This is a genomic window from Frigoribacterium sp. Leaf263, from assembly GCF_001422285.1.
In the GTDB taxonomy this organism is placed as follows: Bacteria; Actinomycetota; Actinomycetes; order Actinomycetales; family Microbacteriaceae; genus Frigoribacterium.
The window spans coordinates 400,361-456,849 of the sequence record NZ_LMMO01000003.1; the positions used below are offsets into that span (position 1 = coordinate 400,361).

General features: G+C 71.8%; 52 protein-coding genes and 1 other RNA gene (2 of these 53 running past the window's edge). 31 read left to right on the plus strand and 22 right to left on the minus strand.

Going from position 1 to position 56,489, the window contains the following annotated elements:
• Window positions 1–591: the 3' portion of a signal peptidase I gene (locus ASF17_RS05895; RefSeq protein WP_055796501.1), read on the plus strand. The gene continues 12 nt to the left of window position 1, outside the view; only the last 591 of its 603 coding nucleotides appear in the window; its start codon lies off the left edge, out of view; its stop codon occupies window positions 589–591.
• A 316-nt stretch (window positions 592–907) separates the two neighbouring features.
• Here the strand turns inward: ASF17_RS05895 and ASF17_RS05900 are convergent, their stop codons facing one another.
• The 3 genes from ASF17_RS05900 to glgX are packed head-to-tail and all read right to left on the minus strand — an operon-like array spanning window position 908 to window position 4,103.
• Window positions 908–1,564 carry a DUF1294 domain-containing protein gene (locus tag ASF17_RS05900; protein ID WP_055796505.1) on the minus strand — a complete coding sequence of 219 codons (657 nt, stop codon included), beginning with the start codon at window positions 1,562–1,564 and terminating at the stop codon, window positions 908–910.
• Window positions 1,565–1,567: 3 nt separating this feature from the next.
• A complete protein-coding gene (gene ybaK, locus ASF17_RS05905) occupies window positions 1,568–2,068 on the minus strand; it encodes a Cys-tRNA(Pro) deacylase (protein ID WP_055796507.1) in 501 nt (166 codons plus the stop codon).
• Between the two features lie 7 nt (window positions 2,069–2,075).
• Window positions 2,076–4,103, minus strand: a complete 2,028-nt coding sequence (gene glgX, locus ASF17_RS05910) for a glycogen debranching protein GlgX (RefSeq protein WP_055796511.1) — start codon at window positions 4,101–4,103, stop codon at window positions 2,076–2,078.
• Between the two features lie 121 nt (window positions 4,104–4,224).
• On the opposite strand from glgX, the gene ASF17_RS05915 reads away from it, so the two are divergent.
• The 7 genes from ASF17_RS05915 (at window position 4,225) to ssrA (ending at window position 10,050) form a co-directional block, all read left to right on the plus strand.
• The gene (locus ASF17_RS05915) at window positions 4,225–5,391 is read left to right on the plus strand and encodes a cysteine desulfurase family protein (protein WP_055796515.1); all 1,167 of its coding nucleotides are present in this window, start codon (window positions 4,225–4,227) and stop codon (window positions 5,389–5,391) included.
• Window positions 5,392–5,466: 75 nt separating this feature from the next.
• Window positions 5,467–6,072, plus strand: coding sequence for a hypothetical protein (locus ASF17_RS05920; protein ID WP_055796518.1), 606 nt, complete (start codon window positions 5,467–5,469; stop codon window positions 6,070–6,072).
• A gap of 11 nt (window positions 6,073–6,083) precedes the next feature.
• Window positions 6,084–7,190: a peptide chain release factor 2 gene (gene prfB / locus ASF17_RS05925; RefSeq protein WP_055796520.1), complete on the plus strand. Its 1,107-nt coding sequence runs from the start codon at window positions 6,084–6,086 to the stop codon at window positions 7,188–7,190.
• 118 nt (window positions 7,191–7,308) lie between these two features.
• Window positions 7,309–8,052, plus strand: a complete 744-nt coding sequence (gene ftsE, locus ASF17_RS05930) for a cell division ATP-binding protein FtsE (RefSeq protein WP_055798319.1) — start codon at window positions 7,309–7,311, stop codon at window positions 8,050–8,052.
• Window positions 8,049–8,963 carry a permease-like cell division protein FtsX gene (gene ftsX, locus ASF17_RS05935; protein ID WP_055796523.1) on the plus strand — a complete coding sequence of 305 codons (915 nt, stop codon included), beginning with the start codon at window positions 8,049–8,051 and terminating at the stop codon, window positions 8,961–8,963. The genes ftsE and ftsX overlap by 4 nt, the downstream gene beginning before the upstream one ends.
• 86 nt (window positions 8,964–9,049) lie before the next feature.
• A complete protein-coding gene (gene smpB, locus ASF17_RS05940) occupies window positions 9,050–9,526 on the plus strand; it encodes an SsrA-binding protein SmpB (RefSeq protein WP_055796527.1) in 477 nt (158 codons plus the stop codon).
• A 146-nt stretch (window positions 9,527–9,672) separates the two neighbouring features.
• Window positions 9,673–10,050: a transfer-messenger RNA gene (gene ssrA, locus ASF17_RS15245) on the plus strand.
• An 80-nt stretch (window positions 10,051–10,130) separates the two neighbouring features.
• Here the strand turns inward: ssrA and ASF17_RS05945 are convergent.
• On the minus strand, window positions 10,131–11,921 hold the full coding sequence (locus ASF17_RS05945) for a polysaccharide biosynthesis protein (RefSeq protein WP_055796530.1): 1,791 nt from the start codon (window positions 11,919–11,921) through the stop codon (window positions 10,131–10,133).
• A gap of 345 nt (window positions 11,922–12,266) precedes the next feature.
• Here ASF17_RS05945 and fdhA point away from each other — a divergent pair, with 345 nt between their 5' ends.
• Window positions 12,267–13,484, plus strand: coding sequence for a formaldehyde dehydrogenase, glutathione-independent (gene fdhA, locus ASF17_RS05950; protein ID WP_055796534.1), 1,218 nt, complete (start codon window positions 12,267–12,269; stop codon window positions 13,482–13,484).
• A 70-nt stretch (window positions 13,485–13,554) separates the two neighbouring features.
• A complete protein-coding gene (locus ASF17_RS05955) occupies window positions 13,555–15,027 on the plus strand; it encodes an MFS transporter (RefSeq protein ID WP_055796537.1) in 1,473 nt (490 codons plus the stop codon).
• Here ASF17_RS05955 and ASF17_RS15505 read toward each other — a convergent pair.
• From ASF17_RS15505 to aroA, 4 genes are all read right to left on the minus strand, one after another.
• Window positions 15,012–15,149 (minus strand): hypothetical protein, encoded by a 138-nt coding sequence (locus tag ASF17_RS15505; protein WP_156357319.1) that lies wholly within the window; start codon window positions 15,147–15,149, stop codon window positions 15,012–15,014. The genes ASF17_RS05955 and ASF17_RS15505 overlap by 16 nt on opposite strands.
• Window positions 15,150–15,281: 132 nt before the next feature.
• Entirely contained in the window at window positions 15,282–16,097 is an 816-nt protein-coding gene (locus ASF17_RS05960; protein WP_055796541.1) for an inositol monophosphatase family protein, read from the minus strand.
• A 63-nt stretch (window positions 16,098–16,160) separates the two neighbouring features.
• Complete coding sequence (gene rsgA / locus ASF17_RS05965; RefSeq protein ID WP_055796545.1) at window positions 16,161–17,285, minus strand: ribosome small subunit-dependent GTPase A; 1,125 nt, start codon at window positions 17,283–17,285, stop codon at window positions 16,161–16,163.
• Between the two features lie 8 nt (window positions 17,286–17,293).
• A complete protein-coding gene (gene aroA, locus ASF17_RS05970) occupies window positions 17,294–18,709 on the minus strand; it encodes a 3-phosphoshikimate 1-carboxyvinyltransferase (protein WP_055796549.1) in 1,416 nt (471 codons plus the stop codon).
• Between the two features lie 96 nt (window positions 18,710–18,805).
• On the opposite strand from aroA, the gene ASF17_RS05975 reads away from it, so the two are divergent.
• From ASF17_RS05975 to ASF17_RS05985, 3 genes are all read left to right on the plus strand, one after another.
• Window positions 18,806–19,504 (plus strand): sigma-70 family RNA polymerase sigma factor, encoded by a 699-nt coding sequence (locus ASF17_RS05975; protein WP_055796553.1) that lies wholly within the window; start codon window positions 18,806–18,808, stop codon window positions 19,502–19,504.
• The gene (locus ASF17_RS05980; RefSeq protein ID WP_055796555.1) at window positions 19,501–19,746 is read left to right on the plus strand and encodes a zf-HC2 domain-containing protein; all 246 of its coding nucleotides are present in this window, start codon (window positions 19,501–19,503) and stop codon (window positions 19,744–19,746) included. Before ASF17_RS05975 ends, ASF17_RS05980 begins: the two co-directional genes overlap by 4 nt.
• 89 nt (window positions 19,747–19,835) lie before the next feature.
• The gene (locus ASF17_RS05985; RefSeq protein WP_055796558.1) at window positions 19,836–20,276 is read left to right on the plus strand and encodes a GNAT family N-acetyltransferase; all 441 of its coding nucleotides are present in this window, start codon (window positions 19,836–19,838) and stop codon (window positions 20,274–20,276) included.
• A gap of 96 nt (window positions 20,277–20,372) precedes the next feature.
• Here the strand turns inward: ASF17_RS05985 and ASF17_RS05990 are convergent, their stop codons facing one another.
• Window positions 20,373–24,134, minus strand: a complete 3,762-nt coding sequence (locus ASF17_RS05990; protein WP_082475104.1) for a multifunctional oxoglutarate decarboxylase/oxoglutarate dehydrogenase thiamine pyrophosphate-binding subunit/dihydrolipoyllysine-residue succinyltransferase subunit — start codon at window positions 24,132–24,134, stop codon at window positions 20,373–20,375.
• A 123-nt stretch (window positions 24,135–24,257) separates the two neighbouring features.
• On the opposite strand from ASF17_RS05990, the gene ASF17_RS05995 reads away from it, so the two are divergent.
• From ASF17_RS05995 to ASF17_RS06005, 3 genes are all read left to right on the plus strand, one after another.
• Window positions 24,258–25,694 carry a GuaB1 family IMP dehydrogenase-related protein gene (locus ASF17_RS05995; protein ID WP_055796567.1) on the plus strand — a complete coding sequence of 479 codons (1,437 nt, stop codon included), beginning with the start codon at window positions 24,258–24,260 and terminating at the stop codon, window positions 25,692–25,694.
• 124 nt (window positions 25,695–25,818) lie between these two features.
• Window positions 25,819–27,210 carry a hemolysin family protein gene (locus ASF17_RS06000; RefSeq protein WP_082475105.1) on the plus strand — a complete coding sequence of 464 codons (1,392 nt, stop codon included), beginning with the start codon at window positions 25,819–25,821 and terminating at the stop codon, window positions 27,208–27,210.
• On the plus strand, window positions 27,207–28,250 hold the full coding sequence (locus ASF17_RS06005; RefSeq protein WP_055796569.1) for a hemolysin family protein: 1,044 nt from the start codon (window positions 27,207–27,209) through the stop codon (window positions 28,248–28,250). Before ASF17_RS06000 ends, ASF17_RS06005 begins: the two co-directional genes overlap by 4 nt.
• Window positions 28,251–28,280: 30 nt before the next feature.
• On the opposite strand, the gene ASF17_RS06010 is transcribed toward ASF17_RS06005, so the two are convergent.
• The gene (locus ASF17_RS06010) at window positions 28,281–29,414 is read right to left on the minus strand and encodes an NADH:flavin oxidoreductase/NADH oxidase (RefSeq protein ID WP_055796571.1); all 1,134 of its coding nucleotides are present in this window, start codon (window positions 29,412–29,414) and stop codon (window positions 28,281–28,283) included.
• A gap of 107 nt (window positions 29,415–29,521) precedes the next feature.
• Here ASF17_RS06010 and ASF17_RS06015 point away from each other — a divergent pair, with 107 nt between their 5' ends.
• Window positions 29,522–30,358 carry an ADP-dependent NAD(P)H-hydrate dehydratase gene (locus ASF17_RS06015; protein WP_055798322.1) on the plus strand — a complete coding sequence of 279 codons (837 nt, stop codon included), beginning with the start codon at window positions 29,522–29,524 and terminating at the stop codon, window positions 30,356–30,358.
• Here ASF17_RS06015 and ASF17_RS06020 read toward each other — a convergent pair.
• The 4 genes from ASF17_RS06020 to ASF17_RS06035 form a co-directional block, all read right to left on the minus strand.
• Window positions 30,355–31,047, minus strand: a complete 693-nt coding sequence (locus tag ASF17_RS06020; protein WP_055796575.1) for a YceI family protein — start codon at window positions 31,045–31,047, stop codon at window positions 30,355–30,357. The two genes, ASF17_RS06015 and ASF17_RS06020, sit on opposite strands and share 4 nt — an antisense overlap.
• A gap of 139 nt (window positions 31,048–31,186) precedes the next feature.
• A complete protein-coding gene (locus ASF17_RS06025; protein ID WP_055796578.1) occupies window positions 31,187–31,960 on the minus strand; it encodes an amino acid ABC transporter ATP-binding protein in 774 nt (257 codons plus the stop codon).
• Window positions 31,957–32,736, minus strand: coding sequence for an amino acid ABC transporter permease (locus ASF17_RS06030; protein ID WP_200913441.1), 780 nt, complete (start codon window positions 32,734–32,736; stop codon window positions 31,957–31,959). The genes ASF17_RS06025 and ASF17_RS06030 overlap by 4 nt, the downstream gene beginning before the upstream one ends.
• 89 nt (window positions 32,737–32,825) lie before the next feature.
• Window positions 32,826–33,656: an ABC transporter substrate-binding protein gene (locus ASF17_RS06035; RefSeq protein WP_055798332.1), complete on the minus strand. Its 831-nt coding sequence runs from the start codon at window positions 33,654–33,656 to the stop codon at window positions 32,826–32,828.
• 78 nt (window positions 33,657–33,734) lie between these two features.
• Between ASF17_RS06035 and ASF17_RS06040 the strand changes: the two genes are divergently transcribed.
• Together ASF17_RS06040 and ASF17_RS06045 are read left to right on the plus strand one after the other, a co-directional pair.
• A complete protein-coding gene (locus tag ASF17_RS06040; protein WP_082475107.1) occupies window positions 33,735–35,024 on the plus strand; it encodes a glycosyltransferase 87 family protein in 1,290 nt (429 codons plus the stop codon).
• The gene (locus tag ASF17_RS06045) at window positions 35,021–35,347 is read left to right on the plus strand and encodes a thiamine-binding protein (protein ID WP_055796581.1); all 327 of its coding nucleotides are present in this window, start codon (window positions 35,021–35,023) and stop codon (window positions 35,345–35,347) included. Before ASF17_RS06040 ends, ASF17_RS06045 begins: the two co-directional genes overlap by 4 nt.
• A gap of 20 nt (window positions 35,348–35,367) precedes the next feature.
• Here the strand turns inward: ASF17_RS06045 and ASF17_RS06050 are convergent, their stop codons facing one another.
• On the minus strand, window positions 35,368–36,642 hold the full coding sequence (locus tag ASF17_RS06050; RefSeq protein ID WP_055796584.1) for a hypothetical protein: 1,275 nt from the start codon (window positions 36,640–36,642) through the stop codon (window positions 35,368–35,370).
• A gap of 372 nt (window positions 36,643–37,014) precedes the next feature.
• Here ASF17_RS06050 and ASF17_RS06055 point away from each other — a divergent pair, with 372 nt between their 5' ends.
• A complete protein-coding gene (locus ASF17_RS06055) occupies window positions 37,015–38,301 on the plus strand; it encodes an MFS transporter (RefSeq protein ID WP_055796588.1) in 1,287 nt (428 codons plus the stop codon).
• Window positions 38,302–38,392: 91 nt separating this feature from the next.
• Here ASF17_RS06055 and ASF17_RS06060 read toward each other — a convergent pair whose 3' ends face one another.
• The 5 genes from ASF17_RS06060 to ASF17_RS06080 form a co-directional block, all read right to left on the minus strand.
• Entirely contained in the window at window positions 38,393–39,070 is a 678-nt protein-coding gene (locus tag ASF17_RS06060) for a response regulator transcription factor (protein ID WP_156357320.1), read from the minus strand.
• Between the two features lie 82 nt (window positions 39,071–39,152).
• Entirely contained in the window at window positions 39,153–40,403 is a 1,251-nt protein-coding gene (locus tag ASF17_RS06065) for a hypothetical protein (RefSeq protein WP_055796593.1), read from the minus strand.
• Entirely contained in the window at window positions 40,400–41,557 is a 1,158-nt protein-coding gene (locus tag ASF17_RS06070) for a sensor histidine kinase (RefSeq protein ID WP_055796595.1), read from the minus strand. Before ASF17_RS06070 ends, ASF17_RS06065 begins: the two co-directional genes overlap by 4 nt.
• 99 nt (window positions 41,558–41,656) lie before the next feature.
• Window positions 41,657–42,865, minus strand: a complete 1,209-nt coding sequence (metX, locus tag ASF17_RS06075) for a homoserine O-acetyltransferase MetX (protein WP_055796598.1) — start codon at window positions 42,863–42,865, stop codon at window positions 41,657–41,659.
• Window positions 42,866–42,943: 78 nt separating this feature from the next.
• Entirely contained in the window at window positions 42,944–44,275 is a 1,332-nt protein-coding gene (locus ASF17_RS06080; RefSeq protein ID WP_055796601.1) for a bifunctional o-acetylhomoserine/o-acetylserine sulfhydrylase, read from the minus strand.
• 188 nt (window positions 44,276–44,463) lie between these two features.
• Here ASF17_RS06080 and ASF17_RS06085 point away from each other — a divergent pair, with 188 nt between their 5' ends.
• The 5 genes from ASF17_RS06085 to ASF17_RS06105 all read left to right on the plus strand — a co-directional run bounded on the left by ASF17_RS06085 (window position 44,464) and on the right by ASF17_RS06105 (window position 50,597).
• Window positions 44,464–45,252, plus strand: coding sequence for an SDR family oxidoreductase (locus ASF17_RS06085; RefSeq protein ID WP_055796602.1), 789 nt, complete (start codon window positions 44,464–44,466; stop codon window positions 45,250–45,252).
• An 806-nt stretch (window positions 45,253–46,058) separates the two neighbouring features.
• On the plus strand, window positions 46,059–46,946 hold the full coding sequence (locus tag ASF17_RS06090) for a glycosyltransferase family 2 protein (RefSeq protein WP_082475108.1): 888 nt from the start codon (window positions 46,059–46,061) through the stop codon (window positions 46,944–46,946).
• A complete protein-coding gene (locus ASF17_RS06095; protein ID WP_055796605.1) occupies window positions 46,943–47,953 on the plus strand; it encodes a glycosyltransferase in 1,011 nt (336 codons plus the stop codon). Before ASF17_RS06090 ends, ASF17_RS06095 begins: the two co-directional genes overlap by 4 nt.
• The gene (locus ASF17_RS06100; RefSeq protein WP_082475109.1) at window positions 47,950–49,314 is read left to right on the plus strand and encodes a glycosyltransferase family 2 protein; all 1,365 of its coding nucleotides are present in this window, start codon (window positions 47,950–47,952) and stop codon (window positions 49,312–49,314) included. The genes ASF17_RS06095 and ASF17_RS06100 overlap by 4 nt, the downstream gene beginning before the upstream one ends.
• A complete protein-coding gene (locus tag ASF17_RS06105) occupies window positions 49,311–50,597 on the plus strand; it encodes a hypothetical protein (protein ID WP_055796608.1) in 1,287 nt (428 codons plus the stop codon). The genes ASF17_RS06100 and ASF17_RS06105 overlap by 4 nt, the downstream gene beginning before the upstream one ends.
• Here ASF17_RS06105 and ASF17_RS06110 read toward each other — a convergent pair.
• On the minus strand, window positions 50,578–51,153 hold the full coding sequence (locus ASF17_RS06110) for a hypothetical protein (protein ID WP_055796610.1): 576 nt from the start codon (window positions 51,151–51,153) through the stop codon (window positions 50,578–50,580). The genes ASF17_RS06105 and ASF17_RS06110 overlap by 20 nt on opposite strands.
• Window positions 51,154–51,220: 67 nt before the next feature.
• On the opposite strand from ASF17_RS06110, the gene ASF17_RS06115 reads away from it, so the two are divergent.
• Genes ASF17_RS06115 through ASF17_RS06140 form a run of 6 tightly spaced genes read left to right on the plus strand, consistent with a single transcriptional unit; the run spans window position 51,221 to window position 56,164 of the window.
• The gene (locus ASF17_RS06115) at window positions 51,221–51,970 is read left to right on the plus strand and encodes a YqjF family protein (RefSeq protein ID WP_055796614.1); all 750 of its coding nucleotides are present in this window, start codon (window positions 51,221–51,223) and stop codon (window positions 51,968–51,970) included.
• A gap of 48 nt (window positions 51,971–52,018) precedes the next feature.
• Window positions 52,019–52,603, plus strand: coding sequence for a phosphoribosyltransferase (locus ASF17_RS06120; protein WP_082475110.1), 585 nt, complete (start codon window positions 52,019–52,021; stop codon window positions 52,601–52,603).
• Window positions 52,600–53,343, plus strand: coding sequence for a Type 1 glutamine amidotransferase-like domain-containing protein (locus ASF17_RS06125; RefSeq protein ID WP_156357321.1), 744 nt, complete (start codon window positions 52,600–52,602; stop codon window positions 53,341–53,343). The genes ASF17_RS06120 and ASF17_RS06125 overlap by 4 nt, the downstream gene beginning before the upstream one ends.
• Complete coding sequence (locus tag ASF17_RS06130) at window positions 53,340–54,056, plus strand: uracil-DNA glycosylase (RefSeq protein ID WP_055796617.1); 717 nt, start codon at window positions 53,340–53,342, stop codon at window positions 54,054–54,056. Before ASF17_RS06125 ends, ASF17_RS06130 begins: the two co-directional genes overlap by 4 nt.
• Before the next feature lie 58 nt (window positions 54,057–54,114).
• Entirely contained in the window at window positions 54,115–54,717 is a 603-nt protein-coding gene (locus tag ASF17_RS06135; RefSeq protein ID WP_055796621.1) for a GNAT family N-acetyltransferase, read from the plus strand.
• Window positions 54,718–54,739: 22 nt separating this feature from the next.
• Window positions 54,740–56,164, plus strand: a complete 1,425-nt coding sequence (locus ASF17_RS06140) for an amidase (protein ID WP_055796624.1) — start codon at window positions 54,740–54,742, stop codon at window positions 56,162–56,164.
• Window positions 56,165–56,215: 51 nt separating this feature from the next.
• Here the strand turns inward: ASF17_RS06140 and ASF17_RS06145 are convergent, their stop codons facing one another.
• Window positions 56,216–56,489, minus strand: the 3' end of a protein-coding gene (locus ASF17_RS06145; RefSeq protein WP_055796629.1) for an ABC transporter ATP-binding protein. 539 nt of this gene lie beyond the right edge of the window; 274 of the gene's 813 nt are visible here — the last part of the coding sequence; its start codon lies beyond the right edge, outside the window; it ends in the stop codon at window positions 56,216–56,218.

The window sequence follows — 56,489 nt, forward strand, 5'->3', positions numbered from 1 at the left end:
CGCGCCTCCTCGGCGGGGACGGGTGCGCTCCACAGCATCGGCGTCGGCCTGAGCGCCGGGCTCCTCCTGATCGTGGTCGCGCTCGCCGTGGTGCTCGTCGTCGTGCCGAAGGCGACCGGGTCGACCCCGCTGACGGTCCTCACCAGCTCGATGGAGCCGAGTCTGCCGCCCGGCACGCTCCTCGTCGTCCGGCCGACGCCCGTCGACGAGATCCGCGTGGGCGACGTGCTGACCTACCAGATCGAGTCGGGACGACCGGAGGTCATCAGTCACCGGGTCATCGAGATCGCGTCGTCGTCGGACGGCACCACGTCGTTCGTCACGAAGGGCGACAACAACGACGAGGCCGACGACGAGGCCGTGCTGCCGGTCCAGGTCAGGGGGACCCTCTGGTACAGCGTCCCCTGGCTCGGTTTCGTCAATCAGGCGGTGAACGGGTCGGCGCGCGCCTGGATCGTCCCGCTGCTGGCCGTGGCCCTGTTCGGCTACGCCGGCTACATGATCGTCTCCGGCCTCGTCGCGCACCGCGCGGAGCGCATCAGGCGGCGGGGGCGCGGCCGTCGTTCGGCGGGGCGCTCGGCGCACGACTGACCCCCCTTCTGGGGTGGGCGACGGGTCCGAGCATCCTTGTCCGTCGTTTGGGGGACCAGTACAGTCGAGACGACGACGCGGCCTGCCCGCCCGGAGCGACAACCGCCCCGAGAGCCCGGCGCCCGTCGATCGGCGACGTCCCGACTGCGGACGCCCCGTCGGGTGCATGGACCGCTCAGACCCGAGGCTGTCCCGTGCGATCGACGAACACGGCGAGCGACGGTGAGCGCCCGGACCCGGCCCGAACCGGTCCGGTCGCCACCCGAACCGCGTCGACGCGGTCTTCCTCCGCCCCGGAGCCCGCCCGCACGGCCCGTCAGCCGACGAGTGCGGCGACGACGACCCCGCTCAGGGCGACGATCGCGAGGTGCGCCGCCACGGTGAGCGCGAACGCCCGACGGAACGCCGGCTTGCCGGTCTTGTGCCGGAGCAGCTGCTGCGCCAGGACCGCGCCCGGCCACCCGCCGGCGAGCCCGCAGACGAGGAGGGTCCGCTCCGGCACGCGTCGCGTGCCCCGCCGGGCGGCCCGCTTGTCGACCGCGTAGGCGATGGCCGTCCCGATGTTGAGCGCGACCAGCAGGCCGACCGCCCACCACCTCGCCCACAGCGCGTCCGGCGATCCCGCGCCCGGCCAGTGCCCGCCGGTCGTCAGCGCGACGGCGACGAGCGCCCCGCTCGCCACGACCGCCGCGGCCACAGCGGCCCGGCCCCGACGCGACGGTCGCGGAGACCTCGCTCTCGGGGGCGACCAGGCAGCCCCCGCTCGGGCCACGCGGACCGCCTGCGGTCGGCGATCCCCGTGGCCGTCGACGACGTACGAGTAGGCCTCCCCGGTGCGGGGGCGGGGCGTTCCGCGGCCGAAGGCGGTGATGTGCACGAAGACCCGGCCGCGACCGGACGCCGGACTCAGGAACCCGAAGCCCCGGGCGTCGTCCCAGCTCGTGAGCGTCCCCTCGACGCGCTGCTCCGCCACGGTTCAGTCCCGTGCCACGGCGGCGTACCGGCCGTTCACGGCCCGCACGAGGTCGTCCGGCGCGATCTCGACGTCGAACCCGCGCCTCCCGCCGCTGACGAACACGGTCGTGAAGGAGGCGCAGCTCGCGTCGATCACGGTCGTCGCCGCCGTCCGCTGCCCCAGGGGGCTGATGCCGCCCACGACGTAGCCCGTGCGACGTTCGGCGAGGGCCGGGGCGGCCAGCACCGCCTTCTCGGCCCCGACCTCCGTCGCGAGCGCCTTGAGGTCGAGACGCCGCGAGACGGGCACCACGGCCACGACGAGGGCTCCGTCGGCCTCGACCATGAGCGTCTTGAGCACCCGATCGTCGGAGACCCCGAGGGCGGCGGCCGCCTCGGCGCCGTAGTCGGTCGCCGTGTCGCGGTGCTCGTAGGGATGCGCGACGAAGGCGATGCCGAGCGCGGTCAGGGCCGAGGTCGCCGGCGTCGACGGACCGGACGAGGAGGCGCGGCTCGTCGACACGGGACGCTCAGACGATCCGGTAGACGACGACGGTCGGACCCGAGACGACGATGTCGTCTCCGGGTGCCGAACCGGCCGGCAGCCCCCGGTCGTCGCTCGACCACAGGGCCTCGTAGCCGGCGACCCCGTCGGGGGACGGCAGGGTCGCCGTGATCGTCGTCTCCGCGCCGTGCACGACGACGAGCACGCTGTTCGGCTCCTCGTGCTCGGGGGTCGAGGTGACGAGGTGCTGGACCGTCCGGACCGCGACGTCGTTCCACTCGTCGGGGTGCATCTCGACGCCCGAGGCCGAGTACCAGGCCATCTCGTTGGCGCTGAGGGTGCAGGCCCCGTCGACGCCGAACCGGATCGGACGGAGAGCGGGGTTCTCGGCCCGCAGCCGGGTCAGCGCTGCGACGTCGTCGCGGAGGGCCACGTGCCACGGCTCGTCGGACCAGTCGACCCAGGTGAGCTCGCTGTCGGTGCAGTACGCGTTGTTGTTCCCGTGCTGGGTGCGGCCCCGCTCGTCTCCGGCGGTGAGCATCGGCACGCCCGCCGAGACGAACAGGGTCGCCAGGAGGTTCCGCATCGAGCGCCGACGGGCGTCGGAGATCCACGGGTTGACGCTCTCGCCCTCGATGCCGTGGTTGAACGACCGGTTGTCGTCGGTGCCGTCGCGGTTGCCCTCGCCGTTGCTCAGGTTGTGCTTGGCGTCATACGAGACGAGGTCGAGCAGGGTGAAGCCGTCGTGCGCCGTGATGAAGTTCAGACCCGCGACGGGGCCGCGCTCCCGAGCGAAGATGTTGCTCGACCCGCTCAGCTTCGAGGCGAAGCTGCCCAGCCCCGACGGCGGCAGGCCGTCTGCCCGGGCTGCGGCGACGTCGGTCAGCCAGAACTCGCGCGAGCGGTTGCGGAACCGGTCGTTCCACTCGATCCAGCCGGGAGGGAAGGCTCCCGTCTGCCATCCGCCCAGGCCGACGTCCCAGGGCTCGGCGATCATCTTGACCCCCTCGAGAGCCGGGTCGGTCACGATCGCGGTCAGGAGGGGGTGCTCGGGATCGAACACGTGGTCGGCGCCGCGGCCGAGCGTCGCCGCGAGGTCGAAGCGGAAGCCGTCGATCTGCACCTCGTCCGCCCAGTAGCGAAGCGAGTCGAGGACGAGACGCGCCGCGGCCGGCGTGCTCGTGTCGATCGAGTTGCCGCAGCCGGTGACGTCGACGGGATCGCCGGCCGCGTCGTGACGGTAGTAGCGCGAACCGTCGAGACCGCGGAGGCTCGTGACCGGACCGCCGGCCTCGCCCTCCTCGGCCGTGTGGTTGTAGACCACGTCGAGGTACACCTCGATGCCGGCCTCGTGCAGCAGCCGGACCATCCCCTTGAACTCCCTCAGGACCGCGGAGGCGCCGGCCAGCTGGGCGTCGCGGCTCGCGTAGGCCGTATGGGGCGCGAAGTACGACAGGGTGTTGTAGCCCCAGTAGTTCTCGATGCCCTGAGCGACGAGCCGCTCCTCGTCGACGTGCTGGTGGATGGGCAGCAGCTGGACGGCGGTCACTCCGAGACCCTTGAGGTAGGCGATGGTCGACTCCGCCGCGAGACCGGCGTAGCTTCCGCGCAGCTCTTCCGGGACGAACGGCGCGAGGCGCGTGAGACCCCGCACGTGGGCCTCGTAGACGACCACCCGGTCGAGCGGCGTGCGGGGCTTGGCGACGCCGCCCCAGTCGAAGGACTCGTCGACGACGGCCGACTGCCAGGTGCCCCGGCCCGTGCGGCCGAGTCCCCGCGCGTAGGGGTCGAGGAGCTCGCGGGACGGGTCGAAGGCGTTCCCGCGTCCCGGGGGGCCGTCCGCACGGAGCCAGTAGCGCCGACCAGGGGTCAGCGCACCGTCCGTGGCGCTCCAGACGTCGCCGTCGCCGCGGGTCAGGGGCACGACGCGGTCGTGGGGGGCGTCGTCGACGACCAGATCGATGCTCGTGGCCGAGCTGGACCACACCCGCAGGGTCGGCCCGTCCGGTCCGCGGGTCAGACCCAGGTCGCGCAGGGAGTCGATGTCGGACACGGCACTTACAGTAGATGAGCGCGAGGCCTCGCTCGAACCGGCCGCGGGGCCCACCTCGGCCCCTCCGTGCTCGGGCCCGCCTCCGTCCCGCCCTCTCTCTCCTCGGATCCGGAGAACCGCCATGACCGTCTACCTCGACCACGCCGCCACGACGCCGATGCATCCGGCGGCCCTCTCGGCGTACACGGAGGCCCTCGGCGCGGTCGGCAACCCCTCGTCGATCCACAGCGCGGGGCAGAGCGCCAGACGGGTCCTCGAGGAGGCGCGGGAGCGCGTCGCCGCCACCCTGGGCTGCGAGCCCATCGAGGTCGTCTTCACCTCGGGCGGCACCGAGTCCGTCAACCTCGCCCTCAAGGGCCTGTGGTGGGCGCGCCAGTCCGACCGGCCCCGCCCGCGCCTCCTCGTGGCCGCCGGCGAGCACCACGCGACCGTCGACACCGTCGAGTGGCTCGAGCGGTACGAGGGCGCCCTCGTCACCTGGATCCCCCTCGACGGACTCGGTCGCCTCCGCCTCGACGCCCTCGCCGAGGCGCTCGAGGCCCACGACGACGTCGCCCTGGTGAGCCTGCTCTGGGCGAACAACGAGGTGGGAACCCTGCAGCCGGTGGCGGAGGTCGCCGCGCTCGCCGAGGCGCACGGCGTGCCGGTTCATTCGGACGCGGTCGCGGCCTACGGGCAGGTGCCGGTCGACTTCGCCGGATCCGGGCTCGCGGCGCTCAGCGTCAGCGCGCACAAGATCGGCGGACCGATCGGGATCGGAGCGCTCGTCCTGTCTCGCACGGCGACGGTGGTCCCGCTCATCCACGGCGGGGGGCAGCAGCGGCAGGTCCGATCGGGCACCCAGGACGCCCCGGCGGCCGTCGCCTTCGCCGTCGCCGCCGAGCAGCCCCACACCGACTACGAGCCGCTGCGCGACCGCCTCATCGCGGGCGTCCGTGCCGCGGTCTCCGGGGCCGTGCTGCGCGGCGACCCCGTCGACCGGCTGCCCGGCAACGCGCATTTCACCTTCGAGGGGTGCGAGGGCGACTCGCTGCTGTTCCTGCTCGACGCCGCCGGGGTGAGCGTCTCGACCGGCTCCGCCTGCCAGGCGGGCATCCCCGAGCCGTCGCACGTGCTGCTGGCGATGGGGCTGACCGACGACGAGGCCCGCGGGGCGCTCCGGATGACCGTCGGGCACACCTCGACCGAAGCCGACGTCGACGCGCTGCTGGCGGCGCTGCCCGACGCGGTCGCCCGCGCGGGCCGGGCCGGCTACGCCGACCGCACGCCCCTCCTCGGCCACCGCTGAACCGACCGCGGCGCCGACTCGCTCGGACGGGCGGCCCCGGAACTCGACGAGCGTCTCGCGGGGCAGACTGGGGCGATGCAGCTCTACTCGTCGTCGGCCCCGGTCCGTGCTCGGCAGATCACGGCCGACGTCGTCGCCCTCGCTCTCGTCGTCGCAGCGGTCGTCGCCGGGTCCGCCGCCGCGGCGTTCATCCGGACGTTCGCGGATCTGGGCCGCCGGGTCGAGGACGCGGGCCTGGGCTTCCAGCGCTCGATGAGCGACGCGGCCGAGACGATCGCCGGGCTGCCGCTCGTCGGCGAGGCCGCCGGGCGTCCGTTCGTCGGAGCCGGCGACGCGGCGTCTCAGGTGGTGGCCGCGGGTCGGGACCAGCAGGAGGCGGTGGGCACCGCCTCCCTCGTGGTCGGCCTGCTCGTCGCGGGCATCCCCATCGTGGTCGTGCTGCTGACGTGGCTGCGGCGGCGGATCGCCTTCGTGCGACGCGCGGCGGCGGTGAGCGCCCTGCACCGCAGCGAGGGCGGTGACGACCTGCTGGCCCTCCGCGCGTTGTCGACGCTCGAACCGGCGGTGTTGCGGTCGGTGGCCCCGAACCCCGTCGCCGCCTGGCGGACCGGCGACGCCGACGTGGTCGGGCGGCTGGCCGACCTGGCCCTCCGCGACGCGGGCGTCGGTCGCGCCCGGTAAGCTCGGGGACCATGATCGCACTGGATTTCTCTGAGCAGATTGCCGCCCTCCGGGCCACGTTCGAAGACATCCGCGCGGTGATCGGCCAAGACCGTCTCGTGGCCGAGATCGCCGATCTCAGCGAGCAGGCGTCCGCCCCCGACCTGTGGGACGACACGGAGAACGCGCAGAAGGTCACCAGCGCTCTCAGCCACCGTCAGGCCGAGCTCGAGAAGCTGGAGACGACCGAGCAGCGGCTCGACGACCTCGGGGTCCTGGTCGAGATGGCCAACGACGGAGACGACCAGGAGAGCGCGGACGAGGCGCAGGCCGAGCTCAAGGCCCTCCAGAAGATGATGGACACGCTCGAGGTCCAGACCCTGCTCGACGGCGAGTACGACCCCCGCCCCGCGGTCATCACCATCCGCGCCGGCGCCGGCGGCGTCGACGCCGCCGACTTCGCGGAGATGCTGCTGCGCATGTACCTGCGCTACGCCGAGAAGCACGGCATGTCGGCCACCGTCATGGACACCAGCTACGCGGAGGAGGCCGGCATCAAGAGCGCCACGTTCGAGATCGACGCCCCCTACGCCTTCGGCACCCTGAGCGTCGAGGCCGGCACCCACCGGCTCGTCCGGATGAGCCCGTTCGGCGCGGCCGGCAAGCGGCAGACGAGCTTCGCCGCGGTCGAGGTCATCCCGCTGATGGAGGAGACCGAGTCGATCGAGATCCCCGAGAACGACATCCGGGTCGACGTGTTCCGGTCCTCCGGTCCCGGCGGGCAGTCCGTCAACACGACCGACTCGGCCGTGCGCCTGACGCACATCCCGACGGGCACGGTCGTGTCGATGCAGAACGAGAAGAGCCAGATCCAGAACCGCGCTGCGGCGATGCGCGTGCTCCAGTCGCGCCTCCTCCTCCTCCAGAAGGAGGCCGAGAACGCGAAGAAGAAGGAGCTGGCCGGCAACATCACGGCCAGCTGGGGCGATCAGATCCGCAGCTACGTGCTCGCGCCCTACCAGATGGTGAAAGACCTCCGCAGCGAGCACGAGGTGAACAACCCGTCGAACGTGTTCGACGGCGACCTCGACGGCTTCATCTCGGCCGGCATCCGCTGGCGCAAGCGCGACGAGTCCTGATCCCGGCCGTCGGGTCGGTCCTCGTCTCCTCCCCAGCGTCCCCAGGGGATTCATAGGGCACGGGGGAGGCGCGTCGCTGCGGTGTTCGCAGGCGGTGGCGCTTAGGGTGATCCCCGTCATGATTCGGTTTGATGAAGTCACCAAGGTCTACGTCGGCAATCCCCGCCCGGCACTCAACGCGGTCACCCTCGAGATCCTCAAGGGCGAGTTCGTGTTCCTCGTCGGCGCGAGCGGCTCCGGCAAGTCGAGCTTCCTGCGCCTCGTACTCAAAGAGGAGAAGCCCTCGGCCGGCCAGATCCACGTGCTCGGTCAGCGCCTCGCGACGCTGTCGAGCCGCAAGGTCCCCTACTTCCGCCGCAACATCGGCGTGGTCTTCCAGGACTTCCGTCTCCTCCCGCAGAAGAACGTCTTCGACAACGTCGCCTTCAGCCTCCAGGTGATCGGCAAGAGCAAGGGATTCATCCAGGAGGCCGTGCCCGACGTGCTCAAGATGGTCGGTCTCGTGGGCAAGCAGCAGCGTCTGCCGCACGAGCTCTCGGGCGGTGAGCAGCAGCGCGTCGCGATCGCGCGGGCCATCGTGAACAAGCCGGCCGTGCTGCTGGCCGACGAGCCGACCGGAAACCTCGACCCCTCGACGAGCGCCGGCATCATGACCCTGCTCGAGCGGATCAACTCGGGCGGCACCACCGTCATCATGGCCACCCACGACGCCGGCATCGTCGATCAGATGCAGCGCCGGGTCATCGAGCTCAGCGCGGGCAACATCCTCCGCGACGAACGCAGCGGCGGCTACCAGACCCAGGCGGTGCCCATCCAGGCCATCGGGGTCGAGGACCTCAGCCTGAGAGGGGCGGACGAATGAGACTCGGACTCGTCCTCAGCGAGGTCGGCAGCGGCCTCCGGCGCAACGCCTCGATGGTCGTCTCGGTCATCCTGGTCACGTTCATCTCGCTGACCTTCGTCGGCACCGCCGCTCTGCTCCAGATGCAGATCAACCAGATGAAGGGCTACTGGTACGACAAGGCCCAGGTGGCCGTCTATCTCTGCACCGACACCGACACCACCGGCAACTGCACGGGTGCCAAGGCCACACAGGACCAGATCGACGCCGTGCAGGCGCAGCTCGACTCCGAGGTGCTCGCGCCGTTCGTCGACCGCTCGTACTTCGAGACGCAGCAGCAGGCGTACGACCGCTTCACGACGCAGTTCGCGGACAGCGCGGCCACCGAGTTCGTGCAGCCCTCGTACCTGAACGAGACCTTCTGGGTCAACCTGAAGGACCCGACGCAGGCCGACGTGCTCGCCGAGAGCCTGTCGAGCCTGGCCGGCGTCCAGGAGGTCGTCGACCAACGGGCCTACCTCGACCCGATCTTCTCGGTGCTGAACGCCGCCAGCTACACGGCCATCGGCATCGCCTCGCTCATGCTCATCGCCGCCGTGCTCCTGATCGCGACGACCATCCGGCTGAGCGCGTTCAGTCGACGACGCGAGCTCGGCATCATGCGGCTGGTCGGGGCCTCGAACACGTTCATCCAGACGCCGTTCATCCTCGAGGGCGTGATCGCCGCGCTCATCGGGTCGCTGCTGGCGGGCGGTGCGATCGTCGCGATCGTCAACTTCTTCGTCAAGGGGTACCTGGTGGTCACCTTCGAGGGAACCCCCTTCGTCGGGCTCCGAGACGCCGCCCTGGTGGTGCCCTTCGTCATCCTGGTGGGCATCGTGCTCGCGGCTCTGTCGGCGAACATCGCGATCCGCCGCTACCTCAAGGTCTGACGACCGAACCGCACGACCGCCCGGCTGTATACTGACAGGCTGCCTATCGCGGCAGACCCATCACTCGAACGACCAGGAGGCACCCCGTGGCGAAAGAACGCGGCGAGAAGGTCGTGGCCACCAATCGTCGGGCGCGCCACGACTACACGATCGAGAGCACGTACGAGGCCGGCATGGTGCTGAGCGGGACCGAGGTCAAGGCCCTGCGTCAGGGCCGGGCGTCGCTCGTCGACGGGTACGCCTTCGTCGAGAACGGCGAGGCCTGGCTCGACGCCGTGCACATCCCCGAGTACACGGAGGGCACGTGGAACAACCATGCGCCGCGTCGCAAGCGGAAGCTGCTCCTGCACAAGCAGGAGATCGTCAAGATCGGCCAGAAGACGAAAGAGGGCGGCTTCACGATCGTGCCGCTCAAGATGTACTTCAGCGACGGCCGTGCCAAGGTCGAGATCGCGGTGGCCAAGGGCAAGCGCGAGTACGACAAGCGTCAGACGCTCCGCGAGCGGACGGCGACCCGCGAGGCGCAGTCCGCGATGTCGGCGCGCAAGCACCTCGGCGAGTAGCGGCGGTCTCCGTCTCCTGTCGCCGCGCCTCCCGGGCCTGCGGTCGCTGGACGAGGAGGCGCGGAGGGCTTACACTGGAGGGCCGCGGTACACCGCGGTCGGCACCACCGGCGACAACTCCACAGAGTGTGACAGCGGCCCCTCAGGGGGATGATCGGTTTCGACATCGCCTGCGTGCGAACGAGAAGCGGGCCGAGGATCCAGGGTTATCTCGTAAACGATCTCTGGAAAACAATAAGTGCCAATAACAAGCGCACTGACTTCGCTCTCGCTGCGTAAGCAGTAGAGCCACATGAAGTCCGTCAGTCTGGTGACCGCCTTCTAACCAGAGCCTGACGTCATCTAGAGGGCTCGCTGCGTGACTACGCCTGAGGGTCACGCGGGACTCGAACTCGGGCTGGGCCCGTCGACCGAGAAGCCAGTAGCGAAGGTCGGGGCCGAGCAGAACGTCTCATCTGGCTACGCCCGTAGAATGCGTGCAATCTCAGCGATGGACGGGGGTTCAATTCCCCCCATCTCCACCATCGGTCGCTGTCACACTCCGTCTCATGATGAACGCCTTCGCCGAACTCGGCGGGGGCGTTCGTCGTGTGCGGCGACGCCGTCAGGATCGACGAGCTCCCGCGGGGGCCTCGAACGCGAGGTCGAAGAGCGACCCCGCACCTCCCGGGTGCTCCGCGGGGAGCAGCGACGGGTGGAGGGGCGGCACCGAGGCGTGCGAGATCTTGGGGTGCACCGGACGATCGTCGGTCTCGCCGTCGCCGACCAGCTCCTCGTGCAGCTTCTCGCCGTCGCGGAGACCCGTGAACACGATGTCGACGTCCCGACCGGACATGGCGATCATCCGTTCGGCGATGTCGAGGATCCGGACGGGCTCGCCCATGTCGAGGATGAGGACCTCGGCGGGCGACCCGATGCCGCCGGCCTGGACGACCAGGTTGCACGCCTCGGGGATCGTCATGAAGAAACGCGTCACGTCGGGGTGGGTGATGGTGAGCGGACCGCCGGCCTCGATGAGGGACGAGAACACCGGGAGCATCGAACCGCGGCTGCCGAGGACGTTCCCGAACCGGACCGACAGGTACCTCGCCCCCGTCTCGTCGGCCGCTGAGGCGGTCAGTCGCTCGGCCAGCCGCTTCGAGTGGCCGAGCACGCTCGTGGGGTTGGCCGCCTTTTCCGTGGAGATGTTCACGAATGTCGTCACTCCGACGGCCCGGCTGGCGTCGAGCACGTTCCGAGTGCCGAGCACGTTGGTCTTCCAGGCCTCGTCGGGGTACTGCTCGAGCATCGGGAGGTGCTTGAGCGCCGCGGCGTGGAAGACGACGTCGGGACGTCGTTCGGCGAAGATGCGGTGCAGGGCCGCCGCATCGCGGATGTCGGCGAGGACGACCTCGCGCGAGTCGAGCAGCCCGTTGCCGGAGACCGTCAGCTGGGCCTGCTGGAGGCCGGTCTCGTCGCGGTCGAGCATGATGAGGTCGGCCGGACCGTACTTGGCGATCTGTCGGCAGAGCTCGCTGCCGATCGAGCCGCCGGCACCGGTCACGAGCACCCGTGAGCCCGCGAGGTAGCCGGCGATGGACTCGACGTCGGTGTCGACCGGGTGACGGCCGATGATGTCCTCGATCGCGATGTCGCGGACGTCTCGGAGTCGGGACCGGCCGTCGAGGACCTCGTCGAGGAGGGGGAGCACCATGACCCGCAGGCCGGCGGTGGCGGCGAGGTCCGTGATCTCCTGCAGGAGGGCGGCGTCGGCTCGGCCGACCCCGATGACCAGCACCTCGGCTCCCGAGGCGGTCGCGGCCCCGACGAGGTCGTCGCGGCTCCCGAGCACACGCACCCCTTCGATGCGGAGGCCTCCGCGGGTCGGGTCGTCGTCGAGGAGCCCGACCGGCAGGTACGGCGAGTCGGGATCGGTCAGCATGCGCCGGACGAGGTGGTTGGCCAGACGACCGGCACCGAAGATCAGGGTGCGCTGGGCGTCGTCGCGAGGCCGGTTCCGGTGTTCGACGATGATCCGGGCGATGTAGCGCAGCGTGCCCATCGCGACGAATGCGACGGGCGTGGCGATGAACGTGGTGCTGCGCGCCAGACTCACCTCGGTGCCGACGAGCAGCACGGGCAGCCCCAGGACGAGTCCGCTGAGGGCCGCCGACGCGGCGACCGCGCGGACCTCGAGGAGGCTCCCCGGCACGAATCGGCGACGGTAGACGCCGGTGGCGAAGCCCACGGCGCAGTGGATCACGATCACGACGGCGGCCGTCGCCGCGACGGACCTCCAGGCGATCTCGTGGATGGCGAAGTCGTGTCGCACCACGACGGCGAACACGAGCGCGACCACCCACGCGCCGGCGTCGGCGCCGACCTGGAGCAGGGTCCGACGAGCCGGCGATCTCATGAACCACGCGGCAGGCGACAGCGGTGAAGCGGGTTCGCACGGGACGTCGACACGTGATCGCACGGCGGGGTTCCTGTCTCTATCGGGGTCGGGCGCCGTGTGCGACGCCTGAGCGCCGATCGGCGACCGTGCTCCGAGGCACCCTGGTCGATCGTCCGTTCAGCGCTGTCGATCATTGTCTCACATATCGTATATCGCATGGAAGATCATTCAGGGGATGATCGCGACCGGGTGGGGGGTGATCTTGCTGATGGCCGGCTGCGAAACCCGGCCCGCGCCACCCGCGGGTCCTAGCGTGTGAGCACGGGCACGATTCCGTGCCCCGAGTGGTCAAGGAGGATCACCATGGCAACGAACCACGCCGTCGCGTACAAGGGCCCCGGAGTCGTCGAGGTCATCGACGTCGACTATCCGACGTTCGAGCTGAAGGACGGGCCGGGCGTCAACCCGGCGAACATCGGGCGGAAGGTCAACCACGGGGCGATCCTCCGCACGGTGGCCACCAACATCTGCGGCTCGGACCAGCACATGGTCCGCGGTCGCACGACCGCCCCGACCGACCTCGTGCTCGGGCACGAGATCACCGGCGAGGTCGTCGAGGTCGGCCCCGACGTCGAGTTCATCAAGGTCGGCGACATCGTCTCGGTGCCGTTCAACATCGCCTGCGGCCGCTGTCGCAACTGCAAGGAGCGCAAGACCGGCATCTGCCTCAACGTGAACCCCGACCGTCCCGGCAGCGCCTACGGCTACGTCGACATGGGCGGCTGGGTCGGCGGTCAGGCCGAGTACGTCCTCGTCCCCTACGCCGACTGGAACCTGCTGAAGTTCCCCGACCGCGACCAGGCCCTCGAGAAGGTCCTGGACCTCGCGATGCTGTCCGACATCTTCCCGACCGGGTTCCACGGGGCCGTCACCGCCGGGGTCGAGGTCGGCTCGACCGTCTACGTGGCCGGGGCCGGGCCCGTGGGCCTCGCCGCGGCGACCAGCGCACTGCTGCTCGGCGCCAGCGTCGTCATCGTCGGCGACATGAACGCGGATCGTCTGGCGCAGGCCCGCAGCTTCGGCTGCGAGACGGTGGACCTCACCAAGGGGGACCCGGGCGAGCAGATCGACCAGATCCTCGGCGAGCCCCTCGTCGACTGCGCCGTCGACGCGGTCGGCTTCGAGGCGAAGGGCCACGGCGGCGGATCGGGGGAGGAGGCTCCCGCCACGGTGCTGAACTCCCTGATGGACATCACGGCGGCCGGCGGGGCCATGGGCATCCCCGGGCTCTACGTCACCGGTGACCCGGGAGGGGTCGACGCGGCCGCGCAGAAGGGCTCGCTGTCGCTCAGCCTCGGCACCGGATGGGCGAAGTCGCTGTCGTTCACCACGGGGCAGTGCCCCGTCATGAAGTACAACCGCGGTCTGATGATGGCGATCCTCCACGACCGCGTGCACATCGCGAAGAACGTGCACGCCGAGGCGATCGGCCTCGCCGACGCGCCGAAGGGCTACGAGCTGTTCGACAAGGGAGCGGCCACGAAGTACGTGCTGAACCCCAACGGCTACATCGCGGCCTGACGAGGAGGCGCGGGTCGGCCCGAGAGGGTCGGCCCGCGGCCCCGGGGCGGGTGTATGACGGAACCACCCCATGACGAAGCCGAGCGAAGCCCCGAGCCCCGAGCGTCAGAAGTGGCAGGCGTTCGCCGTGTGCGTCGCGGTGGCCGCTCTGACCATCCTCGACCTGTCGAAGGTCAACGTCGGGCTGCCGAGCATCGAGGCGTCCCTCGGGGCGGGACCCACCGCGCTGCAGCTCATCGTCGCCGGGTACGCGCTCGCCTTCGGGCTCTCGCTCGTGCCCTCCGGCCGTCTCGGCGACCTGAAGTCGCGTCGGCTCATGTTCGTGATCGGCCTCTCGTGCTTCACGGTGGCGAGCCTCCTCTGCGCTCTGGCACCCACGATCGAGCTGCTCGTCGTCGCCCGCATCCTCCAGGGCGTGGCCGCGGGGATCCAGATGCCGCAGGTGCTGGGGCTCATCCAGCAGCTCTTCCAAGGCCGTGAACGAGCCCGCGCGTTCGGCTTCTTCGGCGCCATCATCGGGGTCAGCACGGCGTTCGGCCCGACGCTCGGCGGTCTCCTCATCGCCCTCGGCGGCCCGGAGGACGGCTGGCGCCTCCTCTTCTGGATGAACATCCCGCTCGGTCTCGCGGCGATCGTCTTCGCGGTCAAGCTGCTGCCGAGGGCCTCCACCGCGCCGAGCGGTCACAACGAGCTCGATCTGTTCGGCATCGTGCTGCTCGGGCTGACCATCCTGACGCTCATGCTGCCGTTCGTCCTGACGACCGGTCAGGGCGACGACCCCCTCCGCTGGCTCTTCCTCGTCGGCTTCGTCGTGTTCGGTGCGGCCTTCATCCGCTGGGAGCAGCGCTACAAGGCGCGGGGCAGGTCACCCGTCGTGCACTTCAGCCTCTTCGCTCTGGCCTCGTACCGCAACGGGACGCTCATCGCGACGGTCTACTTCTGCGCGCTGCCCGCCACGTTCCTGCTGACGACCCTCTACCTGCAGCAGGGACTCGGGCTGGCTCCGGTCTACGCGGGCATGGTCACCATCCCCTTCGCCCTGACGAGCGCGGTCGCGGCCTTCTTCGGCGGTCGGCTCGTCGAGCGGTACGGCCGGAGCCTCGTCGTCCTGGGCCTCGTGCTCGTCGCGGTCGGCTTCGTCGCCCTGCTGCTCGCGGCCGTGCTGACGCCCGCCGAGATCACGCCCTACGCGATGGGCGTCGGCATGCTGCTGGCGGGCGCCGGCGGCGGCTTCGTCATCTCGCCCAATCAGACCCTGACGCTGGCGGAGGTCCCCGTCGAGATGGGCGGGGTGGCGGGTTCGATGGGTCAGGTCGGTCAGCGGGCCGGGACGGCGATCGGCACGGCGGCGGCCGTGTCGACGTTCTACTCGGTCATCGCCGGAGCCGGGGGAGCCGCGGGCGCCGACCTCGCCGCCTATCACGAGGCCTACCGGAACGGCTTCCTCGTCGTGCTGGGGCTCGTGACGGTCGCCCTCGTGCTCGCGCTGCTCGACCTCCGTGCCCGCAGGACGGGCCGGGTGGCGAGCTACTCGACCGACTGAGCGGCGACGACGTAGCTCGTGAGGTCGACCTGGAGCGTCCGCGGCAGCGAGATCGCGGCGGGATCGATGACGGTCCAGGAGGCGCGGGTCGAGTCGGAGACGATGGCGGCGGTGGCGATCATGGCGATGTCCTTCGGCTGGTGGTCGCCGGCGGGTGGCGCCGGGCGTGACCTCAGTCAAGCGCCGCGCCGGGCGCCGGGCATCAGCCGGAGGAGGAGTCTCCTCCGTCTCGGGGATGAACCCGCCGACGGCGTCTAGGCGTCCGAGTCGCCGGGCCGTTCGGCCACGATCGCGAGCACCTCGTCGTGCAGCAGGCCGTTCGTGACGATCGCCGTGCCGTGCCAGGGGCCCTCCCGTCCGTCGGCGCTCGTGAACCGCCCGCCGGCCTCCTCGACGATGGGCACGAGCGCGGCCATGTCGTAGGGCTGCAGGTCGAACTCGCCGGCCATGTCGAGCGCACCCTCGGCGAGCAGCATGTACGACCAGAAGTCGCCGTAGGCGCGGGTCCGCCAGACCCGGTCGGTGAGGTCGAGCAGCTGAGGCAGTCGCCCCGCGTCGACCCAGTACTCGAGTCCGTTGAAGCTGATCGACGCGTCCGCGAGGTCGCGCACGCCCGAGACGCGCAGGGGCCCCTCGTGCTCGGTCGAGAAGGCGCCGCCGCCCTGCGTGGCCCACCAGCGGCGTGCCAGCACGGGCGCGCTGACGACGCCGACCACGGGCACGCCGTCGACCACGAGCGAGATGAGCGACGCCCAGACCGGCACCCCGCGGAGGAAGTTCGCCGTCCCGTCGATCGGGTCGACGACCCACTGCCGGTGCGACGGGGCGTCGTGCCCGTACTCCTCGCCGTAGAACGTGTCGCCCGGCCGAGCCTCGGCCACTCGGGCGCGGATGGCCCTCTCGACCGCCTGATCCGCGTCGGTCACATGACTGCGATCAGGCTTCAGCGACACGTGCAGGTCGGCCGACCGGTACCGCTCGGTGCTGATCGAGTCGGCGAGATCGGCCAGCTCGAGCGCGAGCGCCAGGTCGTCGGCCCAAGGGGAGGAGGCGGGGGTCGGGTCGGTCACGCTGCCAGCGTACTCAGCGGGCGGCCCCGACCCGCGCCTCCTCGGCTCGGATCGTGTCGGGTCTCAGCCGCGTTCGTCGTCGCGCGCGTCGTCCGCGGCGGCCGCCTGATCGCGCGCGCTCACGCCGCCCTTCGACGCGAGCAGCGACTGCAGCGACGCGAGCCGCTCGCGCCCGACGTCGCCGAGCTCGCCGGCCTCGACGCGGTCGATGATCTCCCAGTCGTGCGCCTCGGCGAGCGGGATGCCCCCGACGGGCTCGCCGGCCGCGGGCAGGGCGTGCGCGGCGAACGATCGGAGGATGTTCTCGGGATCGACGTGCCCCAGGCCGAAGGAGCGGACCCCGGGCGTGTCGACGATCCAGCCGCCGGTCGGCACCTTGAACGAGACGGTCGACGACGACGTGTGCCGCCCCCGTCCGGTCACGGCGTTGACGACGCCGACCTCGCGCTGCGACCCCGTGAGGGCGTTCACGAGCGTCGACTTGCCGACTCCCGAGTGCCCCACCGTGACGGTGACGTGGCCGTCGAGGATCCCTCGGAGCTCGTCGAGCACCGCGGAGGGCTCGCCGTCCGGCCCCGGGTCGAAGGCCGAGGAGGTGCTCGTCACGATCCGCAGATCGAGGCACGAGAAGTGCGCGGCGAACGGCGCCGGGTCGGCCAGGTCGGTCTTCGTGATGCAGAGGATCGGCTCGACCCCCGCGTCGAAGGCGGCCACCAGGTAGCGGTCGACGAGGCGGGGCCGGGGCTCGGGGTCGGCCGCCGCGACGACGATCAGCATCTGATCGGCGTTCGCCACGATGACGCGCTCGACGGCGTCGCTGTCGTCGGCGCTCCGGCGCAGGAGAGTCGTGCGCTCGCGCACCCGGACGATGCGCGCGAGCGAGCCCTCGGAGCCTGAGGTGTCGCCCACGATGTCGACCCGGTCCCCGGTCACGACGGACTTCTTCCCGAGCTCGCGCGCGCGGGCGGTCGTGATCTCGCGCTCGTCGGGCGTGCCGGCGTCCATCAGCACGCCGTAGCGACCGCGGTCGACCGTCCAGACGACGCCCTCCTCCGCGTTCGCGTAGGCGGGGCGCTGCTTCGTGCGGGGCTTGTTGCCCTTCGGATTCGGGCGCACGCGCACCGAGCTCTCGTCGTATTCGGCGTAGTCGCCCTCGTCGGCGTCGTCGCCGTCCGCCCACCAGCTCATTCCGGGGCCTACAGGAAGCCGAGCAGGTCGATGTCGGCGGGGCGCGCCGTCGCGCGTCGGCCGAGCAGGTCGTCCCACAGGTCGACGAACTGGGGCAGAGTCTTCGACGTGACGCCGACGTCGTCGATCTCGACCCCGTCGACGGCGAGGCCGATGATGGCACCCGCCGTGGCCATGCGGTGGTCCTCGTAGCTGCGCCACTGCCCGGCGTGGAGCGGCGACGGTTCGATGTGCAGGCCGTCGTCGAGCTCGTCGACCGAGCCGCCGAGCGCCGTGATCTCGGCGGCGAGGGCCGCGAGACGATCGGTCTCGTGCCCGCGGAGGTGGCCGATGCCCGTGATCGTGCTCGGGCCCGAGGCCAGCGCGGCGAGAGCCACGAGGGCCGGAGCCAGCTCGCCGCCGCGCGACAGGTCGACGTCGACGCCCGGCAGCGAGCCGCCGCCGACCAGGCCGGGGCCGCCGTCGACCGTGAGCGTGTCGCCCTCGAGCGAGACCGCGGCTCCCCAGAGCGGCAGCAGCTCGATCAGGTCGGCCCCGACCTGCGTCGTCTCGACGGGCCAGTGGCGGATGGAGACCGTGCCGCCCGCGACGAGGGCGGCCACGAGGAACGGCGCGGCGTTCGACAGGTCGGGCTCGATCGTGACGTCCCGGCCGGCGATGGCCCCGGGGGAGACGACCCACACGCCGGGCTCGGGTGACTCGACCTCGACGCCGCGTCGGGCGAGGACCTCGATGGTCATCTCGATGTGGGGCAGGCTCGGCAGCCGCTCGCCCGTGTGACGCAGCGTCAGCCCGCGCGTGAAGCGGGGTGCGGACAGCAGCAGGCCGGAGACGAACTGGCTCGACGCGGAGGCGTCGATCTCGATCTCGCCCCCCTCGACCTCACCGGTGCCGTAGAGGCTGAATGGCAGCGAGCCCCGCCCGTCGTCGGACACGTCGACCCCGAGTGCTCGGAGGGACTGCACGGTCGTGGTCATCGGCCGCCGGCGGGCGCTGGCGTCGCCGTCGAAGGCCACGGGCCCGAGGGCCAGCGCGGCCAGCGGGGGGAGGAACCGCATGACCGTGCCGGCGAGACCGCAGTCGATGCTGGTCCCGCCCGCGAGATCGGAGGGCGTGACGAGGAGGTCGGGCCCGAAGGGCTCGTCGTTCGGGATCTCGTCGATGCGGACGCCCAGGCTCCGGAGGGCCTGGACCATCAGGTCGGTGTCCCGTGAGTGGAGCGGGAGTCGCAGCGTCGACGGCTCGGACGCCAGTGCCGACAGCACGAGCTCGCGGTTCGTCAGCGACTTCGAACCGGGCAGCGAGAGGGAGGCGCGGAGAGGGCCAGCGGCGCGGGGCGCGACCCAGCGACCGTCGTCCACCTCGGGGGCGCGGCCCTCGTCGTAGGGACTGAACTCGGGGCCGGAATACCTGAAGACCTGCATCGGTTCACCACAGTAATGCAGCGAACAGCGGGAGGACCTGTGCCGACAGCACTTGCACCGAGAGCGATCACCGTGGCCGAACTAGAATCGGTCGTGATGAGCACCCTCGAGGGCGACGAGCCCACATCAGAGCCCACCGGTCCGACGACCCCGGTCGCAGAGACCGTCGTCGAGGCGGTCGAGCGGTCCTCCGAGGGCGAACCCGATCTGCGCGCCCTCTTCGAGGAACAGGCGCTGCCGTACATGGATCAGCTCTACGCGGCGGGCATGCGCATGACGCGCAACCCGGCCGACGCCTCCGACCTCGTGCAGGAGACCTTCGTCAAGGCGTTCGCCGCGTTCTCGCAGTTCACCCAGGGCACCAACCTGAAGGCCTGGCTGTACCGCATCCAGACGAACACGTTCATCAACACCTACCGCAAGAAGCAGCGGGACCCGTACCAGGGCACGATCGACGAGCTCGAGGACTGGCAGATGGGCGGCGCCGAGTCGGCGACCCGCGCCTCCGGCAGCACCCGCTCGGCCGAGGCCGAGGCGATCGACCACCTCCCCGACAGCGCCGTGAAGGACGCCCTGCAGAAGGTCCCCGAGGACTTCCGCATGGCCGTGTACTTCGCCGACGTCGAGGGGTTCTCGTACCAGGAGATCGCCGACATCATGAAGACCCCGGTGGGCACGGTCATGAGCCGCCTCCACCGCGGGCGCCGCCTCCTCCGCGAGCTGCTGGCCGACTACGCGCGCGGCCGCGGCATCGAGGTCCCCGCGGGCACGACATCGAAGGGCAGCAAGAAATGACCGACTGCGGTTGCGACAAGGCCAAGGCCGAACTCGAGGAGTACCTGCACGACGAGCTCTGCCGCGAGGACGCGGCCGACATCAGAGAGCACATGGCGACGTGCGGCGATTGCGCCGGCGAGCACGAGGTCGGGGTCGTCCTGACCGAGGCCGTCCAGCGCGCCTGCCGCGAGACGGCCCCGGAGGACCTCCGCTCGACCGTGCTGGCACGGCTCCGCGAGCTGCAGTCAGCCCACCGCTGAGACCGACCGGGGCGGCAGGAGGCGCGGGTGCCGAGCAGCGCTCCTCCGTCGTGTCGTCACCGGTCGCGAGCCTGCGCTAGCGTCGTCGCATGACCGCACCGGTGCAGACCCTCGGCAGCCCGACCACCAGCGACCTGGACGACCTGGTCTCGCTCATCCGCCTCCTCGGTCACACGCTCGACGCCGACGTTCTGTCGGCCCGGCTGGCGCGGCTCACGGTCGATGCCGGCCACCAGACCTGGGTGGTCCGCGACGTCGATGACCGCATCGTCGCCGTCGCCGGCGGACGCATCGTGTGGGCCTACAACGACGACGCCCCGACGGCGGAGCTGCTGCTGCTCGTGGTCTCCGAGGCGGGTCGGCGAGACGGACTGGGCTCGCGCCTCCTCGGTCACGTCGAGGCGTGGGCCGACACGCACGGGGCCCGGGTGGTCAACGCGGTCGGCGCGGCCGCGACGGACACGGCGAGCCGCTTCTACCGCAAGCGCGGGTACCACGAGGCGGGTGTCCGCTACTCGAAGCTCATCTGAGGCGACTGCGCCTCGATCCCGAGGCGTCGCTCGACGACGGAACGGCCGGCTCCCCGAGGGGACCGGCCGTTCCGTCGTCACACGGGAGGATCCGGGTCAGAGGGTGAGCGCCCTGCTGATCAGCTCGGTCTGCTGAGCTGCGCTGGCCTTCGTGGATCCGGCGGCCGGCGACGCCGAGGCCGGTCGCGAGGCCACCCGCACGGGTCGATCGAGGTGCTTCTGCAGCTCGAGCACGACGAACGGCCAGGCGCCCTGGTTCTCGGGCTCCTCCTGAGCCCAGTAGAGCTCGGCCTCGGGGTAGCGCGACAGCACGTCGCGGATCCTCTCCAGGGGCAGCGGGTACAGCTGCTCGAGTCGCACGAGCGCGATGTCGTTCTGGACGCCGCGCTTGTCGAGCTCGGCGGCGAGGTCGTAGTGGATCTTGCCGCTGTGCAGCACGACGCGCTTCGTGGTCGACGGGTCGGCCACGCGGGTGCAGTCGAGCACGGGCTCGAAGCGGCCCGACGTGAAGTCGTGGACGCCGCTCGTCGCGCCGCGCAGTCGCAGCATGGCCTTGGGTGTGAAGACGACCAGCGGGCGGCGCGGACGGGCGTACGCCTGGCGACGCAGCAGGTGGAAGTACGACGCCGGCGTCGACGGCCGCGCGATGGTCATGTTGTCCTCGGCGCAGAGCTGCAGGAACCGCTCCATCCGGGCGGAGGAGTGGTCGGGCCCCTGACCCTCGTAGCCGTGCGGCAGCAGGAGGACGACGCTCGAGCGCTGACCCCACTTCTGCTCGGCGCTCGAGATGAACTCGTCGATGACCGTCTGGGCGCCGTTCGAGAAGTCGCCGAACTGGGCCTCCCACATGACGAGGGCGTCGGCCCGTTCGACGGAGTAGCCGTACTCGAAGGCCATCGCCGCGTACTCGCTGAGCAGCGAGTCGTAGATCCAGAGCTTGGCCTGGTCGTCCGAGATGTACTGGAGGGGCAGCCACTCCTGGCCGTTCTCGCGGTCGTGCAGCACCGAGTGCCGCTGGACGAATGTGCCTCGTCGGCTGTCCTGCCCGGCGAGTCGGACCGGTGTCCCCTCGGTGACGACGGACCCCATGGCGAGGAGCTCGCCGAAGGCCCAGTCGATGCCGCCGTTGCGGCTCATGTCGACGCGCTTCTTCAGCAGCTGCTGGAGCTTGGGGTGCACCGCGAAGCCCTCGGGCGGGTTGTCGTGCGCGTCGCCGATGCGGTGGAGGAGCTCGAGCGAGATCGCCGTCGACTCGGGCTCGCCCGCCGAGTCGTCGCGCTGCGTGATCGGCCTCTCGAGATCGGCCACGTCGTGGTCGTCCTCCGAGACGATCGGGATGGAGCCCGTCTGCGCCGCGTGCGTCTCGGCGAAGGCGCGCTCGAGACGGTCCTGGAAGTCGCGATGCGCCCCGTCGTACTCGTCGCGTGTGATGTCGCCGCGCCCGACGAGCGCTTCGGTGTACAGCGTGCGGACGCTGCGCTTCTCCTCGATGAGGTTGTACATCAGCGGCTGGGTCATCGACGGGTCGTCGCCTTCGTTGTGTCCGCGTCGCCGGTAGCAGACGAGGTCGATGACGACGTCGCGCTTGAACTGCTGGCGGTAGGCGAACGCGAGCTCGGCGACCCGGGCCACGGCCTCGGGGTCGTCGCCGTTCACGTGGAAGACGGGGGCCTGGATGGTCTTGGCCACGTCGGTCGAGTAGACCGACGAGCGCGACTCGGACGGCGGCGTCGTGAAGCCGACCTGGTTGTTGATGACCAGGTGGATCGTGCCTCCGACCCGGTAGCCCCGGAGCTGCGACATCTGGAGGGTCTCGACGACGACTCCCTGACCGGCCATCGCGGCATCGCCGTGGATCAGGATGGGCAGGGTCGCGAAGGCGCCGGAGGGGCCGCGGTCCTGCTTCGCGCGGACGATGCCCTCGAGCACGCCGTCGCCGGCCTCGAGGTGCGAGGGGTTGGCCGCGATGTAGACCGGGATGGTCTCGCCGGTGGCGCTCGTGAACTCGCCTTCGGTGCCGAGGTGGTACTTGACGTCACCCGAGCCCTGGACGGTCTTCGGGTCCTGGGTGCCCTCGAACTCGCGGAAGATCTGCCCGTACGTCTTGCCGGCGATGTTCGTCAGCACGTTGAGGCGACCGCGGTGGGCCATGCCGATGGCGACCTCGTCGAGACCCTCGCGGGCGGCCTGCTGGAGCACGGTGTCGAGCAGCGAGATGGTCGACTCGCCGCCTTCGAGGCTGAAGCGCTTCTGGCCGACGTACTTGGTCTGGAGGAACGTCTCGAACGCCTCCGCCTCGTTGAGCTTGGCGAGGATCCGCATCTGCTCGTCGTGCGACGGCTTCACGTACGGGACCTCGATGTGGTCCTGGATCCAGCGTCGCTGGGCGGGATCCTGGATGTGCATGTACTCGATGCCGATCGTGCGGCAGTACGAGTCGCGCAGGATGCCGAGGATGTCGCGGAGCAGCAGGTTGGTGGTGCCGCCGAGCCCGCCCGTGACGAACTCGCGGTCGAGGTCCCAGAAGGTGAGTCCGTGGCTCTCGATGGCCAGATCGGGGTGCGTGCGCTGGCGGTACTCGAGCGGGTCGATGTCGGCCATCAGATGCCCGCGGACGCGGTAGCTGTTGATGAGCTCCTGCACGCGGGCGGTCTTGTTGATGCGCTCGGCGATGTTGACGTTGATGTCGGGGTTCCAGTGGATGGGCTCGTACGGGATCCGCAGCGCCGCGAAGATGTCCTCGTAGAAGCCCCGCTGACCGATGAGCAGCTCGTGGACCTTCTTGAGGAACTCGCCCGAGCCCGCGCCCTGGATCACGCGGTGGTCGTAGGTGCTGGTCAGCGTGATGGTCTTGCCGATGCCGAGCTCGACGAGGGTCTTCGAGGCCGAACCCTGGAACTCGGCCGGGTAGTCGAGGGCGCCGGCGCCGATGATGGACCCGGCGCCGCGCATGAGGCGCGGGACGCTGTGGACGGTGCCGATGCCGCCGGGGTTCGTCAGCGAGATGGTGTTGCCCTGGAAGTCGGCGCCCGTCAGCTTGTTGTCGCGGGCTCGCTTGACGACGTCCTCGTAGGCCTGGAGGAACTCGCCGAAGTGCATCTCGTCGGCCTGCTTGATGCCGGGGACCAGGAGCGCCCTCGTGCCGTCGGGCTTGGGGATGTCGATGGCGAGACCGACGTTGATGTGCGGGGGAGTGACGACCGACGGCTTGCCGTCGACCTCGTCGTAGAAGACGTTCTGGCTCGGGAACTCCTTCAGAGCCTGGACGAGGGCCCAGCCGATGAGGTGCGTGAACGAGATCTTGCCGCCCCGCGCCCGCTTGAGGTGATTGTTGATGACGATGCGGTTGTCGATCATCAGCTTGGCGGGGATCGTGCGGACGCTCGTCGCGGTCGGGACGGTGAGGCTCGCGTCCATGTTCGTGGCCAGGGACTTCGCCATGCCGCGCAGCGGGGTGACCGTGTTGACCGGCTCGGGGGTGGGCTGCTCGGCCGTCGACTCCGCCCGGGCGGGATCCTTCTTCTTCTTCGGCGCCTCGGCGGGGATCGGCTTGGCCGAGGGCTCGACCGACGTCGTCCGCGCCGCGGGCTTCTTCGCGGGGGCGGCGGACTGGGCGGGAGCGGAGGACTCGGCGGGCGCCGGGGGCTGCGCCGGTGCCGGGGATCCCGTGGAGGCCGTCGACTTCGCGGGGGCCGAGGAGTCGGCGGGCGTGTACGCCTCGAGCACGGGCCACCACGACTCGTCGACCGAGTTCCTGTCGACCACCCACTGCTCGTAGAGCTCGTCGACCAACCACTCGTTGGCCCCGAACTCGGCCGCCGCGCCGTCGTCCGTCGTTCCCGTCACGTGGCTAGTCACTGCCGATCGCCCACTCTCCGTTGATTGTTGATCAGGTGGGGCCCCGGGAGGCCCGCCGTCCTCCAGCTTAATCGCTTCGCACGACAGGCGGGTCCGGGACTCACAGGGATTAACCTTGTCGGCATGAGGTTCTACGAGACGACGCCGACCCACGACCTGACGTACTCCGACGTGTTCCTGGTGCCCAGCCGGTCATCGGTCACCAGCAGGCTCGACGTCTCTCTCGCCCCGGGCGACGGCACGGGCGCGACCATCCCCGTCGTCTCGGCCAACATGAACTCGGTCACCGGGCCCCGCCTCGCGGCGACCCTCGCTCGTCGCGGCGGTCTGGGGGTCCTCCCGCAGGACATGCCCCTCCAGCAGCTCGACGCCGCCATCCGGTGGGTCAAGAGCCAGCCGGTCGACTACGACACCCCGTACACCCTCGATGCCGGGCAGACCGTCGACGCGGCGCTCTCGACCGTCCCGGCCGTGGAGGGCCACGGCATCGTGCTGCACGACGCGGACGGCGCCTACCTCGGGTGCATCGCCGCATCCCGACTCGCGACGGCCCCCCGGGACGCCGTCCTCGGCGATCTCCTGCACGGAGCCCTGACCTCGCTCGACGCCGACGACGTCGACGGACCGCGGGCCGCCTTCGACCGCCTCGTCGCGGCCGACATCGACTTCGCACCGGTCCTCCGACACGGGCGCGTCATCGGCACCACCAGCCGGAAGAGCGCCCTCCGGTCGACGCTCTACCAGCCGGCCCTCGACGCGGGCGGACGCCTGCGCGTCGCCGCCGCCGTCGGCATCAACGGCGACGTCGCCGAGAAGGCCAGGGCGCTCGCGGCGGCGGGCGTCGACGTGCTCGTCATCGACACGGCGCACGGCGACCAGGACGGCATGGTGAAGGCCATCGCGGCGGTGTCCGCGCTGAAGCTGGGGCTCCCGATCGTCGCCGGCAACGTGGTCACCGAGCAGGCCGTGCACCACCTGGTCGGGGCCGGGGCGACCATCGTCAAGGTCGGCGTCGGACCCGGGGCCATGTGCACCACCCGCATGATGACGGCCGTCGGGCGACCGCAGTTCTCGGCGGTCCTCGAGACGGCGGCCGCGGCCAAGGCCATGGGCGCGCACGTCTGGGCCGACGGCGGCGTCCGCTACCCGCGCGACGTGGCCCTCGCGCTCGCCGCCGGGGCGTCGTCGATCATGATCGGCTCGTGGTTCGCCGGCACGATCGAGGCCCCGGGCGATCTGGCGGCCGACGAGCGCGGCCTCTACAAGGAGAGCTGGGGGATGGCCTCGACGAAGGCCGTGCAGGGGCGCTTCGAGCGGCTCGACCCGTACGAGCTGGCGCGCAAGACGCTGTTCGCCGAGGGGATCTCGTCGTCCCGGATCTACCTCGACCCGCTCCGCCCCGGCGTCGAGGACCTCCTCGACATGATCACCTCGGGCGTCCGCAGCTCGTTCACCTACGCCGGCGCCCGCTCGGTGACCGAGTTCGCCGACCGCGCCCTCGTCGGCGTCCAGTCCGCGGCGGGCTACGAGGAGGGCAAGGCCCTCCCGGTGGGCTGGTAGCCGGGCCACCGCGACGAGCGCGCGTGCCGTAAGCTCTTCCGTCTATGGACGACCCTCCGTCTCCGACGCGCACCGCGTCGACGACCACTCACCCGCACCACGCCGAGCGAGGTGACCGTTCGTCGTGAACGAATGGATCCTCCTCGCCTTCGGCATCCTCCTGACCATCGGCACCGGTCTCTTCGTGGCAAGCGAGTTCTCCCTCGTGAACCTCGACCGGTCCGAGCTCGAGTCCCGTCAGAGCAAGGGCGAGAAGGGCCTCTCGACCACCATCGGGGCCCTCCGCATCACCTCGACGCACCTCTCGAGCGCCCAGCTCGGCATCACCCTCACCACCCTCCTCACGGGCTACACGATGGAGCCCGCGATCTCGCGCCTCATCTCGCCGCCGCTCGTGTCGGCGGGGATCCCCGAGGCGGCCGTCACGATCTCGGCCCCGATCGTGTCGATCGTGGTCGCCACCCTCCTGTCGATGATCGTCGGCGAGCTCGTGCCGAAGAACTTCGCCCTCGCGCTCCCGCTGCGGACGGCGAAGCTCGTCATGCCGTTCCAGGTCGGGTTCACGACGGTCTTCAAGCCGGCGGTGGCGCTGCTCAACAACACCGCGAACGCCATCCTCCGGTCGGTGGGCGTCGAGCCGAAGGAGGAGCTCTCGGGGGCTCGGACGGCCGAGGAGCTCTCGTCGCTGGTCCGTCGATCGGCCACCGAGGGCAGTCTCGAGGCCGACACGGCGACGCTGCTCGCCCGCACCCTCGCGTTCAGCGATCACACGGCGTCCGACGTCATGACCCCGCGGCCCCGCCTCTCGTCCGTTTCGCGCACGGACAGCGCCGAGACCGTCCTCCAGCTCGCCCGCCGGACGGGCTACTCGAGGTTCCCGGTGACCGACGACGGGATCGACGACGTCGTCGGGCTCGTGCACGTCAAGCAGGCCGTCTCGGTGCCGCGCGAGCGTCGGGCCGACGTCCCCGTCTCCGCGCTGCAGACCGACGCCGTGCGGGTGCCCGAGACCATGACGCTCGACAACCTCCTGACCGAGGTCAGGGGGCGCGGCTATCAGATGGCCGTCGTCGTCGACGAGTACGGCGGAACGGCCGGCGTCGTGACGCTCGAGGACCTCATCGAGGAGCTCGTCGGCGAGGTGTCCGACGAGCACGACCGCAGTCGCGTCGACGTGGTCCGATCGCGCAACTGGCTGACCTTCCCCGGTCTGCTCCGCCCCGACGAGCTCCTCGAGCGCGCGTCGGTGAAGGTCCCGGAGGACGGCCCGTACGAGACCGTCGGCGGCTGGCTGATGAGCGAGCTCGGGCACCTGCCGTCGGCCGGCGACGTGGTCGAGACCGAGGCCGGCGCGTTCCGCGTCGAGAGGCTGGACGGGCGGCGGATCGACCGGATCCGCTTCACGCCCGCCACGGACGACGACGCGACCACCGGATCGGGTGACGCGAGCGCGTCCCCGACCCGCGCCTCCTCGGCTCCTCGCGGGACGACCGCCGAACGGAAGGCCCTCCGATGAGCGACGACTGGTGGGGCATCGTCTGGCTCGTGCTGCTGCTGATGGGCAACGCGTTCTTCGTCGCCGCCGAGTTCGCCGTCATCTCGGCCAGACGGTCGCAGATCGAGCCTCTCGCCGAGACCGGCAGCCGCGCGGCGCGGACGACGCTCTGGGCGATGGAGCACGCGACGATGATGCTCGCGACCACGCAGCTGGGCATCACCATCTGCTCGCTGCTGATCCTCAACGTGTCGGAGCCCTCGATCCACCATCTGCTCGAGGGGCCTCTCGGCCTGACCGGTCTCAGCCCCGAGCTCGTGAGCGTGATCGGCTTCGTCATCACGCTGGTGCTCGTGTCGTTCCTGCACGTCGTGTTCGGCGAGATGGTGCCGAAGAACATCTCGTTCTCGCTGCCCGACCGCGCCGCGCTGATGCTCGCACCCCCGCTCGTCGCCATCGCCCGGGTGCTGCACGTCGTGGTCCTGTCGCTGAACTGGTCGGCGAACACGGTGCTGCGGGCCTTCCGGGTCGAGCCGAAGGACGAGGCGGCGAGCGCCTTCACGGTCGACGAGGTAGCGAACATCGTCGCCCAGTCGCGCCGCGAGGGCACCCTGACCGACGCGAGCGGGACGGTCCAGGCGGCGTTCGAGTTCACCGAGAAGAAGGTGTCCGACGTCGCCGTGCCGATGCCGGGGCTCGTGACCCTTCCCGAGGACGCCACCCCGTCGGACGTCGAGCGGGCCGTGGCCCAGAACGGCTTCTCGCGCTACGTGCTCGTGGACGACGTCGGCGACCCCACGGGGTACCTGCATCTCAAGGACGTGCTCGACCTGGACGACGACGAGTTCGGCGACCCCGTGCCTCCGAAGCGGATCCGGCAGCTGATCTCGATCTACCGGGGCACCGACCTCGAGGACGCGCTGGCGACCATGCGCCGGAGCGGCGTGCACGTCGCCCGCTCGTTCGACGAGCACGGCACGACCGAGGGCGTGCTGTTCCTGGAGGACATCCTCGAGGAGCTCATCGGCGAGGTCCAGGACGCCACGCGACGGGGACGCTGAGCCTCGGCTCGGCGCCCCCGCGGCGGGGTCTCAGCTCAGGCGGAAGGGCGCGCGCTGATACTGCGCGGGCCAGTAGTCGAGCTCGACCCCGAGCTCGGCGGCGGCGCGCAGAGGGAAGTGCGGATCGCGGAGGAACTCGCGGGCCATCAGGACGACGTCGGCGCGTCCGCTGGTGATGACCTCGTCGGCCTGGGCGGCCCCGACGATGAGACCCACGGCCCCGGTCTCGACCTCGGCGTTCGTGCGGACGTGCTCGGCGAAGCGCACCTGGTAGCCGAGACCGACGGGGATGCTGACGCCGGAGACGAGACCACCGGTCGAGATGTCGAAGAGGTCCGCACCGGCGTCCCGGCACCAGGCCGCGACCGTCGAGGTGTCGTCCTCGTTCCAGCCGCCGTCGGCCCAGTCGGTCGCCGAGAAGCGCACGAGGAGGGGCAGGGTCCCGCCGACCTCCGAGCGGACGACCCGGACGACCTCGAGGAGGAACCTCGCACGGTTCTCGAGAGAGCCGCCGTACTCGTCGTCCCGTCGGTTGCTGAGGGGCGAGAGGAACTGATGCAGCAGGTAGCCGTGGGCGGCGTGGAGCTCGATCAGCTCGAAGCCGGCGTCGACGGATCGACGAGCCGCCAGACGGAAGGCCTCGACCAGCCCGGCGATGTCGGAGATCGTCAGCTCGGCCGGCTCGTCGTAGCCCTCGAAGGCGACCGCCGAGGGCGCCACGGTCCGCCAACCGCCCTGGTCGGCCGGCACGGTGCCCTGCTCGTCGCTCCAGGGGCGGAACGTCGACGCCTTGCGACCGGCGTGCGCGAGCTGCACGCCGGGCACGGATCCCCTCGAGCGGATGAAGTCCGTGATCGGACGGAACGCCTCGAGCTGCGCGTCGTTCCAGAGGCCGAGGTCCTGAGGCGAGATGCGGCCCTCCGGCGTGACGGAGGTCGCCTCCGCGATGACCGCACCCGCGCCTCCTCGGGCCAGGGAGCCCAGGTGCACGAGGTGCCAGTCGGTCGGGACGCCGTCTTCGCGCTCGGCCGAGTACTGGCACATGGGCGCGACCCAGAGGCGGTTGCGGAACGTCGTGCCGCGGAGGGTGATCGGGTCGAAGAGCCCGGGAGCCCGGTCGGAGGTGGTCGTGTCGGTCGTGGGGGTCGCTGCCGTCTGGGTCACGGGTGTCGTCGTCGCCTTTCGCTGGGGATCGTCTTCGGGAGCCAACGGTACGCCTCGCCCCGATGTTCCCCCGTCGGAGCGTGCGGGCCGCGACTACCGTCGAGGGCATGAGCGACTTCGCGACCTGGACCCCCTCCGACGCCGCCGCAGGGATCGCCGTGCCGGCGCCCGACGACGACAAGTACAGCCGCGGGGTGCTCGGCGTCGTCACCGGCTCGAGCGCCTTCCCGGGGGCGGCCGTGCTCGGCGTGGAGGCGGCGCTGCACACCGGCGTCGGCATGCTCCGCTACCTCGGGCCCGCGCGTGCGTCGGACCTCGTGCTGCAGCGACGCCCCGAGGCGGTCACGAGCAGCGGGCGCGTGCAGGCGTGGCTGCTCGGCTCGGGCGTCGATCCGGACCACCTCGACGACGAGACGCGCGACGGGTTCGCGACCGCCGCCTCCTCGGGGCTGCCGCTCGTGCTCGACGCCGGCGCGCTGCCCTGGCGACCGGAGGCCGCAGGGCCGGTGGTCGTCACGCCGCACTTCCGCGAACTGGCCAGGGCGACGGGTCGCGAGGTCGACGAGATCGCGGCCGACCCGGGCGGAGCCGCCGTGCGAGCGGCCGGCGAGTGGGGGTGCACCGTGCTGGTGAAGGGGCACCGGACCGTCGTGGCCTCGCCGGGAGGCACCCGCCTGGTGGCCGAGAGCGGGACGCCGTGGCTGGCCACCGCGGGCACCGGTGACGCCCTCGGGGGAGTGCTCGGAGCCCTGGTCGCGACGCACGCCGCCGAGATCGCGGCCGACGGCGAGGCGCTGGCGCGTCTGGCGGCCACGGCCTCGGTCGTGCACGGACTCGCGGCGGTCCGGGCCAGTCGCGGCGGCCCGATCACCGTGCTCGGGTTGATCGACGCGCTGCCCGCCACGATCGCATCACTCGTGGCGGGCAGCGCGGCGGAGGACTAGGAGGCGGGGGTCGCCGACACGAGGAACTCGACGGTCCCCTGGTCTTCGACCTCGACGAAGCCGAGGCTCGGCGCGTCGACGCCGTAGTCGGAGAACGTGACCGGGATCGATCCGCTCACCTGGACCCCGTCGCCCGAGAGGGCGGCCTGGAGGGGGACCTCGACGGTCTGCGTGACGCCGTGCATGGTCAGCTCGCCGGTGGCGGTCACGGTGGCGACCTCGCCGTCGGCGGGGACGGCCGCGTCGACGGGCTCGGTCAGCGTGAACTCGGCCGTCGGGTAGGTGCCGACCTCCATCGCCGTGTCGCGGAAGTACCCGTCGCGGTTGCCGCTGTCGGTCGCGATGCTGGCCACGTCGACGGTGATGTCGGCCGCGGTCACCGAGGTGCCGTCGACGGTGACCGTGCCCGAGACCTGGTCGGTGGTGCCGACGACGGTGACGTCGGTGCCGTTGAGCACCTCGTCGACCCGGTAGCCGGCGGTGCTGCCGTCGCCCACCGACCAGTCGCCGGTCAGCTGACTCGCGTCGACCGTGCTCGAACCGGGGGTCACGGAGACGGTGGGGGCCGCGTCGGGCTCGCCGACGATGACGTCGCGGTAGAACGCGGGCCCGGCGACAGCCGCCGTGGTGCCCAGGCCGACGACGACGACCGCCGCGACGGCGATGATGATTCCGGTCTTCTTCTTCATGATGGTCTCTCCAGGGTCGGCTCGGGGTGCGGCGCGGTCACGCCTCGGTGTCGGCTCGGATGATGCGGGGCCGTGCGGCCCTGAGAGGATGATGGCGGGTGACCCTATGGCCTCCCTGGGATCAGCTGGGAGTCACCCGTCAGGCGGTGAAACGGGTGAGGAACTCCCTCGCCCGCTCGGTGCGCGGCGCCGTGAAGAGCTGCTCGGGCGGACCCTGCTCGGCGATGCGACCCGCGTCGAGGAACACCACGCGGTCGGCGACGTCGCGCGCGAACGCCATCTCGTGCGTCGCCATGAGGATCGTCGTCCCCACGTCTTTCAGGGTGCGGACGAGGTCGAGCACCTCGCCCACCAGCTCGGGATCGAGCGCGCTCGTGATCTCGTCGAGCAGGAGGAGCGTGGGCCGGGGCGCCAGCGCCCGGGCGATGGCGACCCGCTGCTGCTGACCGCCCGACAGCCGGTCGGGGTAGGCGCCGGCCTTGTCGCCGAGCCCCACCCGATCGAGCAGTTCGCGGGCCCTCGCGTGGGCCTCGGCCTTCGGCCGTCGGAGGACGTGGCGACTGGCGAGTGACACGTTCTCGAGCACCGTCAGATGCGGGAACAGATTGAAGTGCTGGAAGACCACTCCGATCCGGGCGCGGACCGCGTCCGCCTTGACTCTCGGGTCGCTGATGTCGTCGCCGCCGAGGACGATGCGCCCGTCGTCGATCGGCTCGAGGAGGTTGACGGTGCGCAGCAGGGTCGACTTGCCCGAGCCGCTCGCGCCGATGAGCGCGACGACCTCGTCGCGGGCCACCTCGAGGTCGATGCCGTCGAGCACGGTCGTGAGGCCGAAGGCCTTGCGGACCCCCTCGAGACGCAGGACGATCTCGGGCGCGGGGGCGCCGGACGCGGCGGATGCGGGGGCGGTCATACGACGCTCCCGGCCTGCTCGCGACGACGGAGGCGCGCCGAGAGCCAGTCGGTCAGCCACAGCGTCGGCAGGGCCAGCAGCACGAAGAGCAGCCCGGCGAGCACGTACGGCGTGAAGTTCGCGGCGGTGGCCGTCTCGATCTGCGCGGCCCGGACGGCGTCGACCGCGCCGAGGACGGAGATGAGGCCGACGTCCTTCTGCATCGAGACGAAGTCGTTCATGAGAGCGGGGGTCACCTTGCGGATGGCCTGAGGGAACACCACGAGGCGGAGGGTCTTGGCATGGCCGAGCCCGAGCGATCGGGCGGCGAGCCTCTGAGACGGGTGCACGGCGTCGATGCCGGCGCGCACGACCTCGGACACGTAGGCCGAGTAGGTCAGCACCAGCGCGATGGTGCCCCAGAACTCGGCAGGGAGGCGCGGGATGCCGAGACCGAGGCCCGGGATGCCGAAGCCGACGAGGTACAGGACGATGATCAGCGGCAGGCCCCGGAACATGTCGGTGTAGCCGCGGACGAGAGCTCGGACCGGGAAGAACACCGGGCCGCGGAGGGTCCGGAGGGCCGACAGGACGGTCGCCAGGACGGCGACGCCGAGGGCGGCGACGACGAGCACGCGCACGTTGAGCCAGAGGCCCTCGAGCACGCGCGGCCAGGCCGCCACGAGGGTCGGACCGTCGAAGAAGCTGAACCGCACGCGCTCCCACCCGGGCGTGCTCGTGACCGCCCACCAGGCGAGCCCGGCGAAGACCACCGTGCTGATCACGGCGACGAGCACGGAGCGGACGGACTGCCGGCGGCGATAGGCGCGGCGTCCGATCTCGAGATCGCTGACGGGGGGAGCCCCCGTCGCGACCGCGGTGGGCGCTACGAGAGGTCCTTGACGTCGTAGTCGGCGAGCCACTCCTGCTGCAGGTCGCCGAGGGTGCCGTCGGCCTCGAGGTCGTCGACGGCCTTCGTGACGTCGGCGGTCAAGGAGCTGCCGAGGGGCAGGACGATGCCGAGCTGATCGCTCGCCCCGTCGACGGCGGCGAGCTGACCGAGCACGACGCCGCCCTCGACGAAGTAGGTCGCGGTGGGCACGTCGAGCACGATGGCGTCGACCTGGCCGGACTCGAGGGCCGCCTTGGCGTCGTCGTTCGAGTTGTAGGCCTGGACGCCGTCTTCGGGGTCGATGACGGTCTCGGCGGCCGTGAAGCTCGTCGAGCCGCTCTGCGCGCCGATGTCGAGTCCCCGGAGGTCGGCCACGCTCGACGCGCCCTCGGCCGCCGTGCCGGGGAGCGTCACGACGGCCTGGCGGGTCTCGTAGTACGGCGACGAGAAGTCGACGGCCTTCGCGCGCTGCTCGGTGATCGAGAACTGCTGCAGGTTGAGGTCGAAGGTCTTCGGGCCGGGTGCGATCGACTCGTCGAAGGTGGCGCGCACCCAGACGACGTCGTCGCGGTCGTACCCGAGGCGGTCGGCGACGGCGTAGGCCAGCGCGGCCTCGTAGCCCGACCCCGACTCGGGGGCGTCGTCCTCCACCCAGGGGGAGTAGGCCGGCTCGCCGGTCGCGACGGTGAGCTTGCCCTCGGTGACGGCGCCGACGCCGCTGCCCGAGCCCTCGGAGTCGGACGTGGGGGCGCAGGCGGCGAGGGCGCCGACCGAGAGGAGGGCGGCGGCGACGGACGCGACGAGTCGCGACGGGGAACGGGTCATGAAGCCGAGGATATCGGCGACCGGCGACACCGCCGAGCCGTGAGGCGCCGTGTGACGCACGACGGCTAGCCTGACGGGATGACCGTCGCCGCGCCTCCCGAGATCGTCGCGGCGCGGACGCCCCTCGGCCGGCGGCTCGTCGTGGTCGGGCGGCGACGCGAGATCCTCTGGATCGCCTTCGCCGTCGTGCACCTCGTCGTCGCCTGGATCGCCCTGGTCGGGCCCGACCAGTCGCTCGGCGACGTCCGGACCGTCTACCGGTCGTGGATGGACCAGGCCGTGTCGGGCGGCGACCGGGTCGGGATCGACGTCGCCTGGGTCTACCCCCTGCTCGCGGCCGTCCCGATGCTCGTCGCGCGGCTCGGCGGCGCCGCGGACTACGCGACCGTGTGGCTCGTCGTCGTGGTCGCCCTCGACGCGGTCGCCTTCGCCGTCATCACGCGGCGACGGACGCCCTCGACGACGACGGCCGCCTGGTGGTGGCTGCTGTTCGTCGCGGCGCTCGGTCCCATCGCCCTCGGGCGAATCGACGCGGTGACCGTGGCGCTGGCCCTGATCGGCGTGCTGCTCGTCGCCGAGCGGCCCGTGGCGGCTTCCGTCGTGCTGACGATCGCGGCCTGGGTGAAGGTGTGGCCCGCGGCCCTCGTGGGCGCGGCCGTGCTCGCCTCGCGGCGCGGGCCGGCGATCGTCGTCGCCGCCGTCGCGACCACGGCCGCCGTCGTCGCCGTCTCGCTGGCGCTCGGCAGCGGCGCCACCGTGCTCGGCTTCATCGGACAGCAGGCGGGCCGGGGGCTGCAGATCGAATCGCCGGCCGCGACGCCGTGGCTCTGGCGGGCCGCCGCCGGCGTGACGGGCACGGCCGTCTACTACGACCAGCAGATCCTGACCTTCCAGGTGCAGGGCGACGGCGTGGGTCTCGCCGCCCGGGCGACGACCGTCGTGATGGCGGTGGTGGTCGGAGGCGTGGTGCTGCTCGGTCTGCGGGCGCGACTGGCGGGTGCGGCCGCCCCGCACCTCCTCGGCCCACTGGCCCTGGCGCTGACGACCGCCCTGATCGTCACGAACAAGGTCGGCTCGCCCCAGTTCGTGTCGTGGCTGGCCGTGCCCGTGGTCGTCGGACTCGTCGCGTCGCGCACCGGCGGACCGTCGTTCCGGGTCCCGGCGGGGCTCGCCCTGGGCATCGCTGCGCTGACCCAGCTGATCTACCCGTGGTTCTACGACGACCTGCTGCGGGTCGAGCCGTGGATGCTCGTCGTCATCACCCTGCGGAACCTCTGCGAGGTCGTTCTGCTCGTCGTCGGCTGCATCATGCTCTGGCGTCTCGGGGGAGTGCGCCGCGGCCCGGCCGCTGACAGGATGAGCGCATGATCGTCGCCTTCTCCCTCTCACCCAGCGGCGGCGCCCCCGCCGGAGACCTCGACCCCGACGCCCACGGCGACTCGGTGCACGCCGCGGTGGCCGCCGCCGTGCGCGTCGTCCGGGACTCCGGGCTGCCGAACCGCACCTCGTCCATGTTCACGGAGATCGAGGGCGAGTGGGACGAGGTCATGGCCGTCGTCAAGGAGGCCGCGGAGGCGGTGGGCGCGTTCGGCAGCCGGGTCTCGCTGGTGCTCAAGGCCGACATCCGACCCGGGCGCACGGGTGAGCTCACGGGCAAGGTCGAACGCCTCGAACGGGCCCTCGACGCCTGAGCCGAACGCCCCGGGCGGTGTCACTGCCCGTAGTTGCGCCCGTACGACCGGTCGACCGACGCGTTCGCCGGGCGCACCGTGTCGTTCTTGACCGAACCGGTCAGGGGCAGGGCGTAGGTCACGGCGACGTTGCTCGCCTTCGTGATCTGACCGGCACCCGGGTCGGTGTAGTACGGGTACCGGTACCCGGCGATGTAGTTGTACTTCGCCAGGTTCCTGGCCGGCTGCGCGATGCGGTACGTCTTGATGCCGCCGCTGTTGTACTGCTCGCCCTGCGGGGCGCCGATGACGTTGCGCCAGAGCACGACGCCCTCGGCCTTCAGCCCGATCGTCACACCGCTGCCCGCGTAGAGGAGCGTGTTGTAGCGGATGGCCACGTCGCGCGGGCTCTCGTTCGGGTCGCTGCTGCCGGCCGCCTTGATGTTCGCGCCGCGGGGTGCTCCCCAGATGAGATTGCGCTCGACGAGGCCGTTCGACGACCAGATCGACGCGAGCAGGTACAGGTTGTGGTCGGTGCCGAGGACGTCCTGACCCTTGTTCTCGTGGATCACGTTGCCGACGACCGTCCAGTCGTGCGGCGCCGCGGCGACCCGCGCGGCGGTGCTCGTGCCCGAGGGGGCCTCGGTCGTCACCATGACGTTCGCGGTGCGCCTCGACCCCGAGACGTCGTTGCCGCGGAACGTCCAGCCCGTGCCGCCGGCGAAGGTGACGAGACCGTACGTGTTCGACTTCGCCGCGTCGTACGTGAAGCGGAGACCCCAGACCAGCCAGTGGTCGGCCCCCGTGAAGACGAAGCGCCCAGCGACGACGGCGCGCTCGCCGGGTGCGTTCTGGATCACGATCGGCTTCGAGGCGCTGCCGCCCTTGCCGTTGTTGCTCACGGACTCGGTGTAGGTGCCGCCCCGCACGACCACGACGTCGCCGGGCTTCACCAGGAGCATCGCCATCTGCAGCGAGCGGACGGGGTTCGAGTAGTTCGCCGCCGGGCACTGCTTCCTCACCCAGTCGGTCGAGGCCGCGTTGCCGATGCAGTACGAGCGCTTGTACGGCTCGACGTGGCCGTCGGGGTAGCGCAGGTCGATGTAGTCGCGCCCCGTCGTCGAGACCCAGATCGTCGTGCCGCCCGCGGCCGGCGTCTTGAGCGACGTCGACCCGGTCGGGTGGGCGGTGGCCGCGACGGTGGCGGCCTCCGCGGGAGCAGGTGCGGACGCGACGGGCGCCACGACGGCGACGGTGGCGACCAGCGAGGCCGCGGCGAGGACGGTCGCGAGGCGACGCAGGGGAGAAGGGCGCAAGACAGGGCTCTTTCGTGCGGTGAGCGCGGGTGAGTCGCTCGATGTCGGACAAAAGGCCCCGGGTACGGCCGGGGTCCACCCTAGGCGAGACCCGGCGCCCTGACCACGCTCCCGGGGAATCGCATCCTCCGGCCGTTCCGTCGGGGACCACCCGTCCACGGCTTCCGCCGCGCCTCCTGACGTCCGTCGCGGGGCTGTCACCGCGCCTCCCGAGGTCGTAAGCTCGTCGGTGGTCCCGCGCCGATCGAATCGATTCGGTCCGAGGCCCGCAGGAGGCGCGGTCCGCCTCCGACGCACCATCCCGGCCCGTTCGACGGAGAGCCCCGGGCACCCGCCGCCCGACACCCTCCACCCCAGCGAAGGCAGCCGCCCGTGAACACCCTCTCCACCCGTCGCAAGACGTTCGCCCTCATCGCCCTGGCGCTCGGCGGCTTCGGCATCGGCTCGACCGAGTTCGTCGCCATGGGGCTGCTGCCCAACATCGCCCAGGATCTGCTGCCGGGCCTCTACGCCCAGTCGTCCGAGGAGGGCATCGCGCGCGCCGGCTGGCTCGTCAGCGCCTACGCCCTGGGCGTCGTCGTCGGGGCCCCGACCATCGCGGCCATGTCGTCGCACCTGCCGAAGAAGAAGCTGCTGATGGGGCTGCTCGGGCTCTTCGTGCTCGGCACGGTGCTCTCGGCCGTGCTGCCGTCGTTCGGCTGGGTGCTCGGCGCCCGCTTCTTCGCGGGGCTGCCGCACGGCGCCTACTTCGGCATCGCCTCGATCGTCGCGGCCACGATCATGGGGCCGGGCAACCGCGGCAAGGGCGTCGCGCTCGTGCTCAGCGGTCTGACGATCGCCAACGTGATCGGCGTGCCCACCATCACCGCCCTCGGTCAGGCGCAGGGCTGGCGCGTGGCCTACCTCGCCGTCGCGGCCATCTTCGCCCTCACCTTCGTCGCCGTCGCGCTCGCCGTCCCGCGTCTCGAGGGCGACTCGTCGGCATCGATGCGCCGTGAGCTCAGCGCGTTCCGGAAGCCCCAGGTCTGGCTCGTCATGGGCATCGGCGCCATCGGCTTCGGCGGCTTCTTCGCCGTCTACAGCTACATCGCGAACGCGGTCACCGAGGGGGCCGGCGTCGACGAGGGCGTCGTCCCGTGGGTGCTCGTCGGGGTCGGCGTCGGCATGACGATCGGCAACGTGATCGGCGGATGGGCCGCCGACAAGAACCTCAAGGCCGCCCTCACCGTCGGCTTCATCGGTCTCATCGCCGCGCTCGTCGCCTACGCCCTGCTCGTCGACGGCATCGTCGGCATCTTCGCGACGACGTTCCTGCTCGGTCTCGTCAGCTCGATGATCGGCCCGTCCGTGCAGTCGCGCCTGATGGAGGTCGCGGGCGAGAGCCAGGTCATCGGCGCCGCGCTCAACCACTCGTCGATGAACCTCGGCAACAGCGCCGGCGCCTACCTCGGCGGCGCCGTCATCGCGGCCGGCTTCGGCTTCGCAGCCCCCGGCTGGGTCGGCGTGGCCCTCGCCCTCGCCGGCGTCGTGCTCACGGTCATCAGCTTCCGTCTGCAGAAGACGGGCGACGCGCGCCAGGCGGCGCTCTGCGCGGCCGCCGCCGAAGCGGACCACAAGGAGGACACCGACACCGGGTCGGTGTTCATCACCCAGGGCTGAGGCTCCCGGGCCGGGGTGAGGCCCGGCAGGAGACGAGCCGAGGAGGCGCGGGTCGGGTGACCCGCGCCTCCTCGGCTCGTCCGTGACGCGGCTAGAAGCTGGTCTGCGCCGGGAGGTCCGTCTGCAGCAGGATGCCGTCCTGGATGGCGCGCTTCCGGAGCGCGACCTTCGTGCCGACGTCGTAACCGGCCACCCGGTACTTCTCGCGGATGCGCTTGAGGTAGCTCTTGGCGGTCTCTTCGCTGATGCCGAGCTGGTACGCCACGGCCTTGACCGGCTCGCCGCCGCCGTAGAGGGCCATGACGCGGCGCTCCTGGGCGCTGAGCTTCGGCACGCCGCCGATCTCGGCGGCGTTGAGGGCGAGGTCGAGCTCGGCCGAGATGTAGGACTCGCCCTGCGACGCCGATCGGATCGCCTCGACGATCATCTCGGCGTCCTCGCTCTTGACGAGGTAGCCGAGCGCGCCCGCGGCCAGCGCCTCGCGCACGACGTTGGGTTCGGAGTACGTGCTCATCAGCACCGTCTTGACCCCGGTGGTCTTCAGCGTGTTGATCTTCAGCGAGATGGGGATGCTGTCTTTGAGGTCGAGGTCGAGCAGGACGACGTCGACGGGGAACTCGGGGTGCGTCAGCAGCTCGGGCCACGACGCGACGGCCGCCACCACCGAGATGTCGCTCGCGGCGCCGCGGATCCACTCGCTGAGGGCGCCGAGGAGCATCTTGTGGTCGTCGACCAGGGCCAGACGGATGCGATCGTCGGAGTTCGTCACGGGGTCCTTCTTTCTTCGAGCGTGCCCATCATGCTAGATGCCGTGAGGGTGGGGGGACCGCTTCGCCGAGCGGCCAGGCCGATCACGTCTCGGCCGGGTTGTCGACGAGGCACGAGACCTGCAGGCGGACGCTCTGCTCGTGCGTCGAGACGGTGTACTCGCCCACCCGCTCGAGGGCGTTCCAGGTGGCGGGGGTGACCCTGTTCCGCCGGATCCCCGTGGTGGTGATGAGCACCGGCACCTCGACGCTGCGACCGGCGAGCGACTGGCCGGCGGCCGTGACCGGACCGAGACCGAGCGTGATGGTCGTGCCCGGGCTCCGGCTCTTCGAGTCGCCGAGCAGCAGCCAGACGGCCTGCAGGAGCCCGTCGCGCTGCGGGGGAGCGAGGAGGCCCGCCAGCGACGACGGGTCGGCGAGGGTCACCGAGCGGCCGAGGTACTCGGACTCGGTGACGGCGTGGTGCAGCCACGTCTCGCGACGACCCTCGATGAGATGCAGCCGCAGCTCGGTGGCGAGCGACGCCGCCTGCGACGCGACCTTCGGCGCGAGGGGCAGCGGCACCTCGCCCCCGGCCACCCCGTCGAGGAGCTTCTCGGCCGCGAGGTCGAGCCGGGCCAGCTCGTCGCTGGCGAGCATGCCCACGGCGAAACGGGGTTGCGACACGTTGCTCTGCACCAGCACGCGGTCGAGCTCGACCTGGACCATGCGGCGGAACCGCTGCAGGACGACGGTCGCCACCGCGCTCGGCAGCACCGCGAGCGAGATCACAGCGATCTGCTGGGGCCCCGACGCCGAGGTGATCGGCGTCGTGGCGAGCGTCATGACGACGAACGCCGCGAGGAGCACGATCGTCGCGGCGACGATCTCGCGGGCCGGTCGGAGCGTCACGACCGGCAGCAGACCGAAGCCGACGGCGACGCTGGCCGTGGCGTAGGCCCCGACGTCGTGCAGCGGTGCGATGGCGATGAAGTCGAGGGCGACGACGAGGGCCAGGATGACCGCGATGGCCGCGAACATCCACCCGGTCAGCCGTTGGCCCCGGATGGTGACGAGGGCCGTCGTGACGACGAAGACCGCGATGTAGAGGAGCCACGCGGCCAGCGCGGGGGCGACCGCGGGGTAGTCCTCGAGGTGGCTGAAGAAGAAGATGAGTCCGTAGACGGTCTGGAGACCCGCGACCACGGCGGCGCCGATGCCCAGATAGCCCGTGCCGAGGGTCGCACCCGCGGCACGAGCCTGTCGCAGCGAGCGGGCGCCCGTCGAGCCGATCGGCAGCCCGCGCGCGGCGCGCCGCCCGCGGGTGACGCCCAGCGTGTTCTCGTCGACGTTCATCGCGGCGCCTCCAGCACGACGGTGGTCCCCGATCCGGGCGACGAGAAGAGGCGGGCGCTGCCGCCGACCTCGCGCAGTCGTCCGACGACGGACTCCTTGAAGCCCAGGCGCTCCTCGCTCACCCCGTCGAGGTCGAAGCCGACCCCGGCGTCCGTGACCATGGCCCGCACCATGCTGTCGTCGTGGATGATCGTGACGTGCGCCTCGGTGACCCCGGCGTGCCGGCGGACGTTCTCGAGGCACTCGGCCAGGGCGAGCAGGAACGCGTCGAGCACGTGGGTGGGCAGCAGCACCTGACCGGTGCCGTGCCAGCTGACCTCGAGACCCATCCGGCCGAAGCGCTGCTTGACGGACTCCAGCGTCTGGCCGAGCGGGGACTCCTCGACGGTCTCGAGCGAGTAGTCGCCGGAGGCCTGCGGCTGAGGGGTCCCGCCGAGGCGGAGGTGTCGGAGCAGTCGGGCGTCCTCCGCCGCCTGCGCCTGCAGCGCCTGAGGGGTGACCCCGACGCCGGAGTGCGCGAGGAGGGTCAGCGTCGCGAGGACGGTGTCGTGCAGCAGCCGGGCGCCCTGGCGTCGCTGCGCCTCGGTCTCGCTGGCCTGGCGTTCGGCGCGATGGGCGTTGCCGATGCTGTAGATGCGTCGCGCGGCCAGCGGGACGCTGCGACCCAGCCAGACGCCCATGACGAAGATGAGCGCCCAGCCGAGCACGACGGACGCGACGGGGAAGGTGAGGAGCGAGCCCGTCGTCCAGGCCACGAGCGACACGGCGACCACGAAGGCGACCGCGGCGATGACGACCCGGATGCGGCTCGACGAGAGGACGATGCAGAACGAGGCCGTGGCCCCGCCCACGAGGGGGATCACCGCGGTGGCGAGGGCGGGATCGGTCGGATCGCCCGAGGGGAGCAGGGCCACCAGGCTGACGGCGATGCCGGAGCCGAGACCGATCAGCACCCACGACGGCGTCGACGCCCGTCCGACCATCCACAGCGCGACGATCAGGAGGGCCGCGAGGGGCACGATCGCCGCCAGGTGCAGCGGCTCCGTCACCCCCGGGATGGCCAGGGAGACGAGGGAGACGAGCGCGCACGGGATGCCGAGCGCCCGCGCCGCACGGCCGAGCAACCGGTCACGCTCCTGCGCGAAGATGTCCATGCGGATCCCAGGTGTGCATCGGATGTCGTCCATCCTGTCGGTTGACAGCAGACCCCATGCTTTCACACAGGACCCCCCGGCGGGGGACGTACGCGCCGTTCAGTCGTCCAGCAGCCGACGCAGGTGCCCGCCGACGGCCTCGTTCTCGATCAGGAAGCCGTCGTGGCCGAACTCGCTGGCGATGACCGCCGGCTCGTGACCGTCGATCCCGCCGGCGAGATGACGGGCGATGAGGCGCTGATCGGACACCGGGAACAGCCGGTCGCTGTCGATGCCCAGGACGAGGGTGCGCGCGGTGACCCGGTCGAGCGCCGCCGCGACGCCGCCCCGGTCGCGGCCGACGTCGTGCGAGTTCATCGCGCCGAGCAGGGTCGCGTAGCTGCCGGCGTCGAATCGCCGGGTGAACTTGTTGCCGTGGAAGTCCAGGTAGCTCTCCACCTGGAACCGCCCCGGCCCGCCGAGCGGCGAGATGTCGCTCTGCCAGCTCCGTCCGAACCGGGCGTTGAGCTCGTCGGGCGACCGGTAGTTCAGCAGCGCCATGCGGCGGGCCAGCGCGAGCCCGCGATACGGCCCCTCACCGTCCGGTGCGTCGTAGAAGTCGCCGTCGTTCCACGCGGCGTCCATCCGGATCGCCTCGTGCTGCACGGTGTTGAGCGCGATCTGGTCGGCGCTCGCGACCGGCGGAGCGGCGAGCACCCCGAGACGGGCGACGCGCTCGGGGTGGGTGACGCCCCATTCGAGCGCGTGCATCCCGCCCATCGATCCGCCGACGACGGCCGCCCACCGGTCGATGCCGAGGTGGTCGGAGAACGCCGTCTGGGCGGCGACCTGGTCGCGGATGGTCAGGTGCGGGAACCTCGACCCCCACTCGACCGCGTCGGGCGCGATCGACGCGGGGCCCGTGCTGCCCTGGCAGCCGCCCAGCATGTTCGGCGCCACGACATGCCAGCGGTCGGTGTCGATCGCGAGGCCCGGCCCGACGACGCCGTTCCACCAGCCGGCGGTCGGGTGACCGGGCCCCGAGACGCCCCGCACGTGGCTGTCGCCCGTCAGGGCGTGCAGCAGCAGGACGGCGTTGCCGCGATCAGCGTCGAGCTCGCCCCACGTCTCGTAGGCGATGCGGGGTCGGGGGATGACGACGCCGCTCTCGAGCGCGAGGTCGTCGAGCGCGACGAACCGCCGGTCGCCCGGGTCGTCGCCGTCGCGCCAGGCGCCCGTGACCGGCGGTCGGCCGAGCATCGCGAGACGCGTGCGCTCGCTGACGACGCTCGACGGGACGGTGTCCTCGGGTGTGGTCTGCCAGTCCATGGGTCCCCATCCTGGTGGAGCCGAGGAGGCGCGGTGCGATTGTTACCGCACCGCACCGCGCCTCCCCGTCCTCCCGGCTCAGCTGCTGCGGAGCGACTCGCGGGTGACGGCCTGCGCGGCGGCGAAGCCCGCCTCGAGGTCGGACTTCAGATCGTCGATGTTCTCGAGGCCGACCGACAGCCGGACCAGACCCGGGGTGACGCCCGTCGTCAGCTGCTGCTCGGGGGTGAGCTGCGAGTGCGTGGTCGAGGCGGGGTGGATCACGAGACTGCGGACGTCGCCGATGTTGGCGAGGTGGCTGAACAGGCTCAGCCCGTCGACGAGCGCCCGGCCGGCGTCGACGCCGCCCTTGAGCTCGAACGAGAGCACGGCGCCGACGCCCTTCGGGGCGTACTTGTTGGCGGCGGCGTACCACGGGCTGGTCGGCAGACCCGCGTAGTACACGGCGGCGACGTCGGAGCGGGCGTCCAGCCACTCCGCGATCTCCTGCGCGTTCTGGACGTGACGCTCGATCCGCAGGCTGAGGGTCTCGATGCCCTGGATGAGCGAGAACGCCGTGTCGGGGCTGTTCGAGGCGCCGAGATCGCGCAGCAGCTGCACGCGCGCCTTGATGATGTAGGCCAGGGGGTCGCCGACCGCCTGGGTGTACACGGCGCCGTGATACGACGGGTCGGGCGTCGTCAGGCCCGGGAACCGCTCGGCGTTGTCCGACCAGGCGAAGGCGCCGCCGTCGACGATGAACCCGCCGATGACCGTCCCGTGCCCGCCGAGGAACTTCGTCGCCGAGTGCACGACGATGTCGGCGCCGTGCTCGAGGGGGCGGATGAGGTACGGGGTCGCGATCGTGTTGTCGACGATCAGCGGGACGCCCTCGGAGTGCGCGACCCCCGAGACCGTCTCGATGTCGAGGATGTTGATCTTCGGGTTTCCGATCGTCTCGGCGAAGAACAGCTTGGTCTCGGGCCGGACGGCGCGACGCCACTCGTCGGGGTCGTCCTGGTTCTCGACGAACGTCGTCTCGATGCCGAGCTTCGCGAGCGTGTACTTGAAGAGGTTGTACGTGCCGCCGTAGATCGACGACGACGACACGATGTGGTCGCCGGCCTGCGCGATGTTCAGCACCGCGAACGTCGACGCCGCCTGACCCGACGCGACGAGCAGGGCCCCGGTGCCGCCTTCGAGCGCGGCGATCCGCTGCTCGACGACGTCGTGGGTCGGGTTCATGATCCGCGAGTAGATGTTGCCGTTCTCGGCGAGGGCGAAGAGGTCCTGGGCGTGCTGGGCGTCGCGGAAGACGTACGACGTCGTCTTGTAGATCGGCGTCGCGCGGGCGTGCGTGGTGGGGTCGGGCTGCGCCCCCGCGTGGATCTGCCGGGTCTCGAACTTCCAGGCGGACGTGTCGTCGCTCATGCTGTGCTCCTGCGGTCGGGGTCTGCGGCGGCCGATCGGCCGGACTGCGATGCGGCAACGCTACGGAAGGGCCGTGGGGCTGTCCACGCGACGGACACGCGGCGTAACCGGGCGCGCTAGCGTCGACGGGGTGCCGGGACGACCGGCGGCCGGTCGGCGGGCGCCGACTCGACGACGAGGAGCAGTGGATGACGAAGCGTGTCGTGGTGACAGGGGCCAGCTCGGGGATCGGGGCGGCGACGGTCCGTCTGTTCCGCCGGCGGGGCTGGGACGTGATCGCCGTCGCCCGACGGGAGGACCGCCTCCGCGAGCTCGCCGCCGAGACCGGGGCGACCTGGTTCCAGGCCGACGTCACGGTGGACGCCGACGTCGCCGCGCTCCGCGAGCACGTCGAGTCGACCGGGGTGCTCGACGCGCTGGTGAACAACGCGGGCGGCGCCTTCGGCCTGGACAGCGTCGAGGCGGGCTCGATCGAGGACTGGCAGCGCATGTTCGACGTCAACGTGCTCGGCACGAAGCGCGCGGTGTCGGCGCTCCTGCCGTCGCTCCGTCGCGGTGCGGACCACGCGAGGGCCGGAGGGGGACCGGGAGGCGCGGACATCGTCACGGTGACCTCGATCGCCGGTCATGTCGCCTACGAGAACGGCGGCGGATACAACGCCTCGAAGTTCGCGGAGCACGCCCTGGTGGCCGTGCTGCGCCTCGAGCTGTCCGGTGAGCCGATCCGGGTCGTGGAGATCGCCCCCGGCATGGTGCACACGGAGGAGTTCTCCGTGAACCGCTTCGCGGGCGATCAGGATCGGGCCGACGCGGTCTACCGCGACGTCGAGGGGCCGCTCGTCGCCGACGACGTGGCGGAGGCCATCGTCCATGCGGTCGAGCTGCCGCCGCACGTCAACCTCGATCTCGTCACGGTCAAGCCCGTGGCCCAGGCCGCGCCCCACAAGGTCGCCAAGGGAGTGCTCGAGACGCGCTGAGCGCCGGCCGCTCCCGGCGGCCGACTCGCCGGACGGGTGATTCGCGGACCATCCGGCGGGTCACCCGCCCGCCCCAGAAGAGGGGGCAGAGCCGGCGGCGCCGCCGTGAGGAGCACCCCCGTCCGGGGGTGATGCGACCCCCGGACGGGGGTCGTCGTCGACCGGCATGTCCTCCCTCTGGGGGACCGATCGGCCGGTAAGTGAGTACCAGTCAGTTTTTTTCGGGGGACAAGCCCGGAGCGGAGGACGGCCGGGCGGGCGCCGTCCGATCGACTCGGAAGCGCCGGCACGCGGCGGCTCCGCAGAGGGAGCAGTCGCTCCCACGGCGGTAATGCTCGTGGGCCTCGCGGGTGTGGCCGCAGACGCAGAGCGTGCTGTCCTCCGTGACGCTGCGCCCCATGGCTGCCCTCCCGAGCTCGGTCCGAGGGGCTGTCGTGCGACGGCGCCTCGAGGTCTCGTCGACTGTACCGAAGAGCCGGCTGAGGGGTCCGATGTCCCCCGGCCAGGGCCGCTCTTCGGGGGACACGGGCGACCGGGCCCCTCCGGCGGGCGCTCGGACGAGGAGGACCGGGTGAGGCCCGGGCCGTTCCCGGCGCTCGGGTGATCGTTGCGCGACACGGCCGCCCGATCGGTACTTGCGCTCCGCCGGATGACGCGTAAGTTTGCACTCACCCGACGGCGACGTCGTTCAACCCGAAATTGGACGACCGAGCCCAGCCCCCTGGCGTGAACCCGAAACTCCGCCGGTGACAGGGCCTCTCTCGCACCATCCCCTTTGCCAGTTCGCTTACCCCTGCAAGGACCCCATGAACCAGGTGTTCCCCACGCCCGAAAACGGCGCCGCTCCCCGTATCTCGATCGTCGTCCCCGCCCGGAACGAAGCCCGCAACCTCGAGATCGTCCTCCCGATGCTCCCGTCCGTCCACGAGGTCATCCTCGTCGACGGCAACTCGGTCGACGACACCATCGCGACCGCTCAGCGCGTCATGCCCGACATCAAGGTCGTCCGCCAGAGCCGCAAGGGCAAGGGCAACGCCCTGGCCTGCGGCTTCGAGGCCGCGACCGGCGACATCATCGTCATGTTCGACGCCGACGGCTCCGCCGACCCGGCCGAGATCCCCCGCTTCGTCGAGGCGCTCACCTCGGGCGCCGACGTCGCCAAGGGCAGCCGCTTCGTCCACGGCGGCGGCAGCGAGGACATCACGCGATTCCGCGCCCTCGGCAACTGGGGCCTCAACGCCCTCACCAACCTGCTCCTCGGCACGAAGTACACCGACCTCTGCTACGGCTACAACGCCTTCTGGGCTCGCATCGTGCCGAGCCTCGAGCTGCTGCCCTCCGATCTCGCGCCCCGCGCCGACGGTCAGATGCACAACGGCGACGGCTTCGAGATCGAGACGATCCTCAACTGCCGCATCGCCGCTCTCGGCTACGACATCGTCGAGGTCCCGAGCGTCGAGAAGCTCCGCATCCACGGCACGAGCAACCTGAACGCGATCTCCGACGGCTTCCGCGTGCTGCGCGTGATCCTCGAGGAGCGTCGTCGTCGCCCGTCCGGCGCGGCCCGCATGCGCCGCATCCGCGAGTCCGCTCTGACGGCGGCCCAGGCCACCGACGAGCCGGCACCCGTCTTCGCGGTCATCGACGGCGCCCGTGGGGACGCCCGACTCGGAGCCCGCCAGGACGTCGCGTGACCCTGCGGTCGACGACGGTCTCCGTCATCGTCTGCGCGTACACCGAAGACCGCTGGGACGATCTCGTCGCCTCGGTGGAGTCCGTGCGCGGACTCCCCGAGGGGCCCGAGGTCGTGCTCGTGATCGACCACAACGATGCGCTGCTCGCCCGCTCGCGGAAGCGGTGGGTCGACGTGGTCGTGGCCCCGAACGAATTCCGCCAGGGGCTCTCGGGCGCGCGCAACACGGGGGTCCGCCTCGCCGCGGGCGACGTCGTCGCGTTCCTCGACGACGACGCCTCCGCCGACCCCGCCTGGCTCACGCATCTGCTCGGCCCCTTCGCCGACGCCCGCGTGGCCGGCGTCGGCGGCCATGCGACCCCCGTGTGGCCGGACGGCGGCAACACCCTCTACCCGCCCGAGCTGCTCTGGATCGTCGGCTGCAGCCACCGGGGTCTGCCGACCGAGCTCTCGGCCGTGCGCAACGTGATCGGCTGCTCGATGGCCTTCCGCCGCGAGAGCATCCTCGACGTCGGGGGATTCAACCTCGACACCGGCCGGGTCGGCGCGATCCCGCTCGGCGGCGAGGAGACCGATCTCTGCATCCGCATCCGCCAGGCCGATCCGACCGCCCGCATCGTGCTCGAGCCCCGTGCCGACGTGCGGCACCACGTCACCGCGAACCGGGTCACCTGGGCCTACCTCCGTCGTCGCTCGTTCTACGAGGGCGTCTCGAAGGCGGCTCTCAGCCGGCAGCTGGGCGCCTCGGACTCCCTCTCGAGCGAGTCGGCCTACCTGCGTCGCGACATCCCGCGCGCGGCCCTCCGCGAGCTGCGCTCGATCGGACGAGGAGGCGCGGGTCGTCTCCTCGCGCTCGTCACCGCCGTCGTGGCCACCGTGGCCGGCTACGCCCTCGGCAGCCTCCGCCGCGCCTCCCTGGCTCCCGTCGACCCCGTCGCCGGCCGAGCGCTCCTCACCCGCGACTCGACGCGGCCGGCCACGGCCGGCCGGACGGACGGCACCTCATGACAGATCTCCACCTCGTCCGGCCCATGGCCGGCTCCAGCGCGCCCACCTGGGAGGGCGCGCTCTGGATCGGCGCCATCGACGCCGACGACCTCGCCCGCCCGGATCTCGGCGACGTCGTGCTGACGGACCCCGAGGGGCACCGCGGCGCGCGGCTGCTCGTCCGCCGCGGTCGGAGCGTGCTCGGCTTCGTCGACGCGCCCGTCGTCGACGGACGGGTCTCGGTGGACCTGCTGCGGTCGGAGGTCGCCTCCCTTCCGGAGGCCCTGACCCCCGTCGAACCGATCCACCTGCCGACGGCGACCGTGGTGCTCTGCACGCGGGACCGCGCCGATCACCTCCGTGGTGCGCTGCGGAGCGTCCTCCGACTCGACTACCCCTCGTTCGACGTCATCGTCGTCGATAACGCCGCGGCGACCGACGAGACCCGCGATCTGGTCCGCACAGAGTTCGACGATCCGCGCGTGCGGTACCTCGAGGAGCCGGTGCCCGGACTCTCCAGCGCCCGCAACGCCGGCCTCGCCGCCGCGACCGGCGAGATCGTCGCCTTCACGGACGACGACGTCATCGTCGACGACCAGTGGCTCCACGGCCTCGCCGCCGGATTCGCCCACGGCGAGGACGTCGTGTGCGTCTCGGGTCTCGTCCCGAGCGGCGAGCTGCGCACGCCCGTGCAGCGCTTCTTCGACGACCGCGTCTCGTGGTCCCGCAACGTCTCGACCCGCGTGTTCCGGCTCGCCGAGCCGCCGGCCGACCTTCCGCTGTTCCCCTTCTCCGTCGGCGCCTTCGGCACCGGTGCCAACTTCGCGCTCCGGCGTCGCCCCGCCGTGCTGCTCGGCGGGTTCGACACCGCCTTCGGCGTCGGCACCCCGACCGGCGGCGGCGAGGACCTCGACGTCTTCACCCGCGTCCTGCTGGCCGGTCACGCCCTCGTCGTCGAGCCGTCGGCGCTCGTCTGGCACCGTCATCGCTCGGATCTCGCCGCCCTGCGACTGCAGGCGACGGGCTACGGCACGGGTCTCGGCGCGTGGCTGACGAAGATCGCGCTCGACCCCGCGAGCCTCCGACTGGCACTGCGTCGCGCCCCCGGGGCGATCCGGGTGCTCGCCGCGAAACGCCGCGTCGACGCACCGATGGGCGAGGGGACGGAGTCGCCCCGCGCCTCCTCGGCTCCGCGCGACGTCGATCTCGATCGCGAGATCGCCCGCACGGCACGGCACGAGCTCGTGTCCGTCGCCCGCGGTCCTCTGCTCTACCTCCGTCAGCGTCGTCGTGGCGCGGGGCTCATGGGCCACCGCGTGCCGGCCGGCGAGACGCAGGGCGTCCCGGGCGGCTCGTCGAGCGTCGCCGAGAGGGCACGATGACCGCCGCGTCCACCGGCCGCGGCGTCGCCCGTCTGCCCATGCGCGCCGTCGACCGGCTCGGCTCGGGGATCCACATCCTGTCCGTGTTCGGACCCGTCGCCCTGCCCGGCCGCGAGGCGCTGGTCGACGCGGTCTGGCGCATCCTCTCCGTGGGCCCCGACGCCCGCCTGGGGCTCCGCGCCGTCGACGGCCGTGAATGGGAGTACGCCCCCGAGAGCCTCCGCGAGGTCGCCGAGCGGATGGTCGTCGAGGCGCCCGAGCTCGCCACCCGGGAGCTCTCCGAGGCCCTCGAGGGCCTCGTCGCCCACATCGAGCCCGGTCTGCCCATGCGGGTCGTGCTCGCGGGGGACCGCCTGCTCCTGATCCTCGACCACGGCGTCGTGGACGCGCGCTTCACCACGCGCCTGCCGGCCACGCTCGTCGCGGTCGCCGGGGGCGGAGAGATCCCCGCGTGGCTGACGGCCGAGGGCATCAGCCGCCCCCTCTGGACGGCGTTCGTCGAGACCTTCGCCAAGCACCCGGGGCGCGTCGTCGCCCTCCTGAGGGCCCGCCGGGTCGAGTCGCCCGTCGCGCCCCGCATCGCGCCGGTCGAGCGCCCGTCGATCGGCTGGAACGGCTCCACCTCGGTCGTCGTGGCGGCGGGCTCCAAGGCGTCGTTCAAGGCGCTCCACAACTGGCTCCGACGACGGGACGAGCCGGTCTCGTTCGGCGCCGGCGTCATCGTGGCCCTCCGCGCCGCTCTGGCCGCGGAGGGGCTGCGCCTCTCGCCGGACAGCGAGATGGTCTACGACGTCCGCGGCTACCTCCCGTCGGGCGTCGACACGACCGGCAACTTCGTCACCGGGATCCCGGTGACGGGCGGCGACGACCTCACGGCAGTCGATCGCAGCATCGCGCAGACCACGTCGTCGGGTCGCCCTCTCGCCGCCCTCATGGCGGGCGCGATCAAGGAGTCCGTCCGTCCGGCGAGGAGGGTCCTGCCCGCGTCGACCCCGGCGCACGCCCGGGCCCGCGTCGTCCTCAGCAACCTCGGTCTCAACCGTCCGCTCCAGTCCATCCCGTGGATCCGCGACGGACGGTCCATCGAGGCGGCGTCGGCGGTTCATCCGATCGCCCCCGAGACGGTGGCGGCGCAGCTGATGGTGCTCGACGGCGTGCTGCACGTCGCGGTCTCGTACAACGACACGTCGTTCGACCGCGAGGCCGTGCAACGCGCCGTCCGGGCGTTCGTCGACGACCCGGTCGCGCTGCTCGACGGCGTCGTCAGCCGCGAGGACGCCTGACCGCTCGCAGCCCTGCGAGATCCTCGTCGACCAGCCCGCGGAGGCGGTCGGCGCGACCCTCGTCGTAGTCGGGCGTCGGCGCGGCGGCCCAGCCCAGACGGTCGACCACCGTGCTGCCCACGTCGTCCCAGGCACGCGATCGGGCGGTCGCTACGAGGTCGTCGACGAAGGCGTCGTCGGCGGCGCTGCGGGCGATCCGTCCCGCGAGCTCGCGGTGGGTGGCCTCGCGCAGGCGCAGGGCGTCGATGTCGTCGACGCGGTAGTCGAACTGGTGTCTCGACTGCCCGTACGAGCGGTGCGTCCGGCGCCGGAGCGTCTTGAGCCGGGCGATGCCGTCCCGCTGCTCGCGCTCGAGCCGGGCCAGCTCGTCGCGGGCCGTGGCGGTGGCGACGTCGGCGTCGAAGGGCAGCCGCTCCTGGAGCGCCCGCACGATGATGCTGTTGGCGACGGCGACCACGGCGGCCGCGCGCACGATGAGGAACCCCTCGTCGACGGCTCGCTCGAGGGGCGTCGGGTCCGCGAGGCGGACGGTCGGGTCGGTCGGATCGGTCGGCACCGGAGACTGCTCCTCTCGGGTCGACCCCGACCCTACCCACCGGCCGCCGCGCCCGTAGGGTGAGGCGATGACCCGTGAACCCGATCCCGTCTCCGACGTCGCCCCGGCGCTGTCCCGCCGGCCGTTCATCCGGCAGCACTGGGGCGGTCTGGCGTTCGCGCACTGGAGGGTCGAGCCGGAGCGGGTCGCACCGCTGCTGCCCCGGGGCACCCGCCCCGACGTCTTCGACGGGTCGGCCTGGGTCGGTCTGATCCCGTTCGAGCTCTCGCGCAGCGCGTTCGGTCCGCTGCCCCCGGTCCCCGTCCTCGGCACGTTCCTCGAGACGAACGTGCGGCTCTACTCCGTCGACGACCAGGGGAGGCGAGGGGTCGTCTTCCGGACGCTCGAGGCCGCGCGCCTCCTGCCGGTGCTCGCCGCGAACGCCGGTCTCGGGCTGCCGTACCGGTGGGCCTCGATGACCCGCAGGAGGCGCGGGGACGTCGTCGAGTACGCCTCGCGTCGGCACGGTCCCGGCCCCCGACCGAGCACGCGTCTACAGGTGCGGCCGACCGACGAGGCCGTGGTCGGCGACCCGCTCGCCGACTTCCTGACGGCCCGGTGGGGCATGCACGTCGGACGCGGCGGCACGACGCGCTTCTGGCCGAACGAGCACGGGGCCTGGCCGCTGCGGCGGGCGGAGCTCGTCGACCTCGACGACGAGCTGGTCGCCGACTCCGGACTGCCCGGGGTGGCCGACCGCGAACCGGACTCCCTCCTGTGGTCCGACGGCGTCGACACCGTCTTCGCGCCTCCCGGGGGTCGGTGGGTCGGACCCTGACGGGTCCGCCTTCGCGCCGGGGCCCGTGGGCGCACTACGGTTGCTGGCATGGTTTCCTCACCCGACGACTCGACCGACACCGCCGCAGCACCGCCCGAGGCCCCGCCGGCGCAGTCCGACGGGTCGGTCGAGACCGGTGCCCCCGAGCGTGAGGTGCTGGGCTGGCTGGAGTTCGGCGAGGCGGCGCGCCACCTGGCGAGCGACGTCGTCGCGGCCGACTTCACCCCCGACGTGATCGTCGCCGTGGCCCGGGGCGGGCTCGTGCTGGCGGGGGCCGTCGCCTACGCCCTCGACACAAAGATGTGCGGGTCGATCAACGTCGAGTTCTACACCGGCGTCGACGAGCGTCTGCCCGAGCCGGTGCTGCTGCCCCCGACCCTCGACGCGCCCTCGCTCGAGGGCAAGCGGGTGCTGATCGTCGACGACGTCTCGGACTCGGGGCGCACGCTCGTGCTCGTCCGCGACCTCCTCGGCGGGATCGCCGCCGACGTCCGCACGGTCTGCCTCTACAGCAAGCCGCGCACGGTGCTCGAGCCCGACTTCGTCTGGAAGCGCACCTCCCGCTGGATCACCTTCCCCTGGAGCGCCCTCCCGCCGGTGACCCGCGACCACGCGACGGCGGTCGGGGCATGAGCATCCACCTCGTCGGCGGCGGCTGGTCGCCCGACACCCCCGACCTGTACGACCTGTTCGTCGCCGAGGCGGCCGTGCGGGGCGGAGCGGTCGGGCGCGCCGTGCCGCGCATCGCCCTCCTGATCGTCGTCGCCGACGACTCGCCGTCGGCCGGGTTCCGCACCGGGTACCCGTCGATGCTCGCCTCGGGCGGGCGCTGCGAGGTCGTCACCAGCATCGTCGAGGCGGGGGAGGTCTTCGACACCCGCGTGCTGAGCGACGTCGACGGGCTCGTCGTGGCCGGGGGGCTGACGCCGGCGTACCTCGAGGCCGTCATCCCGCTCGTGGATCAGGTCCGGCTGCTCGTGGCCGACGGTCTGCCGTACCTCGGCTTCTCCGCCGGAGCCATGATCGCCGCAGACCGCGCCCTCCTCGGCGGCTGGCTCATCGGCGACGTCCCGGTCTGCCCGGAGGACGCGGCGGAGGACCTCGACGAGGTCACCCTCAGCGGCGGACTCGGCCTGGTCGACATCGCCGTCGACGTCCACGCCGCGCAGTGGGGGACCCTCACCCGCCTGATCGCCGCGACCGAGGCGGGACTCGTCGCCGGAGGGGTGGCGATCGACGAGAACACGGCCCTCGTGGTCGGCGACGGCGCGTTGACGGTGCTCGGCACCGGGAGCGTCTGGCGGGTCGAGCCGCAGGTCGACGACGGCGGCGGGATCATCGGCGTCTCGGTCGGCACGCTGGGTCCTGCGTGACGCCGGACGCCGGGTCCGCGCCCGAGGGCGCGTCGCGTCGTCCGCTCGCCGAGCAGATCGACCCCGGCTGGGCCGAGGCCCTCGAACCGGTCGCCGACCGCATCGCCGACATGGGCGAGTACCTGCGCGCGGAGGTGCGCGCGGGGCGGGGGTACCTGCCCGCCGGCGAGAACGTGCTGCGCGCCTTCCGCGCGCCCCTGGCGAGCGTGCGCGTGCTCATCGTCGGCCAGGATCCCTATCCGACCCCCGGTCACGCCGTCGGGCTGTCGTTCTCGGTCGAGCGCAGCGTTCGACCCCTGCCGCGGAGCCTCGTCAACGTCTATCGCGAGCTGCACGACGACCTCGGCGTGCCCCCGGCCGAGCACGGCGATCTGACGTCGTGGTCCGACCACGGCGTCATGCTGCTCAACCGGGTGCTCACCGTGCGTCCCGGTGAGACGGCGTCGCATCGCGGCAAGGGCTGGGAGCCCGTGACCCAGCGCGCCATCGAGGTGCTGGCGGCACGCGGCGGACCCCTCGTCGCCATCCTGTGGGGTCGTGACGCCGCAGCCCTCAAGCCGATGCTCGGAGACGTCCCCACCATCGAGTCGGCGCACCCGAGCCCGTTGTCGGCGTCCCGGGGCTTCTTCGGCTCGAAGCCGTTCAGCCGTGCCGACGCACTGCTGGTCGAGCAGGGCGGCGACCCCGTCGACTGGGCGCTCCCGCCCCTCTGACGCGCGCCGCCCCCTCCCGCCCTCGCCGCGCCTCCCGCCGTCGTGGCAGAGTGGCTGCGTGCTCGAAGAGGAATACCAGACCCGTCGGCAGCTGCCGCGCGCCCTGCGCCCGCCCGCCCCCGTCGAGCCGCCGTTCCGCTTCGAGGTCCGTGCCGCCGTGGCCGCCGACCTGCCCTACGTGCGCGAGATCTACAACCACTACGTCGCCAACTCGTCCGTGACCTTCGACGAGGACGCCATGACCCTCGCCGAATGGCGCCGCAAGCTCGCGTTCGTCTCGTCGCTCGGGATGCCGTTCCTCGTGGCCGTGAATCCGAGCGGCGAAGTGCTCGGGTACGCCCTCGCCTCGCCCTGGGGCGGCAAGGCGGCCTACCGGTACACGGTCGAGACGTCCATCTACCTGCGCGCCGCCTCGACGGGAAAGGGCCTCGGGGCAGGTCTGCTCGAGGCGCTCGTGGAGGCCTGCCGCGAGGCCGGGATCCGAGAGATGGTCGCCGTCATCGCCGACAAGAACGCCGAGGCGTCGGTCGCCCTCCACGCCCGGCTCGGGTTCGTCGAGGTGGGCCGGATGGGCCGCGTGGGCTTCAAGTTCGGCCGCTGGCTCGGCACCATCACGATGCAGAAGTCGCTCAAGAGGCGACGCGGCCGCAGCGCGCGCTGACGGGCGGGCCTACGCTCGACGGGTGCCCGAACTCCACGACCTCAGCGCCCACGAGCAATGGAATCTCCTGCATCGCGGAGAGCTCTCCCCTCGCGAGCTGACCGACCACTACCTGGACCGCATCGAGCGCCTCGACGGAGAGGTCGGCGCCTTCGTGACGGTCACCGCCGACCGTGCCCGCGACCGTGCCGACGAGCTGACCCGTGCGGGTCGGACGACGGCGCCGCTGTGGGGGCTGCCGCTCGCCGACAAGGACCTCGGCGATCGGGCGGGCGTGCCGACCCGGTCCGGTTCGCGCCTGGCCGACGGCCGGGTGCCCGAGACGTCGTCCGAGATCGTCGCGGCCCTCGACGAGGCCGGCGGCGTGAGCCTCGGCAAGACGGCGACCCCCGAGTACGGGCTGACCGCGTACACCGAGACCCTCATCGGCCCGCCGACGCGCAACCCCTGGCGACTCGACACCGGCGCAGGCGGCTCGAGCGGAGGGGCCGCGGCCGCGGTCGCCGCGGGCATGCTGCCCTTCGCCCCCGGGTCGGACGGGGGCGGCAGCATCCGGATCCCGGCCGCCGCGACCGGACTGGTGGGGGTGAAGCCGTCGCGGGGACGCGTGCCCTCGCAGTCGGGACTCGCGAGCCTCGGCGGGCTCGCCGTCGGGGGGCCGCTGGCGCGCACCGTCGCCGACGCCGCCCTGCTGCTCGACGCGATGGTCTCGCCCGACGGACGGCCGCCGCGGCACGGGCACGCGCTCTGGGCGCCGCCGTCGCCCGACGGCGCCTACCTCGGCACGGCCCTCCGCGGGGCCGGACGCTTCCAGGTCGCCGTGATGACGACCAGCCCCTGGGACGACGTGTTCGACGTCTGGGTCGACCCGCGCCTCCTCGGCGTCGTCCGCTTCACGGCCGACCTGCTGGCCGATCTCGGGCACGGCGTGGACGAGACGACGATGCCTGCGTCGGACTACCCGGCGCTCTTCCGCACCCTCTGGCAGGCCGGCGCCGCGGGGATCCCCGCCGAGACCGACGAGCAGCTCGCCCGTCTCGAGCCCATCACCCGGTGGCTCGTCGAGCGGGGCCGCGGAGTCCCGGCTCGCGAGCTCGGCGCCGCCCTCGCGGGGCTGACGGCGTTCGAGCGGACCGTGATCGACCGGTTCGCCCCCTTCGACGTCGTCCTGACCCCGACGCTCGCCCTGACGGCCCGCCCGATCGGCTGGTACGACGCCGACGACGCCGAGCGCAACTTCGAGCAGCAGTGCCTCTACTCGCCCTTCACCTCGTTCGTCAACGTCGCCGGGCTGCCCGCGATCACCCTGCCGGTCGGCGAGGTCGACGGATCGCCGGCCGGCGTGCAGCTGATCGGCAGGCCCGGTCGCGAGGACGTCCTCCTGGCCGTGGGGGCGCAGCTCGAGCGGCGCATGAGATGGCAGCGGAGGCACCCGCCGCTCTGGTGACCCGCGAGGCGCGACGGGCGCCCGATGGCGGGTCGGTCGAGGGTCGGCGGATCAGTCGAGCGTCGGCACCGCGGCCACGAGCGCGCGGGTGTAGGGGTGCCCGGGGTGGCGCAGCACCGCGTCGACCGTCCCCTGCTCGACGATCCGCCCCTCGTGCAGCACGGCGACCCGGTCGGCGAGATGCTGCACGAGACCGATGTCGTGCGAGACCGTGAGCAGCGACAGCCCGAGGTCGTCGCGCAGCTCGCGCAGCAGCTGCAGGATCTGGGCTCGGACCGTGACGTCGAGCGCGCTCATCGGCTCGTCGCCGACGAGCAGGCGGGGT

Excerpts from the sequence above, each read along its gene's own strand:
- ASF17_RS05915 (WP_055796515.1), top strand. The coding sequence starts at position 4,225 with ATGACCGTCTACCTCGACCACGCCGCCACGACGCCGATGCATCCGGCG.
- ASF17_RS05920 (WP_055796518.1), top strand. The coding sequence starts at position 5,467 with ATGCAGCTCTACTCGTCGTCGGCCCCGGTCCGTGCTCGGCAGATCACG.
- prfB (WP_055796520.1), top strand. The coding sequence starts at position 6,084 with ATGATCGCACTGGATTTCTCTGAGCAGATTGCCGCCCTCCGGGCCACG.
- ftsE (WP_055798319.1), top strand. The coding sequence starts at position 7,309 with ATGATTCGGTTTGATGAAGTCACCAAGGTCTACGTCGGCAATCCCCGC.
- ftsX (WP_055796523.1), top strand. The coding sequence starts at position 8,049 with ATGAGACTCGGACTCGTCCTCAGCGAGGTCGGCAGCGGCCTCCGGCGC.
- ASF17_RS05945 (WP_055796530.1), bottom strand. The coding sequence starts at position 11,921 with ATGAGATCGCCGGCTCGTCGGACCCTGCTCCAGGTCGGCGCCGACGCC.
- fdhA (WP_055796534.1), top strand. The coding sequence starts at position 12,267 with ATGGCAACGAACCACGCCGTCGCGTACAAGGGCCCCGGAGTCGTCGAG.
- ASF17_RS05955 (WP_055796537.1), top strand. The coding sequence starts at position 13,555 with ATGACGAAGCCGAGCGAAGCCCCGAGCCCCGAGCGTCAGAAGTGGCAG.
- ASF17_RS15505 (WP_156357319.1), bottom strand. The coding sequence starts at position 15,149 with ATGATCGCCACCGCCGCCATCGTCTCCGACTCGACCCGCGCCTCCTGG.
- rsgA (WP_055796545.1), bottom strand. The coding sequence starts at position 17,285 with ATGAGCTGGTGGGCGGACGGCGACGACGCCGACGAGGGCGACTACGCC.
- aroA (WP_055796549.1), bottom strand. The coding sequence starts at position 18,709 with ATGCAGGTCTTCAGGTATTCCGGCCCCGAGTTCAGTCCCTACGACGAG.
- ASF17_RS05975 (WP_055796553.1), top strand. The coding sequence starts at position 18,806 with ATGAGCACCCTCGAGGGCGACGAGCCCACATCAGAGCCCACCGGTCCG.
- ASF17_RS05980 (WP_055796555.1), top strand. The coding sequence starts at position 19,501 with ATGACCGACTGCGGTTGCGACAAGGCCAAGGCCGAACTCGAGGAGTAC.
- ASF17_RS05985 (WP_055796558.1), top strand. The coding sequence starts at position 19,836 with ATGACCGCACCGGTGCAGACCCTCGGCAGCCCGACCACCAGCGACCTG.
- ASF17_RS05995 (WP_055796567.1), top strand. The coding sequence starts at position 24,258 with ATGAGGTTCTACGAGACGACGCCGACCCACGACCTGACGTACTCCGAC.
- ASF17_RS06005 (WP_055796569.1), top strand. The coding sequence starts at position 27,207 with ATGAGCGACGACTGGTGGGGCATCGTCTGGCTCGTGCTGCTGCTGATG.
- ASF17_RS06015 (WP_055798322.1), top strand. The coding sequence starts at position 29,522 with ATGAGCGACTTCGCGACCTGGACCCCCTCCGACGCCGCCGCAGGGATC.
- ASF17_RS06020 (WP_055796575.1), bottom strand. The coding sequence starts at position 31,047 with ATGAAGAAGAAGACCGGAATCATCATCGCCGTCGCGGCGGTCGTCGTC.
- ASF17_RS06025 (WP_055796578.1), bottom strand. The coding sequence starts at position 31,960 with ATGACCGCCCCCGCATCCGCCGCGTCCGGCGCCCCCGCGCCCGAGATC.
- ASF17_RS06035 (WP_055798332.1), bottom strand. The coding sequence starts at position 33,656 with ATGACCCGTTCCCCGTCGCGACTCGTCGCGTCCGTCGCCGCCGCCCTC.
- ASF17_RS06040 (WP_082475107.1), top strand. The coding sequence starts at position 33,735 with ATGACCGTCGCCGCGCCTCCCGAGATCGTCGCGGCGCGGACGCCCCTC.
- ASF17_RS06045 (WP_055796581.1), top strand. The coding sequence starts at position 35,021 with ATGATCGTCGCCTTCTCCCTCTCACCCAGCGGCGGCGCCCCCGCCGGA.
- ASF17_RS06065 (WP_055796593.1), bottom strand. The coding sequence starts at position 40,403 with ATGAACGTCGACGAGAACACGCTGGGCGTCACCCGCGGGCGGCGCGCC.
- ASF17_RS06070 (WP_055796595.1), bottom strand. The coding sequence starts at position 41,557 with ATGGACATCTTCGCGCAGGAGCGTGACCGGTTGCTCGGCCGTGCGGCG.
- metX (WP_055796598.1), bottom strand. The coding sequence starts at position 42,865 with ATGGACTGGCAGACCACACCCGAGGACACCGTCCCGTCGAGCGTCGTC.
- ASF17_RS06080 (WP_055796601.1), bottom strand. The coding sequence starts at position 44,275 with ATGAGCGACGACACGTCCGCCTGGAAGTTCGAGACCCGGCAGATCCAC.
- ASF17_RS06085 (WP_055796602.1), top strand. The coding sequence starts at position 44,464 with ATGACGAAGCGTGTCGTGGTGACAGGGGCCAGCTCGGGGATCGGGGCG.
- ASF17_RS06090 (WP_082475108.1), top strand. The coding sequence starts at position 46,059 with ATGAACCAGGTGTTCCCCACGCCCGAAAACGGCGCCGCTCCCCGTATC.
- ASF17_RS06100 (WP_082475109.1), top strand. The coding sequence starts at position 47,950 with ATGACAGATCTCCACCTCGTCCGGCCCATGGCCGGCTCCAGCGCGCCC.
- ASF17_RS06105 (WP_055796608.1), top strand. The coding sequence starts at position 49,311 with ATGACCGCCGCGTCCACCGGCCGCGGCGTCGCCCGTCTGCCCATGCGC.
- ASF17_RS06115 (WP_055796614.1), top strand. The coding sequence starts at position 51,221 with ATGACCCGTGAACCCGATCCCGTCTCCGACGTCGCCCCGGCGCTGTCC.
- ASF17_RS06120 (WP_082475110.1), top strand. The coding sequence starts at position 52,019 with ATGGTTTCCTCACCCGACGACTCGACCGACACCGCCGCAGCACCGCCC.
- ASF17_RS06125 (WP_156357321.1), top strand. The coding sequence starts at position 52,600 with ATGAGCATCCACCTCGTCGGCGGCGGCTGGTCGCCCGACACCCCCGAC.